At 38.2% G+C, this 48,581-nt stretch carries 43 protein-coding genes, 2 tRNA genes and 1 rRNA gene (1 of these 46 cut by a window edge); 16 read left to right on the top strand and 30 right to left on the bottom strand.

The window, feature by feature from the left end:
• Positions 1-72: ribosomal RNA gene (gene rrf / locus ACFO5T_RS15165) — 5S ribosomal RNA — on the top strand; the annotation flags it as partial.
• Positions 73-559: 487 nt separating this feature from the next.
• Here the strand turns inward: rrf and ACFO5T_RS15130 are convergent.
• The gene (locus tag ACFO5T_RS15130; RefSeq protein ID WP_380036115.1) at positions 560-988 is read right to left on the bottom strand and encodes a DUF4268 domain-containing protein; all 429 of its coding nucleotides are present in this window, start codon (positions 986-988) and stop codon (positions 560-562) included.
• A gap of 2 nt (positions 989-990) precedes the next feature.
• Positions 991-1,659, bottom strand: coding sequence for a ZIP family metal transporter (locus ACFO5T_RS15125; protein WP_380036112.1), 669 nt, complete (start codon positions 1,657-1,659; stop codon positions 991-993).
• An 82-nt stretch (positions 1,660-1,741) separates the two neighbouring features.
• Here ACFO5T_RS15125 and ACFO5T_RS15120 point away from each other — a divergent pair, with 82 nt between their 5' ends.
• Complete coding sequence (locus ACFO5T_RS15120) at positions 1,742-2,890, top strand: THUMP domain-containing class I SAM-dependent RNA methyltransferase (protein ID WP_380036127.1); 1,149 nt, start codon at positions 1,742-1,744, stop codon at positions 2,888-2,890.
• A gap of 32 nt (positions 2,891-2,922) precedes the next feature.
• Here the strand turns inward: ACFO5T_RS15120 and ACFO5T_RS15115 are convergent, their stop codons facing one another.
• The 4 genes from ACFO5T_RS15115 to ACFO5T_RS15100 form a co-directional block, all read right to left on the bottom strand.
• Entirely contained in the window at positions 2,923-3,648 is a 726-nt protein-coding gene (locus ACFO5T_RS15115) for a DUF6048 family protein (protein WP_380036109.1), read from the bottom strand.
• Positions 3,611-4,117: a DUF6452 family protein gene (locus tag ACFO5T_RS15110; RefSeq protein WP_375252520.1), complete on the bottom strand. Its 507-nt coding sequence runs from the start codon at positions 4,115-4,117 to the stop codon at positions 3,611-3,613. Before ACFO5T_RS15110 ends, ACFO5T_RS15115 begins: the two co-directional genes overlap by 38 nt.
• On the bottom strand, positions 4,117-5,532 hold the full coding sequence (rlmD, locus tag ACFO5T_RS15105) for a 23S rRNA (uracil(1939)-C(5))-methyltransferase RlmD (protein ID WP_380036106.1): 1,416 nt from the start codon (positions 5,530-5,532) through the stop codon (positions 4,117-4,119). The genes ACFO5T_RS15110 and rlmD overlap by 1 nt, the downstream gene beginning before the upstream one ends.
• 167 nt (positions 5,533-5,699) lie before the next feature.
• The gene (locus ACFO5T_RS15100) at positions 5,700-6,866 is read right to left on the bottom strand and encodes a mechanosensitive ion channel (RefSeq protein ID WP_298354444.1); all 1,167 of its coding nucleotides are present in this window, start codon (positions 6,864-6,866) and stop codon (positions 5,700-5,702) included.
• A gap of 211 nt (positions 6,867-7,077) precedes the next feature.
• On the opposite strand from ACFO5T_RS15100, the gene rocD reads away from it, so the two are divergent.
• Positions 7,078-8,358 carry an ornithine--oxo-acid transaminase gene (gene rocD / locus ACFO5T_RS15095; protein WP_298354442.1) on the top strand — a complete coding sequence of 427 codons (1,281 nt, stop codon included), beginning with the start codon at positions 7,078-7,080 and terminating at the stop codon, positions 8,356-8,358.
• 74 nt (positions 8,359-8,432) lie between these two features.
• Here the strand turns inward: rocD and ACFO5T_RS15090 are convergent, their stop codons facing one another.
• A complete protein-coding gene (locus ACFO5T_RS15090) occupies positions 8,433-8,768 on the bottom strand; it encodes a CCC motif membrane protein (RefSeq protein WP_035328227.1) in 336 nt (111 codons plus the stop codon).
• Between the two features lie 14 nt (positions 8,769-8,782).
• The gene (locus ACFO5T_RS15085; RefSeq protein WP_380036124.1) at positions 8,783-9,007 is read right to left on the bottom strand and encodes a DUF2752 domain-containing protein; all 225 of its coding nucleotides are present in this window, start codon (positions 9,005-9,007) and stop codon (positions 8,783-8,785) included.
• Between the two features lie 253 nt (positions 9,008-9,260).
• Between ACFO5T_RS15085 and ACFO5T_RS15080 the strand changes: the two genes are divergently transcribed.
• The gene (locus ACFO5T_RS15080; RefSeq protein WP_380036101.1) at positions 9,261-9,809 is read left to right on the top strand and encodes a Smr/MutS family protein; all 549 of its coding nucleotides are present in this window, start codon (positions 9,261-9,263) and stop codon (positions 9,807-9,809) included.
• Here the strand turns inward: ACFO5T_RS15080 and ACFO5T_RS15075 are convergent.
• Positions 9,799-10,731: a hypothetical protein gene (locus ACFO5T_RS15075; protein ID WP_380036098.1), complete on the bottom strand. Its 933-nt coding sequence runs from the start codon at positions 10,729-10,731 to the stop codon at positions 9,799-9,801. The genes ACFO5T_RS15080 and ACFO5T_RS15075 overlap by 11 nt on opposite strands.
• 210 nt (positions 10,732-10,941) lie before the next feature.
• Between ACFO5T_RS15075 and ACFO5T_RS15070 the strand changes: the two genes are divergently transcribed.
• Positions 10,942-12,099 (top strand): cysteine desulfurase family protein, encoded by a 1,158-nt coding sequence (locus tag ACFO5T_RS15070; RefSeq protein WP_380036095.1) that lies wholly within the window; start codon positions 10,942-10,944, stop codon positions 12,097-12,099.
• A gap of 1 nt (position 12,100) precedes the next feature.
• On the opposite strand, the gene ACFO5T_RS15065 is transcribed toward ACFO5T_RS15070, so the two are convergent.
• The 10 genes from ACFO5T_RS15065 to proS form a co-directional block, all read right to left on the bottom strand.
• On the bottom strand, positions 12,101-14,569 hold the full coding sequence (locus ACFO5T_RS15065) for a TonB-dependent receptor (RefSeq protein WP_380036092.1): 2,469 nt from the start codon (positions 14,567-14,569) through the stop codon (positions 12,101-12,103).
• Positions 14,559-16,268 carry a M23 family metallopeptidase gene (locus ACFO5T_RS15060; RefSeq protein ID WP_380036089.1) on the bottom strand — a complete coding sequence of 570 codons (1,710 nt, stop codon included), beginning with the start codon at positions 16,266-16,268 and terminating at the stop codon, positions 14,559-14,561. The genes ACFO5T_RS15065 and ACFO5T_RS15060 overlap by 11 nt, the downstream gene beginning before the upstream one ends.
• Positions 16,269-16,345: 77 nt before the next feature.
• On the bottom strand, positions 16,346-17,239 hold the full coding sequence (locus ACFO5T_RS15055; RefSeq protein ID WP_380036086.1) for a DUF4249 family protein: 894 nt from the start codon (positions 17,237-17,239) through the stop codon (positions 16,346-16,348).
• 6 nt (positions 17,240-17,245) lie between these two features.
• On the bottom strand, positions 17,246-19,624 hold the full coding sequence (locus ACFO5T_RS15050; protein WP_380036083.1) for a TonB-dependent receptor: 2,379 nt from the start codon (positions 19,622-19,624) through the stop codon (positions 17,246-17,248).
• A 123-nt stretch (positions 19,625-19,747) separates the two neighbouring features.
• Positions 19,748-21,970, bottom strand: coding sequence for an NADP-dependent isocitrate dehydrogenase (locus ACFO5T_RS15045; RefSeq protein WP_380036080.1), 2,223 nt, complete (start codon positions 21,968-21,970; stop codon positions 19,748-19,750).
• Positions 21,971-22,581: 611 nt separating this feature from the next.
• Positions 22,582-22,932, bottom strand: a complete 351-nt coding sequence (rplS, locus tag ACFO5T_RS15040) for a 50S ribosomal protein L19 (protein WP_035328245.1) — start codon at positions 22,930-22,932, stop codon at positions 22,582-22,584.
• A 222-nt stretch (positions 22,933-23,154) separates the two neighbouring features.
• On the bottom strand, positions 23,155-23,406 hold the full coding sequence (gene rpsT, locus ACFO5T_RS15035) for a 30S ribosomal protein S20 (RefSeq protein WP_038600357.1): 252 nt from the start codon (positions 23,404-23,406) through the stop codon (positions 23,155-23,157).
• Positions 23,407-23,437: 31 nt separating this feature from the next.
• Positions 23,438-23,509: transfer RNA gene (locus ACFO5T_RS15030), tRNA-Glu, on the bottom strand.
• A 57-nt stretch (positions 23,510-23,566) separates the two neighbouring features.
• Positions 23,567-23,638 (bottom strand) — tRNA-Glu (locus tag ACFO5T_RS15025).
• Between the two features lie 85 nt (positions 23,639-23,723).
• Positions 23,724-25,202, bottom strand: a complete 1,479-nt coding sequence (proS, locus tag ACFO5T_RS15020; RefSeq protein ID WP_380036076.1) for a proline--tRNA ligase — start codon at positions 25,200-25,202, stop codon at positions 23,724-23,726.
• A gap of 101 nt (positions 25,203-25,303) precedes the next feature.
• On the opposite strand from proS, the gene ACFO5T_RS15015 reads away from it, so the two are divergent.
• The 3 genes from ACFO5T_RS15015 to ACFO5T_RS15005 all read left to right on the top strand — a co-directional run bounded on the left by ACFO5T_RS15015 (position 25,304) and on the right by ACFO5T_RS15005 (position 28,572).
• Entirely contained in the window at positions 25,304-26,413 is a 1,110-nt protein-coding gene (locus ACFO5T_RS15015) for a hypothetical protein (protein ID WP_380036073.1), read from the top strand.
• 34 nt (positions 26,414-26,447) lie between these two features.
• On the top strand, positions 26,448-27,971 hold the full coding sequence (locus tag ACFO5T_RS15010) for an OmpP1/FadL family transporter (protein WP_380036070.1): 1,524 nt from the start codon (positions 26,448-26,450) through the stop codon (positions 27,969-27,971).
• A 61-nt stretch (positions 27,972-28,032) separates the two neighbouring features.
• Positions 28,033-28,572, top strand: a complete 540-nt coding sequence (locus ACFO5T_RS15005) for an NADPH-dependent FMN reductase (RefSeq protein WP_375252556.1) — start codon at positions 28,033-28,035, stop codon at positions 28,570-28,572.
• Here the strand turns inward: ACFO5T_RS15005 and ACFO5T_RS15000 are convergent.
• On the bottom strand, positions 28,569-30,242 hold the full coding sequence (locus tag ACFO5T_RS15000) for an alpha-amylase family glycosyl hydrolase (protein WP_380036066.1): 1,674 nt from the start codon (positions 30,240-30,242) through the stop codon (positions 28,569-28,571). The two genes, ACFO5T_RS15005 and ACFO5T_RS15000, sit on opposite strands and share 4 nt — an antisense overlap.
• A gap of 103 nt (positions 30,243-30,345) precedes the next feature.
• Here ACFO5T_RS15000 and menA point away from each other — a divergent pair, with 103 nt between their 5' ends.
• Positions 30,346-31,248: a 1,4-dihydroxy-2-naphthoate octaprenyltransferase gene (gene menA, locus ACFO5T_RS14995; RefSeq protein ID WP_375252558.1), complete on the top strand. Its 903-nt coding sequence runs from the start codon at positions 30,346-30,348 to the stop codon at positions 31,246-31,248.
• A 120-nt stretch (positions 31,249-31,368) separates the two neighbouring features.
• Here the strand turns inward: menA and ACFO5T_RS14990 are convergent, their stop codons facing one another.
• From ACFO5T_RS14990 to ACFO5T_RS14975, 4 genes are all read right to left on the bottom strand, one after another.
• Positions 31,369-31,641, bottom strand: a complete 273-nt coding sequence (locus ACFO5T_RS14990) for an HU family DNA-binding protein (protein ID WP_038600373.1) — start codon at positions 31,639-31,641, stop codon at positions 31,369-31,371.
• A gap of 186 nt (positions 31,642-31,827) precedes the next feature.
• Positions 31,828-32,778, bottom strand: coding sequence for a methionyl-tRNA formyltransferase (fmt, locus tag ACFO5T_RS14985; protein WP_380036061.1), 951 nt, complete (start codon positions 32,776-32,778; stop codon positions 31,828-31,830).
• On the bottom strand, positions 32,775-34,664 hold the full coding sequence (locus tag ACFO5T_RS14980) for a RecQ family ATP-dependent DNA helicase (protein ID WP_380036058.1): 1,890 nt from the start codon (positions 34,662-34,664) through the stop codon (positions 32,775-32,777). Before ACFO5T_RS14980 ends, fmt begins: the two co-directional genes overlap by 4 nt.
• Entirely contained in the window at positions 34,661-35,197 is a 537-nt protein-coding gene (locus tag ACFO5T_RS14975; protein ID WP_380036055.1) for an AAA family ATPase, read from the bottom strand. Before ACFO5T_RS14975 ends, ACFO5T_RS14980 begins: the two co-directional genes overlap by 4 nt.
• Before the next feature lie 80 nt (positions 35,198-35,277).
• On the opposite strand from ACFO5T_RS14975, the gene ACFO5T_RS14970 reads away from it, so the two are divergent.
• The 4 genes from ACFO5T_RS14970 to ACFO5T_RS14955 all read left to right on the top strand — a co-directional run bounded on the left by ACFO5T_RS14970 (position 35,278) and on the right by ACFO5T_RS14955 (position 38,835).
• Complete coding sequence (locus ACFO5T_RS14970) at positions 35,278-35,568, top strand: DUF493 family protein (protein ID WP_380036052.1); 291 nt, start codon at positions 35,278-35,280, stop codon at positions 35,566-35,568.
• A 138-nt stretch (positions 35,569-35,706) separates the two neighbouring features.
• Positions 35,707-36,357: a DUF4290 domain-containing protein gene (locus ACFO5T_RS14965; RefSeq protein ID WP_035328269.1), complete on the top strand. Its 651-nt coding sequence runs from the start codon at positions 35,707-35,709 to the stop codon at positions 36,355-36,357.
• Positions 36,358-36,378: 21 nt separating this feature from the next.
• Entirely contained in the window at positions 36,379-37,692 is a 1,314-nt protein-coding gene (gene murA / locus ACFO5T_RS14960) for a UDP-N-acetylglucosamine 1-carboxyvinyltransferase (RefSeq protein WP_380036047.1), read from the top strand.
• Positions 37,693-37,797: 105 nt separating this feature from the next.
• A complete protein-coding gene (locus ACFO5T_RS14955; protein WP_380036044.1) occupies positions 37,798-38,835 on the top strand; it encodes a glycerophosphodiester phosphodiesterase in 1,038 nt (345 codons plus the stop codon).
• Position 38,836: 1 nt separating this feature from the next.
• Here the strand turns inward: ACFO5T_RS14955 and gndA are convergent, their stop codons facing one another.
• On the bottom strand, positions 38,837-40,246 hold the full coding sequence (gndA, locus tag ACFO5T_RS14950; protein WP_380036041.1) for an NADP-dependent phosphogluconate dehydrogenase: 1,410 nt from the start codon (positions 40,244-40,246) through the stop codon (positions 38,837-38,839).
• 188 nt (positions 40,247-40,434) lie between these two features.
• On the opposite strand from gndA, the gene zwf reads away from it, so the two are divergent.
• The 3 genes from zwf to ACFO5T_RS14935 all read left to right on the top strand — a co-directional run bounded on the left by zwf (position 40,435) and on the right by ACFO5T_RS14935 (position 44,438).
• The gene (gene zwf / locus ACFO5T_RS14945; protein WP_380036038.1) at positions 40,435-41,949 is read left to right on the top strand and encodes a glucose-6-phosphate dehydrogenase; all 1,515 of its coding nucleotides are present in this window, start codon (positions 40,435-40,437) and stop codon (positions 41,947-41,949) included.
• 13 nt (positions 41,950-41,962) lie between these two features.
• Complete coding sequence (gene pgl / locus ACFO5T_RS14940; RefSeq protein ID WP_380036035.1) at positions 41,963-42,670, top strand: 6-phosphogluconolactonase; 708 nt, start codon at positions 41,963-41,965, stop codon at positions 42,668-42,670.
• A gap of 127 nt (positions 42,671-42,797) precedes the next feature.
• Complete coding sequence (locus ACFO5T_RS14935) at positions 42,798-44,438, top strand: ABC-F family ATP-binding cassette domain-containing protein (RefSeq protein WP_380036026.1); 1,641 nt, start codon at positions 42,798-42,800, stop codon at positions 44,436-44,438.
• Here ACFO5T_RS14935 and ACFO5T_RS14930 read toward each other — a convergent pair.
• The 5 genes from ACFO5T_RS14930 to ACFO5T_RS14910 form a co-directional block, all read right to left on the bottom strand.
• Complete coding sequence (locus ACFO5T_RS14930; RefSeq protein WP_380036023.1) at positions 44,435-44,815, bottom strand: nuclear transport factor 2 family protein; 381 nt, start codon at positions 44,813-44,815, stop codon at positions 44,435-44,437. The two genes, ACFO5T_RS14935 and ACFO5T_RS14930, sit on opposite strands and share 4 nt — an antisense overlap.
• 14 nt (positions 44,816-44,829) lie before the next feature.
• Positions 44,830-45,324 carry a VOC family protein gene (locus tag ACFO5T_RS14925; protein WP_380036020.1) on the bottom strand — a complete coding sequence of 165 codons (495 nt, stop codon included), beginning with the start codon at positions 45,322-45,324 and terminating at the stop codon, positions 44,830-44,832.
• 1 nt (position 45,325) lies between these two features.
• Positions 45,326-46,759, bottom strand: a complete 1,434-nt coding sequence (locus tag ACFO5T_RS14920; protein ID WP_380036017.1) for an amidohydrolase — start codon at positions 46,757-46,759, stop codon at positions 45,326-45,328.
• Between the two features lie 96 nt (positions 46,760-46,855).
• On the bottom strand, positions 46,856-47,212 hold the full coding sequence (locus ACFO5T_RS14915) for a hypothetical protein (RefSeq protein WP_380036014.1): 357 nt from the start codon (positions 47,210-47,212) through the stop codon (positions 46,856-46,858).
• Positions 47,213-47,272: 60 nt separating this feature from the next.
• Positions 47,273-48,581: the 3' portion of a cryptochrome/photolyase family protein gene (locus ACFO5T_RS14910; protein WP_380036011.1), read on the bottom strand. 2 nt of this gene lie beyond the right edge of the window; only the last 1,309 of its 1,311 coding nucleotides appear in the window; the start codon is cut by the window's right edge — 1 of its three bases falls inside, at position 48,581; its stop codon occupies positions 47,273-47,275.

The following is a 48,581-nucleotide window of genomic DNA, read 5'->3' as shown; positions in this document are numbered from 1 at the left end:
TTCCGAACAGAGAAGTTAAGCCCGCCAGCGCCGATGGTACTGCACTCGTGGGAGAGTAGGTCGCCGCCTTTTTAAGCTCCAGTACAGAAATGTGTTGGAGCTTTTTTTATGCAAGAAAATCAAGGAAGTTAGGGCTGTATACGGATAAGTATTTCTAGAATTGCGCAATAGTTCGACTAGAATTAGTTCTTATCTGAGTAATGTAGGCGTGGCCTTATTATCTATTCCTTCTTTACGGTTATAAAATACTGATCTCTTTGTGCGTGATTGATAGGTGCTTATATTGGAGTGATCTAAATTTAATGCCTTATTAAATCGAGCATTATTTATTATAGTTAATAAATCTCAAATTACTTGTTTTTCATTCTCACTTATGCTTTACGACATAGAGTTATAAGGCGCTAATAGAGCATCCAAACAATTATAAACATTAGAATGTTTGTAACCAGCTGCTATGAAGGATAAGCGTTAGTAAGAATTATTTATTAAGAGATATCAATACACTCACTCTGAATTCTGATCTTAAAAGTATAGGGTATAGATGCGATTGAAATTAGAACTAGTCCTTTATAAAGTCTTGGTATTCTAGATAGAATAGCTCCAGTTTTGACATATACTCATATAAAAAGTCAAAAACTTTTGGCCAGTCATTTTTATTATTGATTTTCACACCTTTGAGTCTTATGTATACTCTAGAGATGACCTTCCCACTATCAAGAAGATATTCATCATTAAAAATAAGATTAGGAGACACTTCTTCAAGTAGTAAAGATTTTAGACTTAGAAGTTTTTCATAATAGTATGCCTTATCAATTTCGTCATTAGATTCAGAATCTATAGCTACCAAGGCATAGCCATTAGTAAAATCAAATTTTAAGGTTACGTCTTTTATTCCTGTGTTATAAAGTAGCCATTTACGGGGATATCTTTTTGCAAAGAAAATCCAAAATTGCTTCCGTACTTTTTTAGCTTCTTCTTTAGAGTACATAACTATAAGAAATATGCGATAACTATACCTATTAAAATTACACCGAGCTTTGTTGCGTTAAACTGATGATTTTTTGAAGATTCAAAAAGTATAGTTGTTGACACGTGTAACAAGACTCCTACTACTAAAGCATTTACTTCGCTACTGTAAGTCTCCAAAATTGATGACTGTGTCTTTAAGAATGCTCCTAGCGGTGTCATGCAAGCAAATATGATTAGAAAAATGCTTGTTTGTATGGTAGACATTTTTGAGTTTAATAAAAAAGCCGATAAAATAACTGCAATGGGAATCTTATGAACTATAACTCCAAGGAGTAAATCTTGATTTTCGGCAAGTGGGAAACCCTCTATAAGAGAGTGTGAGCAAAGACTTAAAAATAATAATATAGGAAACGTTCCTTCATCTTTATGGTGAACGTGACCGTGTTCTGCTCCTTTAGATCCAAATTCTAAAATGATTTGAATAAGTAAGCCTAGCATTATAAAAATCCCAATGTTAGAATTATTACTACTGTATACTTCAGGCAAAAATTCAAATATCACTACAGAAAGTAAAAAAGCTCCACTAAAAGAAAGTAAAAGCTTAATCCCATTATTTACAGCTGGCTTGAAAATAAGTGCAAATGTGAGTCCTATTAAGACGGCTATGATGGGAAGAATAATTGCAAGCAAATGGAATGAAGTTTTGGGTCGTTAAGGCGGTAAAATTAACGTATTTTTGCGGCATATGAGTAAGAGTAGTGAAAACTTTAAGATGGTGGCCAAAACGTTTTTTGGCTTTGAAAAAATTCTAGCAGAAGAGCTTAGAAACTTAGGCGCTGGTAACGTTGAAATTGGGACGCGTAATGTCTCTTTTGAAGGTGATAAGGGGTTTATGTACAAAGCAAATTTGTGCTGTCGTACCGCTATTAAAATTTTAAAGCCCATTGCCGAGTTTAGGGTGATGAATGAGGATGATCTCTATAGACGTATGCAACGCATAAACTGGAGGAAATATCTAGATGTAAAGAAGACCTTTGCGATTAATGCAACTGTAAGCGGTACTACATTTACACACTCGCAGTATGTCGCCTTTAAAACTAAAGATGCTATTGTAGACAAATTTAGAAAAGAAGAAAACGTACGTCCTAGTGTTGATACTAAGCATCCAGATCTTAGACTTAACGTCCATATACAAGACAACTGGTGTACATTGTCACTAGATAGTAGTGGGGCATCATTACACCACCGTGGTTACAGAACTGCGACAAACATAGCACCTATAAACGAAGCACTGGCTGCGGGCTTAATTATAATGAGTGGCTGGCACGGTCAGTCAGATTTTCTTGATCCTATGTGTGGGTCTGGTACAATGTGTATAGAGGCTGCAATGATAGCCTGTAATGTGCCTGCAAACTTAAATAGAAAAGAATTTGCTTTTGAAAAATGGGGAGATTGGGATGTAGATCTTTATGAACTCATTGAGGCATCTGCTCTTAAACGTGTTAAAGATTTTAAATACACGATTACTGGTTATGATAAAGCACCATCTGCCGTAGAGAAGGCTCGTGAAAATGTAAAAAACGCGCAGCTTTCAGATTTTATCACTATAAGTGAGAAGAACTTTTTTGAAACTAAAAAACAAGGTAATGACTTCTTACAAATGGTGTTTAACCCACCTTATGGTGAGCGTTTACCTATAGAGATGGAAGCGTTTTACAAAGAGATAGGTGATACACTTAAAGGTGGTTATCCTGGATCTCACGCCTGGATGATTACTTCTAATATGGAGTCACTTAAGTACGTGGGGCTTAGACCTAGTAGAAAAATCAAGTGTTTTAACGGTAGTTTAGAAAGTCGTCTGGTTAAATATGAGATGTACGAGGGAAGCAAGAAGGCTAAGTATCAGGATGATAATGAATAGTTGTACGCTTTCGCGAAAGCGTAATTAATCCCCTACTTTTTAAAAATAGGGATAAGATATGATAGCGTATATCCATAACCCACACCTACCGTAGAGTCTTCTGTAACTTTACCGAAGCCCGGAATATAAAGATTTGCATATCCATCTGGATCTTTTGTTGTGATAGATCTCTTAATCTGAACATTAACACCTAGGTAGATATTACTAAAAAGTTCTACTTCTAGCCCTAATTTAAGCTCTAGCCAAGTAGCATTGAGTCCAGAAAAATCTTGGGAGTCTAGTCTTGTGTCATCACCAAAAAGGGGATTTGTAGTGTATATGGTATAGCTGTCTAGCTCTTGACTAAAACTAGAAAAACCAGCACGTACACCTGCATAGATTAGATTATTCATCCCAAACCAGTTCTCATAAGCATTGTAATTAAAACCGGCTTTTACGTAACTACCTTTTGTAGTATTCTCAATATTGGGTAGATCTGTTACTTTGGTTTCGTTACCTAACTCTGCGGCTAGATAGTAGTTTTTCTTTATTCTAAAATCGCCTACTACTTCAAAGCCTGTGTAGTTGTCATCAAGAAAAGATCGTACAGGTTTTGATAAATCTATACCTACTCTGAGGCCGTAGTAATCTGTAGGGACTTTTGCTACTGTGTCAATTGCTATAGCTTCTTCTCCTATATCTTGAGCACTAACACCAGCAGATATAACGGTAAATAGTAGGCTAGTGAAAAATACTAATGTGTGCTTCAACTTGATCATTTACCGTTGGGTTTTCTATTATAATATTCTGTATCCAAGAGCCATCATCTTGAGGAACTAGTTCTGCCAGTAACTCATCATATATCACTCTAAAGCCGCAAGCCTTGCTTACATACTCCTCATCGCGTATGTAGGTAAACACTAGGTCATCTACATTTATAGGCTCGTCATCTTCTTCTTGAGAGTTTATTATAAATGAGTAGGTTGTAACATCTTCTATAGTACGTAGAGGGATAGCAATACTGTCTGTGCCTGTAGTCACTGTAAAGCCTGTATCCTCTGGTATAGATCCTTCTGCTACGATAGCAAGATTGTTAGGAGCTTTGGGATCTGAAGGGCTGTCTGCATCATAAAACTTTATAATAAGCAGTGGGGTAGTGGGTGTAGTTTCTGCACAAATGTCATCACGCTCGCAGGCGCTTTGCCCAAAGCATATAATGAGTAACAGTATATAAAAGAGTTTTTTCATTATGATCTTTTCTCTAAAAGTACAACATTCTCTACGTGATGAGTTTGAGGAAACATATCTACGGGTTGTACCTTAGTTACCTTATACACGTCATCTAGTAACGCGAGATCTCTTGCTTGTGTTGCACTATTACAGCTTACATATACAATTTTTTGAGGAGAGATATTTAAAATCTGGTCTACAACGTCTTTGTGCATACCATCCCTAGGTGGGTCTGTTATTATAATATCTGGGTCACCGTGTGTGGCAATAAACTCTGAGTTAAAAACCTTCTTCATATCTCCTACAAAGAACTCAGCATTTTCTATACCATTGAGTTTTGCATTTTCCTTTGCAGCGGTAATAGCATCTGGTACAGCCTCTACACCTATCACTTTTTTAGCTTTTTTTGCAACAAACTGTGCGATAGTTCCTGTGCCTGTATATAAGTCATATACAAGCTCATTACCTGTAAGACCGGCAAAGTCTCTTGTGATTTTGTATAACTCGTATGCTTGCTCTGAGTTAGTCTGGTAAAAAGACTTAGCATTGATCTTAAACTTAAGACTTTCCATCTCTTCAAAGATGTGATCACGACCTGCATAACAAATTACCTCCTGATCATAAATGGTGTCATTGCCCTTACCATTAATTACATATAGTAAAGATGTAACCTCTGTAAAGGTGTCTTTTATGTAGTTAAGAAGTAGTTCTCTTTTTTGTACATCTTCCTTGTAAAACTGTACGAGTACCATAAGCTCCCCCGTAGTAGAGGTACGTATCATAAGCGTGCGTAAAAGCCCTTCTTGATTTCTGGCATTGTAAAAAGCCATATCATTTGCGGTAGCAAATTCTTTTATGCCATTACGTATAGCATTACTAGGGTCGCGCTGTAGGTGACATTTTTCAATATCAAGTATCTTATCCCACATACCTGCAATATGAAAACCAAGGGCGTTGCGATCTTCTATTACCTCGCCACTTTTTATTTGCTCTAGTGTGAGCCATTTTGAGTCAGAAAATCCAAACTCCATTTTATTTCTATAGAAGTACTGCTCTTTGCTTCCGGCAATAGGAGTAACTTCTGGTAATTCAATTTTTCCTAGGCGGGTTAGATTATTTACTACCTCTTGCTGTTTGTACTCAAGCTGGTATTTATAATCCATATGCTGCCACTTGCAACCACCACAAAACTCAAAGTGCTGGCATTGTGGTTCTGTACGCTTTCGCGAAAGCGTAACCACCTCTGTTGCAGTACCCTCATAGTAGGCTTTACGTTTTTTTGTAGTCTGTACGTGTACCACATCTCCTGGCACAGCGTTGTTTATAAATAACACCTTACCATCTGGTGCGTGACCTATGGCTTTACCTTTTGCGCCGGCATCTGTTACGGCTATATTTTCAAAAATCTTACGATTAGTTTTACGTCTACCCATAGTGGCAAAAGTAGGATTTATATTAAAGCTATTTTCCGAAAATTATAAGAGATTATCAATAGTTTGTAAAGTATGACGCTCCTTATGTTTTGTAATCACTAGAGCATAAAAAAGGCCACTATAAAAATATAGTGGCCCTAATAATTGAGGGAATTATTTATGAGGTGTTAGTCAACTTTATTGTTGAACTTATGTAAGATTTTTTTCATTTGCTCTCCTGCAGCTTCTCTACCTCCTAGACCAAAGCTCAGAACCACCGTAAGTGCAATAGTACCAAGTGTAAGACCAAAGGCAAGGTTAATAATCTCATCTGCAATGCCCATCGTGCTTAACCCTATTGCAAGGAAGATAGCGATGATAGCCATACGTACGATAGATGCTAAGAAAGCATTTTCTTTGGCTGCCATATTTTTATAAACGATGCTTGCAATCCAGTTACCTATTACTAGAATAACAAGTCCAAATAATATTTTACCACCATATACATTTATAGTTGCAAAGATTTCTGAAAGTTGTTTAAACTCTAACTTTTCTATAGCGGTAGTAATACCAAAAAGGAGGATAAAAAAGTAAACGATGTTACCTATAAGGTTTACCACATTTGTGTTGCCCGTCATTTTATCAAGTTGCATTTTTTGAAGTGTAGCATTCATATTCATTCCGTTAAGAAGATCTTTTACAAGACCACTTAAGAAACGAGCACCTATTGTAAAGGCAAGAAGGATTATTGCTGCAACAGCTATTTTTGGTATAGCAGCCATAAAGCTAGATAGCATTGTAGTTGCCGGTATAGAGATAGAGTCCATCTCTAGTATATTAAGTGCTACAATAAGTAATGGTATAAATACAAAAATGAAAACTACCTTCTTAAGGATGTTTACAACATCAATTTTAGTAGAGATTTTTAATTTAGGCAGTGCTTTACGTATGGTGTCTCCAGACATTCCTACAAACTCTGCAACGATTGTTGCCAGCATATACCCTATGTATGTTACAAGACCAGCACCTACTATACGAGGTATGAAGCCTAGAAAATCATCTAGCATATTTTTAAGTGGGTCTAGGGCAGAGGTAAGACCTAAACGACCTAGCACAAGTGTAAAAACAAATATCATTACAAGTAAGTAAACTAGTTTTGATATAAATTTTGATAAAGTGATGGTGTCACTTTTTAATTTCTCATCAAGACCACTCTTTTTAATGATCTTTGCAGTTAATTTTTTGAGTAGCTTTGCTATAAATATACCTACTATAAGAAGTAGTATAGCGACAAGTGCGTTGATTAAGTAATCACCACTACTTAAGTTTTTAAGTAAATCGTTGAGATAGTCCATTTTGATTAATTATTTTAGTTTAGTCAAATGTACTTCGATTACTTAGGGTGCTATTTTATTTCTAGAAGCATCAAGGCGTTAAAGATGAAATGCATACAAAACACGACATAATACACAGTTGTACTATGTTTTATGAGGTTGATTTCTCTCCTCTGACATAATTGTTAAGAATTAGGAATTGTAAATTATAGAATAAAAAAACTTACACATTATGGCCACTGTTGATCAACTTACATCACAACAGGCAATCGCTCTCGAAGACAAGTACGGAGCACACAACTACCACCCGCTTCCAGTTGTACTTTCAAAGGGAGAAGGCGTTTACGTCTGGGACGTAGAAGGAAAAAAATACTTTGATTTTCTATCTGCATACTCGGCAGTAAATCAAGGTCATTGTCATCCTAAAATTGTAGGAGCAATGACAAGTCAAGCACAAACACTTACACTTACGTCAAGAGCATTCTATAACGATATGCTAGGTAAGTTTGAGAAGTATGCTACAGAGACTTTTAATTATGACAAGCTCTTACCTATGAATACAGGTGCAGAGGCAGTAGAGACAGCTCTTAAACTTTGTAGAAAGTGGGCTTATGAGGTAAAAGGAATAGACGAGAACGAGGCAGAGATTATAGTATGTGAGAACAACTTTCACGGGAGAACCACAACCATCATCTCATTTTCTAACGACCCTGTGGCTCGTAAAAACTTTGGTCCTTACACAAAAGGATTTATTAAAATAGAGTATGATAATCTTAAAGCCCTAGAAGAAGCACTTAACAGCAGTTCTAATATAGCAGGTTTTCTAGTAGAGCCTATACAAGGAGAAGCGGGTGTATATGTACCTAGTGAGGGTTACCTAGCAGCGGCAAAAGAACTGTGTAAAAAACATAATGTACTATTCATAGCAGACGAGGTTCAGACAGGTATAGCAAGAACAGGACGTTTACTAGCTACCTGTGGTAACTGCGATTGTGTAGATAAGCACTGTTCTGGTACACCAGAGGTAAAAGCAGATATCTTAATACTAGGTAAAGCCTTATCTGGAGGTGCATATCCAGTATCTGCAGTACTAGCAAATGATGATATTATGGGTGTAATAAAGCCTGGTAACCACGGTAGTACCTTTGGAGGAAATCCGGTTGCAGCGGCTATTGGTATTGCAGCACTTGAGGTTATTAAAGATGAAGAGCTTGCAGATAATGCACAAGAGCTAGGTGAACTCTTTAGAGCAGAGCTTGCAAAGTTTATTGAGACAAGCTCTATTGTAAATGGTGTACGTGGCAAAGGATTACTTAACGCTATCCTTATTAACGATACAGAAGATAGCTCTACCGCTTGGGATATTTGTATCGCTTTACGTGATAATGGATTACTAGCAAAACCTACACACGGTAATATCATACGTTTTGCACCACCGCTTGTAATGACTAAAGAGCAATTACTAGAATGTGTTGCGATTATTACAAAAACGCTTAAGCAATTTGAGAAGTAATAACTCTTAATGATAAAAATAAAAAAGCCGCTTCAGTTATGAAGCGGCTTTTTATATATAATTAGGATTCCTTATTAGTAAGAACCTCCCATTTGCTCTAGTTGCTGTTGTTGCCATTCTTCCATACCAGCATATCCTCCAAAGGCGATTAGCATACCTATAAAAGCTAATACCATTAAAGCACCTAGTACAAGACCTATGATAGCAATGATTCTTGCTGTTTTTAACTGTCCATAGTTTTCATAAAGTTCTGGATCTTCGGCAGCTGTTTTCTTGTCTTTGTTTGCTAGAAATAATGCAATACCAGAAAGCACTACTCCTCCAAAACCTGATGTAAAACAACAAGCGATAAATGATATAATCCCTAGTACAAGAGATATCGTTACATTAGGTAATTTTTGTTTTTCCATTGTTGAGTGGTTAATTAGTTAGTTGTCATTTTTATAATGTAGCTCACGATAATCGTAGCGACTGTCAATATAGCTAAAATTATGATACTCTTATTAGCATATTTAATACTAATAAATTGTTTAAGTATGAGAAGTGAAAATAATAACACAAGCGGATAAATAGCAGGATACATAAAAAATGCTTCTACAAACTCACCTCTTAGTATCAAAGCAATAGAACGCTGTATGCCACACCCCATACACTCAAATCCGAGGTATTTCTTATTCATACAGGGTAGCATATATTCTTCCATTGCAGTATTTTCTTAAAGATGGCATTATAACCATTTACTATAGTCTCAAATTTAATAACAAAAAGAAAGCATAAGGTTTAATCTGTTATAAAATATTTCAAATTTAAACTACAAATACTCCCATAGTTATGGGAAAACACTTGATTAGTTTTTCCATACAATGCTTATTTTTACCTATAAAGTTTAATACTTCTATGTTATGGTAAAAGGAATGCGCGTACAAGCGCTAGATGACGATTTTGAAGGTCTGGTAGTAGAGACGGTAGATGGGGAGATACTCGTAGAAGATAGTGATGGATTTATTTTACGCTTTCGCGAAAGCGAACTCATACCCATTATAGATGATAGACTTAACAGCGATCTTGCTTATGTACCAGATAGTGTAATCTCTGAAAAAGAGCAGCCAAAAAGACGACAAGCCCCAAAAGTCTCTGCAAAAGAGCGCAATGCTCCTATGTTTGAGGTAGATCTACACATTAATAAACTTGTAAAATCTAAGCGTGGTATGAGCAATTATGAGATACTCACCCTACAGCTTGATACAGCAAGAGGTCAACTAGATTTTGCCATACGAAAGCGCATCCCAAAAATGGTTTTTATACACGGAGTAGGCGAGGGCGTACTGCGAGAGGAGCTCTATACTTTGCTACGTAGGTATGACGGTATTAAATTTTATGATGCAGATTTTCAAAAATACGGGGCAGGAGCAACCGAGGTCTACCTCTACCAAAACGCCACTACTCGTTAAAATCTGGCTTTTCTGTTATAACAACGTCTGGTGATGTATATACACCAAAATTTTGAGTAGACTCATCACGCTGCTCATCCTGATTTTCTGGATTTATATACACAAGTAACCTTGTAAATATAGATATCTGAAAGTCTGTGATAACATACTCGTTATCACGATACTCATTTACAGTAGTTTCTACCGCAATAGCTGGATTTAAGTAATCATCATCTGTAGGCGCATCGGGATTTGAGTTGTCATTTGCTGGGTTGAGATCCATATTTGCATCTTCGTTGCGTGTGAGCACTCCATCACCATCATCATCTGGGTCAAGGTAATCTGGTATCTCATCACCATCTGTATCTCTAGAGAGCATTGTATCTATAGCAGTCCCATCTTCATTGAGAACCACACCTTCTAGCTCAGTAGGTACGTTATCACCATCATCATCAGAGTCTAATATGTCTGGTATGCCATCCTCATCAGTATCCTTAAGATCTGCAGTACCCGCGACACCTTCTGGGTCTTCTATCTCAGAAGGTATACCATCCTCATCAGTTTCGGTTCCTGATCTTGTAATGATCACTTCTCCTTCTGTACTTATAAACTCTTCTGCTACCACCGGAGTTGCAGGTGGTATAAGGCTACAAAAGTAATCACTAGATACCGCGTCATTAAAACGTCTGTATGAAACTTGGTCATCACCAGAGAGTGTAATGTCATCAAGTTCATCTACTCCTCCAAAAATATCTTGAGTGGTTGAAAACTGTAGTGCTAGCGTCTCGTTAGTACTCGTGTTAATTTTATAAAATACATACTCGCTATCTGTACAAAGTTCTAGCTCAAGATCATCAAAATCTATCTCTGTGACTATAAGATCACCATCGTCACACGAGGTAGCGATAAAAGAAAGGATAACTAAGGCTAGAAGCTTTTTCATATAAATTATGTTTATGACAAAAATAGGGTAAAGAGATGTAATTACGCTTTCGCGAAAAAAGTTATTTAAACAGCATTAACACCCTGCATTTACTTGTTACAATGTGCCCATTTGGTACAACCTTGCTCATCATATAGAAACGCTAAAGTGTAAGAGCTGTCGGGATATTTTAGTTATTTTTGTAGACTAATCCCCTAAGGAATAACGTTTATGTCTCAGGTTTATTTTGATAATGCTGCAACCACTCAAATACGTCAAGAAGTATTAGAACGTATGATGGAGGTTATGAGAGAGGTGCCTGGTAATCCATCTTCTACACACGCCGTAGGTCGCACCGCAAAAAGTCACGTAGAAAGTGCGCGTAAAACCATTGCAAAGATTCTTAATGTTACTGCGGGAGAGATTATTTTTACATCTGGAGGTACAGAGGCAGATAATCTTGTCATAAATAGTGCTGCTCGAGACTTAGGAGTACAACGCATTATTACCTCACGTATAGAGCATCACGCAGTGCTACACGCAGCAGAAGAAGCAGCAAAAACCTATAACATTTTACTAGAGTACGTTCCCTTAAAAGACTGTGGTTCTCCAGACGAAAAAAAACTAGAAGAAATGCTCGCATCAAATGATGCGAAAACCCTCGTGAGCCTTATGCACGTTAATAATGAGGTGGGTAATATGATAGACATAAAAGCAATTGCGACTATGTGTAAATCATATGGAGCACTAGTGCACTCAGATATGGTGCAAAGCATTGGCCATTATGCTATAGACCTTCAGGAGGTTCCTGTAGATTTTGTAGCGGCTGCTGGTCATAAATTTCACGGGCCAAAAGGTGTAGGATTTGCATTTATAAGAAAAAATAGTGGTCTTAAGCCACTTATATTTGGTGGTTCACAAGAGCGTGGTTTACGAGCTGGTACAGAGGGTGTACATAATATTGCAGGACTTGAGACAGCAATGCAATGTGCATATACTCATCTTGAAGAAGAGAGCAATTATGTGAAAGGGATAAAAACCTATTTCGCCGAAAGGCTTAAAAAAGAAATCCCTAGTGTAAAACTTAATGGGAATTGTAGCAATCCAGAAAAGAGTACATATACCTTACTTAACGTATGCTTACCTATTGCTTCAGAAAAGGCATTATTGCTGCTTTTTCAATTAGATATGAAGGGTATTGCTTGCTCTAAAGGAAGCGCTTGCCAGAGTGGGAGTGATAAAGGTTCACACGTGCTTCAAGAAATCTTATCTGAAGATGATCTTAAAAAGCCTAGCGTGCGTTTTTCTTTCTCAAAGTATAATACAAAAGAGGAGGTAGACTACGTGATAAGTGTTCTTAAAGAATTCCTAGAAGGTGTACCTGCGTAGTCTAGAACTTAGCAGATACTCGTACATTAAAAACTCTAGGAGATAAAAAGTTAGGTATTGCAAACTGCTGTTGTGTACTTGCGTCTCTTACAAAGGTGTTTGTAATCGAGTTCTGTCTATCAAATATATTATAGATTTCAAAACCAGCCGTAAGATCCTTGAAGATGTGCAGCCAGTGACCCTTTGGGTACGGTTTTGATGCATCTGTAAAGACATAATTTATACCTGCATCTGCTCTAAAATAGTCTCTCAACCTAGGTAATTCTGAAAACACATAAGGATCTGCATAACTAGGTGATCCTCCTGGTAGGCCTGTCTGGTATACCATATTAATGTAAAGTTTCAAACTAGGAATATTAGGCGCGTAGTCTTGAAATAGAAAAGCAACCTTTAATCGTTGATCTGTAGGTCTTGGTATATACCCTTGATTGTCTATATTTTCTTCTGTGCGCAGTACACCTAGACTTATCCAGCTTTGTGTACCTGGTACAAACTCACCATTAAGTCTGGTGTCTATACCATAAGCTCTTGCCGTAGCATTATTTGTAGCTCTGTAACGTATGCGTACATTTTCTAAGGTATATGGGTTTACATCTGTAAGAACTTTATAATATGCTTCTGTCACTAGTTTAAATGGGCGTTCCCAAAGATTAAAACTCCAGTCGTGGCCAGCTACAAGATGAAAAGATTTTTGTGCTTTTACATCTGGTCGTACCTGTCCCAGTGAGTCTCTCAACTCTCTATATAAAGGCGGTTGTGCATAGAGACCTCCAGATAATCTAAAAATCATATCTGAGTTGCCACCAGGTTTTAAACTAAGTTGTGCTCTCGGGCTTACTACGGTTTGTGTTGTACTCTCAATGTTATCTCCGCTTACCGTCCACTGTTGTGCTCGTACTCCAGCATTTATCCAGAGCTCGTTATTTCCTATCTCGGTACGTTTACTGTATTGTCCATAAGCAGAGAGTCTATTAATCTGCACATTATTACGAGCACGTATGTTTGTAAAGGGCTCAAGAGGCGCATCAAATGCGGCATAAGGTTGCTCATTTGTAAAATCTCCTATAGGTGGTCTTATAGAAAACCCTGCAGAGTCTATAACCTCATATTCTTCTAGTCTATCACGTATATCTTCACGAGTATATTTAATGCCCCAATCTATTTGGTCTGTATCTTTTAAATACGTTCCTTTATGCTCTACATTTATAAAAAGAGCATCTAGATCATTACGAGCGTGTGTAAGTTGTGAGCCTATACCTTGTGTAAACTCTACATCACCTAGGTCTTCATCACCTATGTTAGTATTAGGTCTTCCTAAACGATAGTCTGCAAAAATATCAAAATACTCTTGCTCTTGTGTGTGATATGCAGATCCTAAAACTTTGAGTGTGGTATGCTCATTAAGTTGATAAGTACCTTTTAAGGCTCCAAAGTAAGTTTCATACTTATCTTCTTCTTGACCTTCATAAAAGACAATAAGAGCTAGTGGGTCAGCAAGACTACCAAAATTGGTTTGTCGTGTAAGTGGCTCATAGTCATATTTATTTATCGCAATGTTCCCTAAAAAGTCTAGTTGAAATTTATTTGTAAACTTATACGTAAGCAATGACTGAGCGTCAAAAAAACGTGGTTTAAAGTTCGTTTCTGTTTGTTTTGCATTTACAAGAAGGCTATTATCGCGATAACGTACACCTGCAAGTGCTGTAAATCTCCCGTCTTTAGAAATTCCTTCGCCAGAGATACTACCGCCTAGAAGGCTTGCATCTACACTGGCCGCAAAGTCTACAGGCCTTCTGTAGGTAATGTCAAGTACAGAAGATAGCTTGTCTCCATATTTTGCCTGAAACCCTCCTGCACTAAAAGCTACATTTTGAACCAGATCACTGTTTACAAAACTTAATCCTTCTTGCTGTCCAGAGCGTACTAAAAATGGACGGTAAACTTCTATTTCATTAATGTATACTAGGTTCTCGTCAAAGTTACCACCGCGCACAGCATATTGTGTACTTAGCTCATTGTTATTACTCACTCCTGGTAATGACTTGAGAAGATTTTCTACTCCTGCATTTGCACCCGGCGTCTTGCGTATAGTCTCTGGAGCTATGGTAGTTACACCTTCTACACGCTGCCTGGTAGTAGTGGTAATAATAACAGTGCCTAGTTGTTCAATATCGGTTTTTAATACTGGGTTAAACTCAATATCGGCGTTTGCTTTAAGGTTGAAGGTTTGTGTTATTTTTTTAAAACCCACATAGGTATAAGATATTGCGATGTCTTCATTTGCAGGAATCACTATTACATAAAAACCATTATCATTTGTAACAGTACCATCTCCCATAAATGCAACAGAAGCTCCTGGTACGGGTGTGTTTTTATCATCGAGTATGATGCCTCTTATAGTTGCCGTTTGGGCAAGACCTAGAGTTGTAAAACATAAAAGTAGGATGAGTAGGAGGTAGTTATTTTTCAATGGATGGCTTTCTAAAGAATGTAGTTTCAAATGTAGTACTATTTCCCACATTATCAGTCACGATAAGTTTGAGTTCGTTCTTAGTATCTGTAACGGCATTATCGTTAAAATCGTGTGTAAGTGTTTTGGTTTTTGGCTCATACTCAAGTAAGATAAACTTACCATTTACAGTAGCACGGTATCCCTTTATACCACTCGCCAGGTCTTTTATCTCAAATTTAAGGTAGCGATATTTTGACATCCATTTACCTTTTGTGAAGTTACTAGCCTTTACCACTGGCGGGTCTGTGTCTTTTGCAATTGTATATTCTCCCAGGGTACGTGTGTTAATTTGTAGTTTATTATCCTTAATACGGGTATTACTGTAATACACATCACCTTTGTAATTTATTCTACCTAGATATAACTTATCGCGATCTGCCTCATTATAACCAGATAGGTCATATGAGATGCTTATATTTTTATGCACTGGTAGTACATCTTTGTGTAAAGTGAGTTTGTCACCTTCTGCTTTGAGATTTAAAAAGTAGTCATCATAAAATGCTCCTTTAGGAATATATACCTCAAATTTTCCTTCGTTAAAATTGTACCCTTGGTCACTGTATACAAAGTCTTTGTAGTCGGTAGCTATGTTTTTTGGGGAGATAGTATCACTAGTTCCGCTTATAGGTATGTTTATGATCACTTCGTTGTGAGCATAATCTTTTACTTTAATTTGGTATTGGTAAGCAAGACTATCTTCTATTGTAAGTATACCGTTATCAACCTGCTGAGTATATATACTAAGCGGATTGTTTCTCTCTATAAACAATTTCTGTACGCGCTTTCTTTTGTCTTTATATAACCCATAATCTATCATTCGGTTGAGATACCTTGTTTCAGCAAAGGAGAATTTATCCATTTTTACCTCAAAATTGGTCTCACCGTTTAATGACGTTGTAATGGCATAAATCCCATTCTTATTATTTGCTAGATCTTGCTGGTCTATGGTACCTATTGCAAATCCTATCGAGCCTTTTGCCTTTATATTTTCGGCTTGGTAACTCCCGTCAGACTTTTGAGTGAGGCGCACATCTATAGCTTCGGTTCCTTTATTAATTGTAGACTGCGCATCAAGTGGGTAAGCCCTAAGATGATTTATGGTAGGCTTTCTAGTGTCTTTTGCGTTGAGTCCAAATAAGAATGGATTCATAGGTCTCGAGTTACCATCACGTATTTCAAAATGTAGGTGAGGGCCGCCACTACTACCTGTGTTACCGCTATATGCAAGTATCTCTCCTTGACCTATGGTGAGCTCTCCTTTTTTAGGAAATAGCTCAATCTCATAAGACTGTTTTTTGTATTGTGCGCTCTTGATGTAAGCTTCTACCTCTGGACAAAATTTCTGTAAGTGCCCATACACGGTGGTATAACCATTAGGGTGAGCCACATAAATAGCTTTCCCATAACCGTAGTGAGATATTTTTATGCGTGTGATACTACCTTCGGCTGCTGCATAAACGGGTAAGCCAGTCCTGCGCTGTGTTTTTAAATCAAGCCCACTATGAAAATGGTTGCTACGTAGCTCTCCAAAACTTCCAGCAAGTACAAGCTCGCCATCTAGCGGATTTACAAAGTAATTTTCAGGAATTTCATTTTGAGAATATATTAATCCAGTTATCAGGACTAGCGCAAATGATAATAGCAATCTTTTAGACATAGGTACTAAAGTAAGTAATAGCTTTGTATAATTAAAAATGACGGTGGTGATAAGTCCGCTTTCGCGAAAGCGCAACACTATTCCTCAATAACTAAGCTCGCCGAAAACTCTTGCGATAATGAGAAATACCCTAGAATAAACGCATCTGGTCTGTTTAAATTATCAAACTGATCTATATTATCTATATCAGTAATATTAAGAAAATTACCCCTTACCGTGGCAGTAGGTGTCTGGAAGGGACCGTTTTCTCCTTGCTGACTTTGTTCTAGAAGTCCATTCATATAGTCATAAAACTGCTCATCTGCCCCTAGAATGCTTATATCTATAGTGTCTCCAGGGTTGAGAGGAGTATCATCTGAGTCATAAAAATAGGAGAACTCAAATTGTTGCCCCTGGTAAAAGCGGTCTTCTGTAGGGAGATATTCATTAAAGTCTAGATCTATCACATAATAGTTATCATCATCTGGAATATCTGTAAAGGCGATAGTCACCTCCTTATCATCTGGGTCAAAAAGCTCACCATCGCCTTGCTCTACCGTATCTATAGGTACAGAGGGAGCGAAGGTTGTTCTAGCAAAATAGTCTTGATCTTGATACGTTACAAATATTAAGTACTCAGAATCGCTAGTGAGCCAGCTTGTTACTATTTTGTTATCTGCTACGGGAGAGACTGTGGTAGCAAAGGGTCTGTAAACACCAGGTTCACCCGGTACAGGCTCATAGGGTACAAAACCAGACTCTTCTGCTTTTTGAATAAACATACTTTCTACTTCTGCTGGTTGTATCTCACCAAAAAACGATGAAGATAGGGAGACTTTAATGTTTGCTGCTGTTAATTGCTGCGTAGTATCTATGCGTATTAAGGCATCTACAATAAGTCGAGGGTCTTCATCATTAAGATCTACATCTATTACATCTTCACACGATGTAAATACTAGTAGTAATGCTATAAGGAGTGTTATATATCTCATCTCTTACTAAAATTTAAAATTATAGGTAACCGCAGGAATGATTCCAAAAATTGCTGTTCTTACTGCCTCGTTATTTCCAGTTTCTGCATTTTGCCTAAAGTTAATAGAGGCTGCATTTCGACGGTTATAGGCATTGTAAATACTAAAAACCCATTCTGACTGCCACGATCTGTTTTTGTTTTTTTCTGGGGTAAGTGTCGCGCTTAAGTCTAATCTATGGTAATTAGGTAATCGTTGCTCGTTACGAGGACCGTAAGTAGGGATAACTATACCTTGAAACTCAAATTGACCCACAGGGAAGTTAGTAGGCTGTCCAGTTTGGAATAAAAAGTTACTGCCAAATTTCCACTTGTCACTAAGCTCATAATTGAGATTCATAGAGATGTCGTGAGTTTTATCATAAGGCGTGTTATACCACTGCCCGCGGTTTATGCCTAGCTCCTCTGATGTTCTTCCTGGTGTGCGTTGCTCAGATTTTGATAAGGTATAAGCTAGAAAACCTTTAAATTTTCCATCATTTTTACGTAGTAAAAACTCAAGACCATAGGCTCTAGCCTCACCTTGTAAAATAACTTGCTCTATGGCTTCATTTGCAATAAGCTGGGCTCCGTCTATGTAGTCTATACGACCATCTATGTCTTTATAAAAAGCCTCGGTTTCTATAGTGTACTCGCTGTTTTCTATCTCAAGATTTTTAAAATAACCTATGGCATATTGATCTAGTTGTTGTGGTGCTGCATACTGGCCACTGGGTGTCCAGATGTCAAGCGGAGTAGGGGAGCTTGTGTTAGATAATAAATGTAAATATTGTACTAGTCTCGTGTAACTCGCTTTAATTGATGTATCGTCATTAAAAGCATAAGAAGCTGCAATTCGAGGTTCAAGCGCATTATATGTAGCGAGTTTATCTCCTCGTGAAAAAGAGGTATCTACACCTATAGGGTCTTCGCTTTGATATATAAGCAAGAATGGATCAAAAGATACTGGCTGGTCATTACTGTAAATATTAACCTCGTCTTGTCCTAATCTCGTAAAATTACTAAAACGTAAACCATACTCCACTGTCAGGTTTTGCGATAATTTATGTTCTACGTCTACATATGCAGCAAACTCATTTGCATATTTCTTAACCAGTTGCTCTTCTATAATTCCAGAGTCTGGACCATTAGGTTGAATTTTACCAGGATTAAAAGTATAGTATAAGTTATTAATACCTGAGTAGATCTTCATCTTGTCATTAAGATAGTGAGTGAGATCATATTTGATATTTATATTGTTAATACCAGAGTTCCACTCAAAGCCTACAAAGTCTAGATCAAGCCCGTAGTAGTAATCGCTATAAATAAGAGAGGCGTTTGAAAATAGCTTGTCGCTAAAAATATGGTTCCATCTGAAATTACCTACCGCATTACCATATACATTTTTAAAACTATCGCTTACGCTAAAAAGATCTCGGCCAAAATAACCAGATAGATACAAGCTATTATTATCATTGATCTTATAATTAATCTTTGTATTAAGGTCGTAGAAATATGCTTTATTATCTATATCAAATAGTGGTAAAAATAAATGTGCATATGATGCTCTACCGCCAAAAAGGAAAGCCGCTTTATCCTCTACAATAGGTCCTTCTACCAGGAGTCTACTTGCTACAGCTCCTATACCTCCTGTAACTTTTGTTTTCTTGCTGTTACCTTCCTTTTGATAAATATCTAGTACAGAAGACACCCGTCCACCATATCTAGCTGGTATCCCTCCTTTATATAGTTTCAAATCCTTAATAGCATCTGGGTTAAAAACCGAAAAGAAACCAAAGAGGTGTGAGGAGTTAAAAATAGTAGCCTCGTCTAGAAGAATTAAGTTTTGATCTGCAGCGCCACCTCTGACGTTAAAGCCAGAAGCTCCCTCACCAGCACTCGTTACGCCTGGTAGCAGCAATATAGCCTTTATAACGTCTGCCTCTCCTAATACAACGGGAATACTTTTTATAGTCTCAGAGGTGAGTGCATTTACACTCATTTGTGGTTTACGTATTCTCACACGTTCTACTTTCTCTTCTATGACAATCTCATCGAGTTGCTCTAGTGATGTAGAGAGAGCTATATTTTTACGTATATCTTTGTTGAGCTCTATAGTTTCTATTACATCTTTATAGCCTAAGTAGCTCACCTGTACCTTATAAGTACCCTCGGGCAAGGTGATAGAGTAGAAGCCATATGAGTTAGTCACAACTCCATCATTAAGCTCAGGAAACAAGATGCTTACTCCTATCAAGGTTTCATTACTTGATACATCTGTAATGGTACCGCTCAACGTATATTTTTCTTGTGAGAATAAGGGTTGTAACGACCCTAAAAATATCAGTACGTATAAAATATTTTTCATTGTAAAGATTTGAAGTAAAGCTAGTGACAAAATACCGATAAACTTGTTAAAAATAAAAAGCCTCTTCATTTTTGAAGAGGCTTTTGTCGGTGATGATTACGCTTTCGCGAAAGCGTAAAAACCTTAATCTATAATCGCGTTAAATGTTTCGCTTGGTCGCATTGCTGCAAATGTTTTATCGCTACTCACACTGTAGTAACCCTCTATATCTTGAGGACTTCCTTGTGCTGCGTTAAGCTCATTTATGATAGTATGCTCATTTTCTTCCATTTTCTTTGCAATAGGAGCAAACTCTGCAGCTAGATCTGCATTTTTAGTTTGGCTAGCTAGTCCTTGTGCCCAGTATAATGCTAGGTAGAAGTGACTGCCACGGTTATCTAACTCGTTTACTTTACGAGAAGGTGATTTTCTGTTTTCTAAAAACTTGATAGTCGCCTCGTCTAGTGTGTCTGCAAGTATTTGTGCTCTCTCATTACCCTTAGTAGTAGCCACGTGCTCTAGTGACACCGCTAGTGCAAGAAATTCTCCAAGAGAATCCCAACGCAGGTGACCTTCTTCTAGAAACTGCTGTATGTGCTTAGGCGCAGATCCTCCAGCACCTGTTTCAAAAAGTCCACCGCCATTCATAAGTGGTACAATAGATAACATTTTTGCACTGGTCCCCACTTCAAGTATTGGGAAAAGATCTGTATTGTAATCACGCAGTACGTTACCAGTTACTGAGATAGTGTCTAGACCATTTTTAATACGCTCAAGTGAGAAACGTGTCGCTAGTACAGGCGACATAATCTGTATATCTAGTCCTTCTGTATCGTGATCTTTAAGATAAAGATTTACCTTTTTAATAAGCTCTGCATCGTGTGCACGCTCACTGTCTAGCCAGAATACAGCTGGAGATCCAGTTGCTCTCGCACGACTTACAGCAAGTTTTACCCAGTCACGTATAGGTGCGTCCTTTACTTGACACATTCTCCAGATATCACCTTCGTTTACCGCGTGTTCTGTAAGAACGTTACCTGCATTGTCTACCGTACGTACTGTTCCTGCAGCAGGTATTTCAAAAGTCTTATCGTGAGATCCATATTCTTCGGCTTTTTGAGCCATAAGACCTACGTTAGGTACTGTTCCCATAGTAGTAGGGTCAAAGGCACCGTGCTTTTTACAAAACTCTATAGTTTCTTGAAAAACACCTGCATAGCTACTATCTGGTATAACTGCCTTAGTATCTTGTTGCTTTCCTTGAGCATTCCACATTTGTCCAGAAGCACGTATCATAGCTGGCATAGATGCATCTATAATCACATCACTAGGTACGTGTAGGTTTGTTATTCCTTTATCTGAGTTTACCATAGCTAGGTCTGGACGAGCATCATAACAAGCCTGTATAGCCGCCTTGATTTCTTCTCTTTCAGATGCTGGTAATTCCTCTATTTTGGCAAGTAAATCTCCAAAACCATTATTTACATCTACACCTATTTTATCAAGAGTAGCACCATACTTTTCAAATACTGGAGCAAAAAATACTTTTACTGCGTGACCAAATATTTTTGGATCAGAAACCTTCATCATTGTTGCCTTCATATGCAGAGAGAATAAAAGATCTTTCTCCTTTGCATCTGCAACCTGAGTTTCTAAAAAGTTTATAAGCGCTTGTTTCTCCATAAGAGAAGCATCTATAATCTCTTCAGCAAGAACTGGAGTCTCAGCCTTAAGTACTGTTACTTTACCTGCAGCATCTACGTGTTCTATACGTATGTTACCTGCCTCTTTTATTGTAACAGACTTTTCGTTATTTCTAAAGTCTCCGTGAGACATCGTTGCCACGTGAGACTGTGAGTCTGCACTCCAAGCACCCATACTGTGCGGGTTATTGCGAGCATATTGCTTAACTGGCTTAGGTGCACGTCTGTCTGAGTTACCCTCACGTAGTACTGGGTTAACAGCACTACCTAGTACTTTTGCAAATCGTGCACGTATAGATTTTTCTTCGTCTGTTGTAGGCTCTTCCGGAAAATCTGGAATTGCATATCCATCACTCTGTAATTCTTTTATAGCCGCTGTAAGCTGTGGTATAGAAGCAGAGATATTAGGAAGCTTTATAATATTAGCTTCTGGTTTTTTTGCAAGTTCTCCTAGTGCTGCAAGCGCATCTTCTTGTCTTTGATCTTCTGTAAGATATTCAGAAAAGTTTGCTATGATACGACCAGCCAGAGAGATATCCACTAGCTCCATCTCAATATCAGAAGATTTTGTAAAGCGCTTTACAATAGGGAGGAATGAATGTGTTGCAAGCATAGGAGCTTCATCCGTAAGTGTATATTTAATGGTGGTTTTATCTGTCGCCATTCAGGAGTTTTTTTATTTAATAAATCAGTTGAAATTTACTTGCTGAGCAAGCCTAGCAAATATAGCTAATAGCTTAGGATACTTGCAATGCCAAGATGGTAGAAAACCCTTATAATTGTGAAGAAATAAACATTTTTTTAAGACAAAAGCCATATCCCTGTACAAAGTACGTTGATATGGCTTTTTAGAAATTGCTTTACCGGTAAACCCTTGAAGTTTTATAACAGTGTTTTAATAACTGTAACCGTTCAATTTCTGCTGAAATAGTCTTGTTTGTCAATATAAAACAAACTATCTCAGGGATGTCGCGTTACTTAAGATTATTTAATAAGTAGATGATTTACAAGATCTACTCATCTAGCTTGTGCAGCGGGTCTTATTAGTAACCACAACTTAACTAAAATAATATGTTAATACTATTGTAGTTTTCTGGATGGTTAAAATCGTCTAGTGGATTAGAACTACATAAATGTAGTAATAGTTTTGATTCGTTAGTTTAGAATGTATTTATTTAATTTTCAACCAGTTATTAACTTGAGTTCTTAACTTTTGTTCATAAAAAAAGCCTCACTATAAAAGTGAAGCTTTTTGAATAAAATTGTCCAGTAAGACTATCCGCGTCTTTCTTTGATACGAGCTTTCTTACCTGTAAGACCTCTGAAGTAGAAGATACGTGCACGACGTACAATACCTCTTTTGTTTACTTCAATCTTCTGGATAGCTGGAAGGTTAAGCGGAAATACACGCTCTACACCTACAGTACCAGACATCTTACGAATTGTAAAAGTCTGAGTTCTTCCAGTACCTCTTAATTGTAACACAACTCCTCTAAAGAACTGTGTTCTACTTTTTTCACCTTCCTTAATTTCATAGTACACAGTGATAGTATCACCTGCTGCAAAGGTTGGGAAATCATTTTTTGGGATGAATTCGTCTTGTACGAATTTTACTAAATCTTCCATTTATGGATATTAAAGTGATTTTACGTTAGGGCAACATTCACGAACATCGTCAGAGGTTAGCCTAAGCGGGTGCAGTTTTACTTGCGGTTTTAAATTGTTCAAAGTGCGTCTTAATTTTATTCTTTACGCTTTCGCGAAAGCAATATTAAGCAACATTTTAAATAACAAAAAGAACCTCCATAGTCCTATAGAAGTTCTTAGTATGTCTAAAGCGTAGATCTCTTAAAGAGCAGCTACGTGCTTTGCAAGCTTAGATTTAAGGTTAGCAGCTTTATTATTGTGTATAATATTGCGCTTAGCTAACTTGTCAATCATAGAAGCTACAGCAGGATATAAAGCCTGAGCATCTTTTTGCTCAGTCATATCGCGTAATCTTTTGATCGCGTTACGAGTCGTTCTGTGCTGGTAACGATTTCTAAGACGCTTAGCTTCGTTGCTTCTAATTCTCTTTAAAGCTGACTTGTGATTTGCCATTATTGTTTTTTCTAAATAATTATAAAAATTGTAGCCCGTAGGGGAATCGAACCCCTCTTACATGGATGAAAACCATGCGTCCTAGCCGATAGACGAACGGGCCATTAATTCTAGTTTCATACTTCTCAATATAGCCTCTAGAATTGTAAACCAAAAATTGTAGCCCGTAGGGGAATCGAACCCCTCTTACATGGATGAAAACCATGCGTCCTAGCCGATAGACGAACGGGCCTAGAACAATCGCTTAAATTGCGGATGCAAAAATAAACATATTTCTAGATGATGCAAACCAATTTGAAAGTTTTTTTAAAACTTTTTTAGTAGGCCTTGGCAAACAGTACTCTACACAATGATTTTTTACCAGAATATACACATATGCCTTCTTCATTTTTCGCGTTAAGCGGAATACATCTTATTGTTGCTTTTGTTATTTCTTTAATTTTATCTTCAGTTTCGGTGGTACCATCCCAGTGTGCGCTTATAAATCCACCTTTAGTATTTAAGACATCCTTGAACTCTTCAAAGGTGTCTACAGGTGTTATATGGTCGTTTCTGTAATTCTTAGCCTTAGTGTAGAGATTTTCTTGTATCTCCTTTAAAAGTGTGATAACAGTTTCTACTACTGTTTCTTTTGCAATAAATTCCTTTGTTAATGTATCTCTTCTAGCTAGTTCTACTGTGCGCTTCTCAAGATCTTTTGGTCCTATGCCTATTCTTAAAGGAACTCCTTTGAGTTCATACTCATTAAATTTCCATCCTGGTTTATGAGTATCTCTATTGTCAAATTTTACTGATACACCGTGTAGCTTTAAATCTTGTACAAGTTCATTTGCCACTTGAGATATAGCATCTAGCTGCTCTTGATTTTTATAAATAGGCACTATTACAACTTGAAAAGGTGCTAGATTAGGAGGTAGTACTAAGCCTTGATCATCACTATGTGTCATAATTAGTGCTCCCATAAGTCGTGTTGACACCCCCCAAGAGGTTGCCCAAACGTGCTCTTGTTTTCCTTGGTTTGAAGTAAATTTTACATCAAATGCTTTTGCGAAATTCTGACCTAAGAAGTGCGATGTTCCTGCTTGTAGTGCTTTACCGTCTTGCATAAGCGCCTCTATACAATAGGTCTCATCTGCACCTGCAAAGCGTTCACTTTCTGTTTTAACTCCTTTTATAACTGGGACTGCAAGAAAGTTTTCTGCAAACTCTGCATACACATTATTCATAAGCTCAGCCTCTTGTAGTGCTTCTTCTTTTGTTGCGTGTGCAGTATGTCCTTCTTGCCATAAAAATTCTGCCGTTCTTAAGAAAAGGCGTGTACGCATTTCCCATCTTACAACATTTGCCCATTGATTAATAAGTAATGGAAGGTCTCTATATGACTGTATCCAGCCTTTGTAAGTATTCCATATAATAGCTTCACTTGTAGGTCTTACTATTAATTCTTCTTCTAGTTTTGCATTAGGATCTACTATAAGTTTGCTTGAATCTTCTGGATCTGTCTTTAACCTGTAGTGTGTTACTACGGCACATTCTTTTGCAAAACCTTCTGCATTTTTCTCTTCTGCTTCAAATAAACTTTTTGGTACAAATAATGGGAAGTAAGCATTCTCGTGCCCAGTCTCTTTAAACATACGGTCGAGCTCTGCTTGCATTTTTTCCCAGATTGCGTAACCATATGGTTTTATAACCATACAACCACGTACAGCAGAGTTTTCTGCAAGGTCGGCTTGAACTACTAGTTCATTATACCATTTTGAATAATCTTCACTTCTTTTTGTGAGTTTCTTGCCCATAAAAATCTATTTTGGCACAAATATTGTGTCTTCTCTTAACGTAAAATTACCAAGCGAAATTAGGTATTTTTACACCAAGCAACAATTAAAACAGCACCGATATGAATTTTTCTACATCACTCAGAACTTCAATTAAGAGTTTATCTTTATCTGCACTTGCAGCTACATTACTTGTTGCTTGTAGTGCCTCACAGCAAGTTTATGATGACGATGGTATATACAGCAGTAATGAATCTGCTAATGCCACTTCGCAAGAAGAAACTTCTTCTAACGGATCAAATACTCAAGTTTATAAGAACTATTTTGAAAAAGGTGCACAAGAGCTCGGTGAGTTAGAAGGAGAGGGAGCTATATTCACAGATATAGAAGAATATTCTTCTGAAGATAGCAATGCTATCTACGTAGATGGAACAGATTTTGAATCTGCTACTGGCTATGGTGCTTGGGGTGATGAGGTTCAAGATGTGCAGGTTACAATCTATAACAATAGTCCTATTTGGGGATGGAATCGCTGGGGTGGTTTAGGTTGGAACGGTGGTTTAGGCTGGGGTAGAGGCTTTGGATGGGGAGGAAACTTCTGGTCGCCTTGGTATGGTGGTGCTTATTACAATCCTTTTTGGGGAGGTGGATTTGCTTACTATAGTCCATTCTACTACTATGGTAACTTTAATCGTTTTAATAATTTTAACTACGGGTATGCAAATCATAGGTATAATGGTAATCGAGTAGCTTATAGTGCTGGTAGAAGATCTATAAATAGTTCTGGAAGAAGAATGGGCGCTACAGATGCTATTGCTGCCTCAAGGTCGAGACTAAGAACTTCATCTAGAAGTAGAGCAACTTACAGCCGTAACAAAGGCACAGCAAGACCTACTTCGAGCCGTAATGGTACATATAGAAATGGAGTGTCTAGAGGCACGCCTAATAGTGCACAAAGACCCTCTACAGGTTCTAGACCTAATACGTACTCAAGAACAAGACCTACAACAAGGCCTAATAGCCGTCCTACTAGACCTAGTGGAACTCAATCAAGACCTTCTTCAAGACCTAGCGGAAGTAAAGCAAGGCCATCTTCTAGACCATCAAGACCAACGTCTAGACCAAGCTCTTCATCTAGAAGGAGTTCTTATAGCAGACCGTCTTCTTCTTCTCGAAGTAGCGGATCAAGATCTACTTCAAGTTCAAGCAGAAGCGGAGGGCGTAGAGGATAATCCTACACAGTTCATTTAGCAATAAAAACTACATATGAAAAAATTATTTTTAATACTGGCCATTTCGGCCTCAGGAACAACTTTTGCCCAAAGTATAGCAGAAGCACTTAATTATAGTGCTTCAAACACAACAGGTACAGCCAGGTATAGGGCGATGGGTGGTGCCTTTGGAGCACTAGGCGGTGATCTTAGTGCTATAGGTGATAATCCAGCCTCAAGTGCTGTATTTACAAAAGGAACGGTTTCTTTCTCTTTGTCTAATGACAATTTAGATAACACAACCACATTTTTAGGAAATAGTACAAGCTCTTCAGACACAGATCTTTCCCTTAACCAAGCAGGAGGAGTTTTTATCATAGATGGAGCTGGAAACTCGGGATGGAATAAATTTTCTTTAGGATTTAATTATGACCGCATAGGCAACCTTGACAATCAATATAGAGCTATAGGCACTAATACTAACTCGATATCTTCATATTTTTCAGATTTTGCGCAAGGAGTACCTCTTGATTTACTAGAAACTCTTGACGGTGAGTCTGTGACTGATTTATATCAATTTCTAGGAGAGACTGAAGGTTTTGGAGCACAGCAAGCATTATTAGGATATCAATCATTTATTCTTGATCCCTTAACAAATGATCCAGGCAATACAGAGTATTTTGTAAATACGGTAGGCGAAGCCTATGAGCAAGAGTATCTATTTGCTTCAGAAGGGTATAGCGGCAAAGCTTCTTTTAACATTGGAGCGCAGTATAATGATAATCTTTACTTAGGCCTCAACTTAAACTCTCATTTTTTAGATTATAATCAATCTACGGTGCTGTTTGAGTCTAACGATGCTGGCCCAGATGAGGGATTTACAAACGTTACCGATATTCGTTTTGAAAATAATTTAAGAACTATAGGAAGCGGCTTCTCTTTTCAACTAGGAGCAATTTCAAAAGTAACTGATAATTTAAGAGTAGGAATTACATATGACTCTCCTACTTGGACAACAATAGATGAAGAAACCACACAAAGAATCACAACCACCGCGGTAGATGATGCTGGCGTATTTACTACTGTAGTTAACCCTAGAGTAACTAATGTATATGAAAGTTATGAAATTAAATCTCCTGGAAAATATACAGGTAGTGCCGCATATCTTTTTGGAAAAAAAGGACTTATAAGTTTAGATTATTCATATAAAGATTACACTGCCTTAAGTTTTAGACCAGAGAGTGATGCCTTCTTTAATGCTCAAAATGCTGCAATAGATAATTTACTCCAGCCAGTAAATGCACTCAAGCTAGGAGGAGAGATAAGAGCACAAGAGTGGAGCTTTAGAGCGGGTTACAGATATGAAGATAGCCCTTTTAAAGATGAAACAACCGTAAGTGAGTTAACAGGTTATTCGGCAGGTGTAGGTTATAATTTTGGAAATGTAAAAGTAGATGTTGCTTATGACAATTTTACACAAGATCGCACTACTTCTTTATACAGTACGGGCTTGACCAATAGCACTACAGTGGCAAGTGATAATACATCTATTATAGCAACACTTACAATAAGCTTATAAAAGTCATCAATTCATCAATCATAAAAAAGACTATCTTCGGGTAGTCTTTTTTTATAACTGTATGGGATCAATAATAGCATTATCAGGAAGTAACAGCACAAAATCTATAAATACTAAATTACTAGACAATGTAGTATCTAGTATACACAATCATAAGGCTGCAAGCTTATCGCTCTTATCTTACGATATACCTATGTATAATCTTGACCTAGAGCAAGAGCGCGGTATTCCCGTAGATATACAGATTATTAAAAATAAAATTGCCGAAGCAGATGGTGTCATAATTGCCGTAAATGAACATAACGGAATGATATCTGCCTTTTTTAAAAACATATTTGACTGGCTTTCACGTGCAGACCGTAATTTTCTAGCCGGTAAAAAACTTCTTGTGGTAAGTACCTCTCCAGGAGCTCGCGGTGCAGCATCTGCTTTAAATTATATAAAAGAGACGGCACCACGTTTTGGAGGTGAGGTAGTAGAGAGTTTTAGCTTCCCATCATTTCAAGATAATTTTGATAGTACAGAATCACGCATAACTAATCCTGATCTTGAGATGGGTATTAGCCAAGTTGTAGCTTCTTTTTTACAAGCACTAGATTAGTAATCTCTAGCAACTTCAAGTAGTACTATACTATAAGGCGTGTCTAGTGACACCTTTCCATTTATTGCGGTAACCTCTTTTCCTGAGTATGCGTCTCTAAGTTTTTCCGCTTTCGCGAAAGCGTTACCCACCACAATTTCCTTTTTACCCACAGCTAGGTCTAAACCTACGACTACTGTATCTGTAAAGTTATCTTTTGTAAATGCTCTTTTAAAGACATAAGGAGCCTTGCTAAGCATCTCGTGATTACCTGCACCCACCGACGGATGATTCTTTCTAAAAACACCTAATTTTTGCCAGTGAGAGAGTACGTCACCTGTAGTCTCTGTGTCTATTGTGTCCCAGTTCATAAAGCTTCTTAGGGTTGCATCACCTTGAGTGCCTTCTATAGTAAGATCACGTGCCGTCTCATCGCCATAATAGACTTGTGAGATACCTGTCGTGAGAAGGAGTTTTGTACCAGTTTCTATAGCTTTAGTGCGGTCTTTGTCAAATGGCTGCCCATCATCGTGAGAGGTTGCATAGTTTACAAAACTCTTGTCTTTAAACAGTGAGTCTTTTATGGTAGCATATTTATTAAATAAGGACTCATAGCTACCTTGTGCATCATACTTAAATTGAAAGTTGATGAGGTTATCAAATCCATTTTCGAAATAGTTTACCTTTTTATCACCAAAATCATAAGCAAGTCCGCCGTCTACAGAGTAGTTATACACTTCTCCAAACATAAAGAAGTCTGTGTCATCTAGTACTAGATCTGGGTTGTTGGTCTTAAAATCTGCAAATGCTTTATCTGCTTGAGCACGCAATACTACCCAAGACTCTTCATCTACGTGTTTTGTTGTGTCTACTCTAAAAGCATCTACACCATACTCTCGTATATAATCTGTAAGCCATTTTATGATATAGTTACGTGGTGTCTTTTTAAGATTATTTGAAACAAAGTAGGCATCTAGCTCTGCAATTTCTTCTTCATAGCGTCCTTCTTTTTTCCACTTTTCTATAAGCGTGGGAGGTAGTGTTACCTCTTTTGAGCTCTCTGTGAGTATGTCTGGTAAATTTTCTACAAGGCTGCAAGCTGTTGTGTTCTCATAAGTGCTAAAAGCGCAGTTAGGATTTTCTCTAGCCCAATCTGTACCCCAGAAAGGATCTTGCTCTGTTACCGGTCCTGTATGATTAAGAACCACATCCATAACGATGCGTATATCATTAGTATGTGCCGTCTCTATAAGCTCTTTGAGGTCCTCTTTTGTCCCAAAGTTGGGGTCGAGAGCCGTCCAGTCTTTTGTCCAGTACCCGTGATAGCCATAAGTAACACCTGTACCTTCATCTACCGGGCCGTGTACCTGCTCAACCACAGGAGTAAACCAGATGGCATTAATTCCTAAATCTGTAAAATAACCCTCTTTAATTTTTTTTGTGATTCCTTTTATGTCTCCTCCTTCAAAACCTCTCAAAGTGGCAGTTTCTTCTAATCTATTAAAATTTACATCATTTGATGTATCTCCGTTATAGAAACGATCTGTAAGTAGGAAGTACATATTTGAAGCCTCCCAAAAGAAAGGTGCTTTCTCCTTTACTGGGGCTCTAGTAACAGTAGTCTCTTCCTTTTTACAAGCTATAAGTAAAAGAATTACGGAGGCGCTTAGTAGTGCATATTTTAGTTTCATAACGATGGGTGTTTTAATAGTAGCTAATCTAGTAAATCCTTTTGAAAGTTGAGACGAGTAGATGCCTAAAGAAAATAGTACATTTACGCACTTAAAATATTTTATGCCTTCATTTAAAGTCTGGCTTAGTGCCGCTCGCCCTCGTACCTTACCGCTCTCTATAGCTGGTATACTAGTAGGTGGTGGCCTAGCGTTACAAGAAAATGCTTATAATGGTCTCATCTTTGGCCTTGCTATACTAGCTACACTGGGGTTTCAAATCTTATCAAATTATGCAAATGATTATGGAGATGGGGTAAAAGGTACAGATAATGATGAGCGTGTGGGGCCTGCAAGAGCAATGCAAAGCGGTTTACTTACTGCGGCACACCTTAAAAAGGCCATTATAATTACTTCTAGTATCACAGTAGTGATTGTACTAAGTTTAATTTACAGCGCCTTTGGTAAAGATCAATTTCTGTTATCATTGTTATTTTTATTGCTGGGTATTGCAGCCATTATTGCAGCCATAAAGTATACCGTAGGTAGAAGTGCTTATGGATATAAAGGATTAGGAGATGTATTTGTCTTTTTATTTTTTGGACTTGTAGGAGTGTTGGGTTCTTTCTTTTTATTTACACAATACATACATTTCATACATATATTGCCCGCTATAACAATAGGTGCACTTTCTGTAATGGTATTACATCTCAATAATATGCGCGATCGTGTGTCTGATACTCGTGTGGGTAAAAACACCCTAGCCGTAATTTTAGGGCAGAAGGGAGCCGTGCGTTACCATAACATCTTGTTTCTAGTAGCGATTTGTTGCTGGGTGAGTTTTATAGCCTTGAGGGCAACAGATCTTTTAGACTATATATCTATCATAGCATTTTTACCGCTGGTTAAGCATATGCTTACGGTAAGAAATACAGAGGAGCACGCCTTGCTTGATCCAGAGTTAAAAAAAGTGGCGTTGTCTACATTTTTACTTGCCGTGCTATTCTTTGTGGGGAGTTACTTTTAAATGTAGTTGTTACGCTTTCGCGAAAGCGTATTAAAAACCATTATAGTTCTAGTACTTACAAATACGACAAAAAAAAGGAAGCATTACTGCTTCCTTTCTTTATATAACACTTAAAATCGACTAGTTTACAGAAGATGCAAGCTCAGATCCAGCTTTAAACTTTACTACATTTTTTGCAGCGATCTTGATAGTTTTTCCAGTTTGAGGATTTCTTCCTTCACGAGCATTACGCTTAGATACAGACCAAGATCCAAAACCTACTAGAGAAACACGTCCTCCTTTTTTAAGAGTACCTTCAACGTCTCCTAAGAAAGATTCTAATGCTTTTTTTGCTGCAGCTTTAGTGATACCAGCGTGCTCTGCCATTCCGTCGATTAATTCTGATTTGTTCATAATATAATTTGTTAATTAATTAATTGTGGTTAAACTGTATGTTTAATTCCCTAACAAATTTATACGGATTATTCGCCTACGCAAGCAATAGCAAGGGAAATCGGGGTTTTTGTTAATAAGTCAACCCGATTGTTGATAAAGATGGGGCTATTTTTTAATTCTCTTAACGCCTATGGTTACAGGGGTTTAGCGCATTTTGGCATTTTTATCAAACTTATAGCCGTTAAGAAGGTCCTTTACGGCCATCTTTTTCTTGCCAGAAAGTTGCATTTCTGTTATACATATGTAACCTTCTGGAGTTGCAATAGCGAGATGGTCATCTACCTGCGTTACGGCTCCTGAGGGAATGAGCATTTCTTTATCCGCTTTCGCGAAAGCGCTATAAATTTTTACGCGTTGCTCCTTACCACCATTTTCTAGTATGGTATAAGCAGCAGGGTAAGGGCTGAGCCCTCTTATATGATTGTAGATTTCTTGGAGTGGGGCGTCCCAGTTTATTCTCGTATTCTCACTATGTAACTTGTAAGCAGTCTTTAATTCTTTTGATGAGTCTTGTATATCTGTCTTTACATCATCTCGCTCAATTGCCTTAACCGTTTTAATTACAAGTTCTTTACCAGCTATCATAAGACGGTCGTGCAGGTGACCTGCATTTTCTTTATCATCTATAGCTAGTGATTCTTGTAAGATAATTTCTCCGGTGTCTATTTTTTCGTCTATAAAAAATGTAGTTACACCTGTTTCTGTCTCACCGTTTATAATCGCCCAGTTTATAGGTGCGGCACCTCGATATTGTGGAAGTAATGATGCGTGTAGGTTAAATGTGCCATAAGCAGGCATCTTCCATACCGCTTCTGGTAACATTCTAAAGGCAACCACAATTTGAAGGTTTGCCTTAAGTGCTTCAAGTTCTTCTAGAAAAGATTCGCTCTTAAGATTAGTAGGTTGTAAGATGTTGAGGTTTCTCGCTTTTGCAAATGCCTTGACATCGCTCTCTCGTATTTTTTGTCCTCTACCTGCTGGTCTATCTGGTGCCGTAATTACACCTACTACGTTATATCCTTCGTCTAGTAAACCGTGTAAGATGGTCACTGCAAACTCTGGCGTGCCCATAAAAACTATGCGTAAATCTCTCATAATAGGGTGTATGTGTTATTAGGTAAAATGGCTATTTTTTTCTGTTCCAAAAGTAGTCGAATAGAATTGATTATTGTCTGTTGTGGGTATGCTAGTTGTGCAATTTCGCGTGAACTTTTTGCACCTCCTTTAAGTAAATCTATAATGGCATTATCTATAGATGTTCTGGTTTTTATAACTGTACGGTTTCTGCATACATCACAATTACCACAAGGCTCATCAAGCACTTCGTCAAAGTAATGCATAAGCTGTATAGCTCTACACGTAGTGTCATTTGCTATATAGTCTTTAACGGCTTGTACTTGGTTTTTCTTGTAGTTTTCTTGGGTTTTTATAAACGGAGCAATCACATTAATAGTACGGTCATCTTCTCTAGGGACTAAAAAGGTGATTGCCGTGTCAAAGTTTTGATGCTCGTAATCTATTATATCATCTTGGTCTAGCGTGAGGAGCACTTGATGTACTTGCTCTAGAGTTTTGCCAGCTTTATTTGCAATGATATTATAGTTGATATTAGTCACCTGTTCAAAGACTGCTCCATACGTACGTAATACAGCCTTTACAACATCGTCTAGTTGATTGTTTCTTAGTAAATAATAGGTGAGTGCAAAGTCATTTACTTTAAAGTTAATAGTTGCTCTCTTTGTAAACTCTTGAGATAAACTTATGACGCTATTGCGATCTAATACCTGTAAAGCATTATAGGTAAGAATGGTGTGCAATTTATATGCGCCACAAAACTCACTAAAGTTAAAGCGGTGTAAGCTATCTTGTCCTTCTCCGTATGAGATTTGAAAATAGTTTACTAGATGTTTATAGGTTTTTTTTACCGTATGAGTGTCTGGTATTACTTTAAGAAACTGGTTTTCTAGACGTACCTCGTCGTTCTCATTATACAGTAATACGGCTTGAGATTCTTGACCTGCCCTTCCTGCTCTTCCTGCTTCTTGAAAGTAGTTTTCTATACTGTCAGGAATTTCTAAGTGCACTACGGTATCTACATCTGCTTTGTCTATACCCATACCAAAGGCACTTGTACCTACCATTACTTGTACTTTATTTGTACGCCAGGCTAAGTATTGTTTATGACGTTCCTCCCGAGACATACCTCCGTGATATGAGGTGGCTGTGATGCCTCGTCCCTTTAAAAAATGAGCTGTATTAAGTGTTGCCTTTCTATTACGTACATACACGATAGCGCTTTGCTGTGTGTTTGTTAGTATGGTTTCTAGCTCATAAAACTTATCTGTAGCAAGTCGTATTTTATATGTGAGGTTTTTTCTGTGATATGAAGTTTTAAATAATTGTGGTTGTTTGAGATCTAGTAAAGTAGTTATATCCTCAAGTACCTTAGTTGTAGCAGTGGCGGTGAGAGCAATAATGGGGCATTTAGGTTTTAAGGCTCTAAGTTTTGAAATATCTCTATATGCCGGTCTAAAGTCGTGACCCCATTGAGAGATACAGTGAGCCTCATCTACAGCAATAAGGCATACATTCATAAGCTTTATGCGTTCTTGCACTAGTTCTTGCTGTAAGCGTTCTGGTGATAGGTAAAGGAGCTTATAATTACCATAAATACAATTATCAAGTAGGGTGTCTAGTTCTCCATAGCTTATGCCGCTTGTGATAGACAGTGCTTTTATCCCTTTTTCTTGAAGCCCCATCACTTGATCTTTCATCAAGGCTATGAGTGGCGATACTACAATAGTAATTCCATCTAATAGAAGTGAAGGCAGCTGGTAACATAATGATTTACCACCGCCAGTAGGTAATAAAGCAATGCTATCCTCACCAGCAAGAACGTTTTTTATAATCTCTGCTTGTTGCGGTCTAAAATTACTATGACCCCAGTATGTGGTGAGTATATCTTTTGCTTTATCTATCAAGAAGTAAGTGTGTTAAGTATAAATTGCGCTCTCTCTTCTACAGGGCCAGTAGGCACAGGTATAGGTGAGTAGCCATACTGTTTATATGTCTGTACAAGGTGTTCTTCTATTTTTTTTGCTTGGTCAAAGGTTTCATAACGTTCTTGATCAATAACGTGTATTTTTTCCCAAGTAGGTAATATAAAAACAAGATCATAAATATGTGCTTTACAGGCCTCAATAAAATCTTCTGGATATTCTTGATTTACAAAGTCCATATATGCCACCGTGTCAGGTATGCCGCGATCTATAAAAACAAAATCATTTTTAAAACCCTCTACATCCTTAAATTGCTTGATACGGGCATCTCTTAACAGGGTAGAAAAGAGTAATGGCTTCTCTAAAAATAGCTGGTCAATGCCCTCCTTTTGGGCATTGCTTATCACTTGTCGTGATATTTCTTCTAGGCAGGCATAGCCTAGATTTTCTAAGTGATTAAGTAATGTTGTTTTTCCTGTAGAAGGGCCACCTATGAGGAGTATTCTTTTTGGCATAAAAATGGTAATCTTTAAAGCAAAATTAAGCAAACTACAGAGAATGTGATTTCAGTATCTTTGCAACAGAAAATAAGAAGATGGATTCAGGAAAGAAAACAGAAGAATTTTACACAAAATTAAAAGCACAGCTAGCAGACACTTCAATGTGGCCAGCACCATATTTGTATAAATTTATAGTACCAGCAAGCACCGAAAAGGAAGCACAAATCGTTAAGATTTTTGATCATCTAGGTGCCGTCATAAAGAAAAATGCATCACGCACAGGTAAGTACACTAGCGTTTCTATAAACGTACGTATGAAAAACCCAGACGCGGTTATAGCAAAGTATAAAGAAGTGGCAGAGGTAGAGGGTGTCATCTCTTTATAGGGTGTGATTACGCTTTCGCGAAAGCGTACTTATAACAAATAACTGTTATCAATTTATTAAACCTGTAAGCATTTATACAAATTTTAGTATTTTGCAGGTGTCTTTACATAAAAGATAACTTCACTTAATTTTTTACAATTGATAGATCAATTAGAGTACAACACGGAGAGAGTCCATCTCATCATACCCGAGTACGGGCGCCATATTCAAAAAATGGTAAATGATGCGACGGCAATGGAAGACGCCGAAGAGCGTAACAAAACTGCAAAAGCAATTATTGCGGTGATGGGTAATTTACAACCGCACTTGCGTGATGTACCAGATTTTCAGCATAAATTATGGGATCAGTTATTTATAATGTCTGATTTTAAACTAGATGTAGAGTCTCCCTACGGAAAACCATCTAGAGAAGAGCTTGCAGAACGTCCAGAACCTCTAGAGTACCCACAAAATCATCCCAAATATCGTTTTTATGGTAATAACATAAAGCGTATGATAGATGTAGCGGTCTCTTGGGAAAAAGGAGAGATGCGTGAAGGGCTTGCAATGACTATTGCAAACCATATGAAAAAGTGTTTTTTAAACTGGAACAAAGACACCGTAGAGGATGATGTAATCTTTGATCACCTTTTTGAACTTAGTAACGGTGAGATTAACCTTAAAGAGCGTGACGAGCAGTTACGTGATTCTGATAGATTAATACGTGCTAATAAAAAGGCTAAAGCTGCAGACAACCCAGTAAAGAAAAGAAATTATTCAAAAAACAATAACCGTAAGAAGCGTTATTAAAAAATATACCTCAATCTACCTATGGCAACATTTCAGATAGAAGGCGGTCACCAGCTTAAAGGTGATATTCAACCACAAGGAGCAAAAAACGAAGCATTACAAATACTATGTGGCGTACTGCTTACTCCTGAAAAAGTAAACATTAGTAACGTACCAGACATTATAGATGTAAACAAGCTCATTATGATCTTGCAAAATCTAGGTGTAAAGGTTGAGAAGTTAGAAAAAGGTGTTTTTACCTTTCAGGCAGATGAGCTAGATCTTGATTATCTAGAAAGCGAGAAATTTAAGAAAGAAGGAAGCGGTCTACGTGGTTCTATAATGATTGTAGGGCCATTACTAGCTCGCTTTGGTAAAGGATATATTCCTCGCCCGGGTGGTGATAAAATAGGTCGCCGTCGTCTAGATACGCACTTTGAAGGGTTTATAAAATTAGGAGCAAAATTTCGCTACAACCGTGAGGAGCGCTTTTATGGAGTAGAAGCTCCAGAAGGACTCACAGGTGCCTATATGTTACTAGATGAAGCTTCGGTTACTGGTACTGCAAACATTGTAATGGCAGCTGTACTTGCAAAAGGAACAACTACAATTTATAATGCCGCTTGTGAACCTTACTTACAACAACTCTGTAAGATGATGGTGCGTATGGGAGCAGATATAAAGGGTATAGGTTCTAATATGTTAATTATAGAAGGAGTAGAAAAACTAGGTGGTTGCGATCACCGCGTTTTACCAGATATGATTGAGATAGGTTCGTGGATAGGTCTTGCTGCGATGACTAAAAGTGAGATAACAATCAAAAACGTGAGCTGGGATGATCTAGGTGTGATTCCTAACACCTTTAGAAAACTAGGTATCACATTAGAACGCAAAGGAGATGATATTTATATCCCTGCTCATACAGATGGGTATGAGGTTGAGTCATATATAGATGGGTCATTTATGACCATCGCAGATGCGCCTTGGCCAGGTTTTACACCAGACTTACTAAGTATCATACTCGTTGTGGCTACACAGGCAAAAGGTGAACTTATGGTGCACCAAAAGATGTTTGAAAGCCGTCTTTTCTTTACAGATAAGCTTATAGATATGGGAGCAAAAGTGATACTTTGTGATCCACACCGTGCAACTGTAATAGGACACAATTTCCAGTCTACACTTAAAGCAACAACAATGACATCTCCAGATATACGCGCTGGTATCTCATTACTTATTGCAGCCTTAAGTGCAAAAGGAACATCTACCATTCATAATATAGAGCAAATAGATCGTGGGTATGAAAATATAGATGAGCGTCTTAGAGCCATAGGAGCTAAGATTATAAGAATAGATTAATCTGATTATTATAGATATAACAAAGGCGCAAATTAAATTTGCGCCTTTTTTTGTTAATGTCATTTCTAAAACGATCTGTATATTACAGTAAAAGTTGAAAATCCCGTGACAAAAAGCAAACCCATAATCATAGCGCATAGAGGTGCACAGTCTATCTATCCAGAGCATACAATGCAAGGATATAAAATGGCAGTACAACTAGGTGCAGATTATATTGAGCCAGACCTTGTGATGACTAAAGATGGTGTGCTCATAGCCCGTCACGAGCCATTTATATCTACTACAACAAATGTCTCAACACTACCACAGTATGAAAATCGTAAGACCACAAAGCTCCTTGATGGCGTTGCTGTTACAGACTGGTTTGTGTCTGATTTTACACTCAAGGAGTTAAAAACATTACGAGCTAGACAGTCGTGGGCAAACAGAACGCACGAGTACGATGACCTTTTTGAGATACCTACCTTTGAGGAGATTCTCGCTTTCGCGAAAGCGCACAAAACCACAGCAGGAAACCCCGTAGGAGTTTACCCAGAACTGAAACATCCTACCTATCATAAAGTGCTTGGTTTACCTATGGAAGATCATTTTTTAAAAATGATTAATGCGGCAGGTTATAACAGCAAAGAGTCCTCTATCTATGTACAATGTTTTGAGGTTGCAACCTTGCAATACTTGCGTTCAAAAAGTGATATAAAACTCATACAACTACTAGGCGCAGCTGGTATTACAAATGATGGTAATCTACTATTTACAAAAGAAGATGGAAGTTATGACCCAGAAGGTCAACCATATGATTTTATAAAAAATAAAGATAAGCGCTCATACCAGTTTTTTACATCAAAAGAAGGGATGGTGTTTATGGCAACCTATGCAGATGCAGTGGGCCCTTGGAAGCCTTTTATTATCTCTGTAAACTCAAATGGTGTATTAACCCCAGTAACAAACTTTGTAGCGCTGGCTCATAGCCACAATCTTGAGGTGCATCCTTACACCTTTAGAAATGAAGATACCAAGTGGGTGACAGATACTAATCATATTGATGAGTATCTACGCTTTTTTGAAGCAGAAGTAGATGGTGTCTTTAGCGACTACACAAATGAGGCAGTCGCTGCTAGAAGTAAATTTTTAAAAAGTCACTAGTTTATTTCTCCCACTCTGTGTGAAAAATACCCTCACGATCTAGTCGCTCATACGTGTGTGATCCAAAATAATCTCGTTGCGCCTGTATCACATTGAGTGGTAGTCGTGTTGAGGTATATGCGTCAAAATACGTGAGTGAGTTAGATAATCCTGGTAGGGGTATCCCATTTACAGCACCAAAGGCTACAAGCTCTCTTGCGGCATCTACCGTATCTTGAATTTTTGGAATAAATGATGGTGACAGTAACAGGTTAGGTAGCTCACTATCTTCTGTAAATGCATTAGTAATATCTGCCAGTAGCTTTGCTCTTATGATACATCCTGCACGCCATATCTTTGCTATAACCGCTATATCTAGGTCATAACCATACTCCTTAGATGCATCTGCGAGTTGGTGTAATCCTTGTGCGTAAGTGATTATGTAAGAGAAGTAAAGTGCTTTTTCTGTAAGGTCAGTAAGTTTTTCTTTTGCCATCGTAGCAACCTCTGGGCGGTCATAAAGCGAGTCTGCAACCGTGCGTTCATCCTTAAGTGCAGAGATCTCACGCATACTTACAGCAATATCTATAGAGGGTACTGGTATACCTAGATCCATTGCGTTTTGCGATGTCCATTTTCCAGTTCCTTTTTGCTTTGCTTTATCTAGTATTTGATCTACTAGGTCACCATCTGTGAGGGTGTCTTTTTCGACAAAAATTTCTGAGGTTATTTCAACCAGAAAAGATTGTAGTCTTCCCTCATTCCAAGACTTATATGTCTCGTGTAGTTCTTGATTACTTAGTTTTCCAGCCTTTTTAAGCACATCATACATTTCAGACGTGAGTTGCATAAGTCCATACTCAATACCGTTATGTACCATTTTTACATAGTTTCCGGCAGATTTTGGTCCTAGGTATGCTACACAAGGTTCGCCATTATATTTGGCAGATACTGCTTCAAAAATAGGTTGTACGGCAGCATAGCCAGGTTTTGATCCTCCAGGCATTATGCTTGGACCTTTACGAGCTCCTTTTGCACCACCAGAAACACCAGCGCCAAAAAAGTGTATTCCCTTTTCGGCAAGGTAGGCTTCTCTTCGGTCTGTGTCTGTAAAGAAGGAGTTTCCTCCATCTATAATGATATCACCTTTATCTAAGTGCGGTAAGAGACTTTCTATCACGATGTCTACTACTTTTCCGGCAGGGACGAGTAACATAATTTTACGTGGTGATGAGAGCGCTTTCGCGAAAGCGGAAACCTCTACAGTCGCATTTACTTTATCTACATTGCCGCCTTCATCTATGAGTGCTTGTACCTTTTTTGTATCAAGATCATTACCCATTGCTGTAAAACCATTATCTGCAACGTTAAGTATAAAGTTACGTCCCATAACGCCTAGTCCTACTAAGCCAAAATCATAAGTATTTTCCATAATCGATCTTTCTTTTACTACAAAACAACACCGCCTTGTAGCCGAAATTTTGTCTGTTACAATACACCACGCATCGCACATCAAAAATAGTGGAAAAATATTGGTTTTTTGTGGGTAAGTGGTGTCAAAGTCCGTTGGGAATGGTGTAAAGTTTCAATACTTTTGACCTGAAATAAAACTAGCTCATTATGCGCAAGACAGAGAATCAATTATTAGTCATTTTTGGCGCATCGGGAGACCTCACTGCCCGTAAATTAGTTCCTGCATTATATAAGCTTTATAAAGACAAGCATTTACCAGAGCACTTTGCTGTGCTAGGGGTGGCGCGTAGCTTTATGACAGATGAGGAGTTTAGAAAACGTGTAGCCTTAGAGAGTAAGTATCTTGATGATAGCGAGGAGTTTATAGCTACATTTTCAGAAAAGCTGTTTTATGAGGACCTACATAAAAAGTATGATGTAGATTATAGGGAGCTTAACGAGCGTATTCAAGATCTTAATACGACGTATCAATGTGATAATAATATCATATTTTATCTATCTACACCGCCTAGTTTATTTGAGGCCATTGCAAAAAATCTAACAGCAAAGGGTCTTAATGATGAGCGCCTAGGCTGGAAACGCCTTATTGTAGAGAAGCCCTTTGGTTACAGTCTAGAGACCGCAAAGTCACTTAACGATGGATTACACAGATATTTTAAAGAATCACAGATTTATAGAATAGATCATTACCTAGGTAAAGAGACCGTTCAAAATATACTCGTCACACGATTTGCAAACAGTATTTTTGAACCTTTATGGAACCGTGACTACATACACCACGTAGAGATTACAAATGCAGAGAGTGGAGGCGTAGAGTCTAGAGGCGGTTATTATGACAAGTCTGGAGCACTTAGAGATATGTTTCAGAGTCACTTATTACAGCTTGTGGCCCTTATAGTTATGGAGCCACCACTCAGTGCAAATCCTGAGGAGATACGTAATGAAAAGATGAAAGCCCTTAAGTCCTTACGATTAATGACTGACCCAAAGGTGCTGGAAGAAAATACCATACGCGGTCAATATCTAGCCTCAGAAATAGAAGGAGAGAAAGTAAAAGGATACAGAGAAGAGGTAGATGTAGATCCAGATAGTACTACAGAGACCTATGCTGCTGTCAAGTTTTATGTAGATAACTGGAGATGGGCAGATGTGCCATTTTATGTGCGTACGGCAAAGCGTATGCCTACTAAGGTTACAGAAGTGGTGATACACTTTAAGTCTCCACACCATCAGATTTTTAAAAATTCTGATATGAATAAGGATAATAAACTCATTATACGCATACAGCCAGATGAGGGAATCTTAGTAAAATTTGGTGTAAAAGTACCAGGTCAAGGATTTGCAGTAGAGCGTGGTAATCTAGATTTTTATTATGAAAGCCTAGGTGACGAGTCACATATTATGGAGGCTTATGAGCGTTTATTGCTAGACGCAATGCAAGGTGACGCTACCTTGTATGCCCGTGCAGATGAGGTAGAGGCAGCCTGGAGATTTACAGACCCTATCTTAGATCACTGGAAAAAAGGTGATGCAAAGATTTATGGATACTCTGCTGGTGTGTGGGGACCACAACACGCAGATGAGCTTATAGAAGGAAAGAGTATGTGGCGTAACCCTTGTGAGAACCTCGCAGACGATGCTGGATATTGCGTTATAGAATAACTAAAGAAACAAGATGAAACTACATATATCAAAAACTAAAAGCGACGTTGCTCAAGATTTTGCAAAATTTCTAATGGACCTTGCAAGTGATAAAGAGTCTATTACAGTAGCCCTTTCTGGAGGAAGTACCCCAAAAATAGTTTTTGATTACCTGGCGGCTAACTATAAGGAAACAGACTGGTCAAAATTCCACTTTTACTGGGGTGATGAGCGTTGCGTGTTACCTACAGATGAGCAGAGTAATTATAAAATGACGGTAGATCACTTGTTTTCTAAAATCAAACTACCAGAGGCAAACATACACCGTATACTAGGAGAGAATATTCCAGAGGCAGAGGCGGTGCGTTACTCAAAAGAGCTAGAAGAAACTCTAGCTTCTGAAAATGAGGTGCCACAATTTGACCTTGTGATTTTAGGAATGGGAGATGATGGGCATACGGCATCTATATTTCCGCACGAGATAGGTCTTTGGGATTCAGAAAACTGGTGTGAGGTAGCCACACACCCAGAATCTGGGCAGCAGCGGGTAAGTATTACAGGCGATGTTATAAACAATGCAAAGACTGTAGCATTTCTTGTCACGGGAGCTTCAAAACAAGAAAAGGTTAAGGTAATTATTAATAAAGAAGAGAACTTTCTTGATTACCCTGCAAGCCTAGTCTCACCTCAATCTGGCGAGCTGCACTGGTTTATGGATGAAGAGGCGACCTTGCAGTTATAAATTGTCGGCCCTATTTAACTTATTTCTTTTACAATTCTTCTTGGGATAATTACGCTTTCGCGAAAGCGTAATAAAAACCTACACATACCTCTTGATTTAATTACTTTTGCACACTTAAATTAATACAATGATAGCAGTAGATAATCTTGCAGTAGAGTTTAGCGGAGATACACTTTTTAGTAATGTTTCTTTCACCATAAATGAAAATGACAAAATTGCCCTTATGGGTAAAAATGGTGCTGGTAAGTCTACTATGATGAAGATTATTGCTGGTGTGCAAAAAGCCACACGTGGTAACGTGCGTACGCCCAAGGATGCTGTCATTGCATACTTACCACAACACCTCCTTACAGATGATGATTGTACGGTTATGGAGGAGGCTTCAAAGGCGTTTTCTACTGTGCTAGATATGAAGGCAGAGATGGATCGTCTGAATAAAGAGCTCGAGACACGCACAGATTATGAGTCTCAAGAGTATATGGATATCATTACTAAGGTTACAGATATCGGTGAGAAATTTTATGCTATTGAGGAGGTAAATATAGAAGAAGAGGTAGAGAAGGCCCTAAGAGGTTTAGGCTTCAAAAGAAAAGACTTTAATAGGCCTACCAGTGAGTTTTCTGGAGGGTGGCGTATGCGTATTGAGCTCGCCAAAATTTTACTTAAAAAGCCTGATCTTATACTACTAGATGAGCCTACAAACCACGTAGATATTGAGTCGGTAATTTGGCTAGAAGATTTCTTACTTAACAAGGCAAAAGCCGTTATTGTGATCTCTCACGATAAGGCGTTTATAGATAATATTACAAACCGTACCATAGAGGTTACGATGGGACGCATTTATGATTATAAAGCAAACTACTCTCACTATCTTGAGTTGCGTGCAGACCGTCGCTCGCATCAAATAAAAGCGTACCAAGAGCAACAAAAATTTATTGCAGATAACCAGGCCTTCATAGACAGGTTTAAAGGAACTTACAGTAAGACTAATCAAGTCTCATCTAGAGAACGTATGCTTGAGAAGCTTGAGATTATAGAGATAGATGAGGTAGATAACTCTGCGTTGGCACTTAAGTTTCCCCCGGCACCACGCTCTGGAGACTTTCCGGTAAAGGTAAAAGAGCTCACAAAAAAATATGACGATCATACCGTTTTTAGCAACGCAAGTATGGATATCGCTCGAGGCGAAAAGGTGAGTTTTGTAGGTAGAAATGGCGAGGGAAAATCTACAATGATTAAAGCCATTCTGGGCGAGATAGAAGTAGAAGGAGATTGTGAGCTAGGTCATAATGTGAAAGTGGGGTATTTTGCTCAAAATCAAGCAGCGCTACTAGATCCAGAGCTCACTATCTTCCAGACGGTAGATGAGGTTGCAAAGGGAGATATGCGCACCCAGATAAAAATTATCCTTGGGCGTTTTATGTTTTCTGGTGATGCGATAGATAAAAAAGTAAGTGTACTCTCAGGTGGAGAAAAGACGCGTCTTGCGATGGTAAAACTATTACTAGAGCCTGTAAATCTCTTAATACTTGATGAGCCTACAAATCACTTAGATATAAAATCAAAAGATGTGCTTAAGGAGGCGTTACAAACTTATGATGGTACCCTCATACTTGTTTCTCACGATAGAGATTTCTTGCAAGGCTTATCAAAAAAAGTATTTGAGTTTAAAGAAAAGCGCGTGATAGAGCATTTTGAAACAATAGATGCTTTCTTAAAGCGCAATCGCATAGAAAACTTAAAAGAGATAGATCTTATGAAGTCTTAATACATCGTATTAGGATTTGCACTTTTTTCTGGCACCTGTTGTATAGAGTCCCAGTGTTCTACAATTTTTAGATTGTTGTCAAATCTAAAAAAGTCCATCGTGATGTATTGATTATTACCCGGCCATACTTGATGTGTATGTAAGGCAACGAGGTCATCTTCGGCAATGGCGCGTACAAAGTTGATTGACTTCACGGGATACTCAGCCTGCATTCTTTCAAAGTAATCTATAAACCCTTGTGTGCCATTTGCCACATCTGGATTGTGCTGTATATACTCATCTCCTACATAGAGCTCAACAGCCCTTTTAGGATTACCTTCGTAAGCCATTTTGTAAAAGTTAATAGCATTTTCTTTCATCTGTGCGCTTGTGTCCATAGCTTTTGCTTTAGTTAAAATTGGTTACCATCATTTACTTCTACCCAGTAACCGTCTGGGTCTTGTATATATAATTGTCTCACCTTATCTGGGCGCGTAGATATTGCGTTTTTAGTACCTGGCCAGTCATAATAGTCTAGATTGTAGTTTATAATGCTTTTGCGAAAGCGGTCAAAATCCCGCACAGCAAGCGCCAGGTGTACTCCTTTTGGAATACGTTTATCTAGGCTATCTACCTCGATAATGTGTAACTCTTGTGTGCTGCCTAGTCTAAACCAGCGTATGTGGGGTTGCTCTGTGCCATCTTCTATTTCTTGTAAGCCAAATATCTTTTGGTAGAAATCAACACTTCTCTCTAGATCATTTACATTTATTGCATAGTGATCTATAGCCACTTCTATTTGTTGTGTTGTAGCCCCACTTGTGTCTATTGGTGCTTGCTCCTTACAACTCTGGATGAAAAAAGCAGTAGCAACAAGTGCTACTGCTTTGATATGTATATTTTTCATATTATTTACCTTGATCTACTGGTGGTGGTCCTGGTGGTACAATAGCTTCATAAACGGCATCGCCTTTACGCTCTTTATACTCTGCTTTTACCTCTTCTACAAGTTTTGGGTTTTCAAAAAGGTCTAGCATTGTCATACCCATTGCCTTGCTGGCATAGGTCATTCCTTTATGTCCTATAGACATACCACCACAGGCTACAACTGCCCACGAGTGCCACGGTGTATCTTTAGGAGCCGTAGTTACACCTAGATTAATGTTTGCTACATTCCAGCTTACATCTCCTACATCAGTACTTCCGCCACCTGGGTTTTCTCTAGTTTCTTCAAGTGGCTTGATAGCACTATCCATACCTACTTGTGGTTTTCCTGTTACTTCTTGTATCTTTTTACCAAAGGCGATTTCTTCTGGAGTGTATGTGATAGGACCTAGCAGCTCTAAGTTTTTTTGCATTGCTGCACCACCGGTTCTGTTTACTAGCACTTCATAAATACCAGAAATGAGAGATACTTTATAATCCACATTTGCGAGTATGGCAGCGCCTTCTGCCATTTCTTGAACGCGCTTGTATACTGGCATCATTCCTTTGCGTTCTGTGTCACGCACGCGCATCCATAATCTAGAATAATCTGGAACAACGTTTACTACTTGTCCACCATCTTGTATGTGATAGTGCATACGTACCGTAGGTTTTACGTGCTCACGGTAGTAGTTTATACCTGTTGTATAAAGTTCTAATGCATCTGAGGCAGAGCGACCATTCCAAGGGTCTGCGCTGGCGTGTGCTGCTTGACCAAAAAATTCTATTTTAAAATCTACAAGGGCAAGTGAGCTTTGTACATCTGCTTTAATTTCGGCAGCTGGGTGCCACGATACATTTACATCTACACCGTCCCAAATGCCGTCACGTACCATCCATATTTTTCCAAAGAATTTTTCTTCAGATGGGGTACCCATAAATTTTACAGTTCCTTTTATTTTTCCTGCTTCTATTTGCTCTTTAATAGCAATTGCTGCCCCTAGGCTTGCCGCACCAAACATATTGTGACCACAACCGTGACCAGCCTGCCCCTCGTTAAGCGGATTCTTAGTAGGCTCTGTTTTTTGAGAGAGTCCAGGTAATGCGTCAAACTCGCCTAGTACACTTATCACAGGGCTACCAGATCCATAGGTAGCAACAAAGGCAGTAGGCATACCAGCAACGCCGCGCTCTACGGTAAACCCTTGTTTCTCCGCATAGTCTGCTAGAATTTTAGCCGATTGTGTTTCTTCAAAGGCAGTTTCTGCCAGTGCCCAAATCTCGTCTGAGATGCGTATGAGTTCTTTTTCGTGTTTTTCGACAGAGGCAATTACGGCCTTCTTGTTTACAGACATCTTTTGAGCAGAGAGGCTCAACGTCATAAGTCCTAATGCGTAGAGGAGTACTTTTTTCTTCATAAAATGGTTGATTTATAGTAGCTTCTAAGATAGTAAAAAAGGATAAGACAAATTTCTTACCCATTATAGCTACTATATACATCTATTATACCTTCTCTAAAAATGTACAGAGAGTATAATGTACCAGACCGTCACCGCCCATAACCAGCATATTATGATGTATAGAATGGTACGTAATAGGGGAGAAGCGTTGATTTTTTTTACAAAGTGAGCTACCAGTCCTGCCCAGATGAAGCCTAACGACCAAAACATACCAGCACTTATAACCGCTGGCCAGACCCAGTCTCCCGTCCAGCTAGAAAAACTTGGGTACGAAGTAAATAAAAAAGATACCGTGTAATATAGTGCAGCCCCTAGCGCTCCCATACTCAAGAGTCCCAGTGCGCAGGTGACTATTGCGGCAATTATAGAAAAACGCGTGGTAAATGATAAGGGCTTCCAGTATTTGAGCACAAGTTGATGTCTATGTGTGAATGCTAAAAGTAAGGTAATATACGCTTTCGCGAAAGCGTTCTAAGCAACCGCTTCTTTGTATGTCTTAAGACAGCGCTCTCTTGCCTCTTTGTGATCTACCATTTTATCTGGATACGAAAGCTCTTGTAGCTCTGGCACCCATTTATTGATATATTCCTTTTGCTTGTCAAATTTATCAACCTGTGTCATCGGGTTAAAAATTCTAAAGTAAGGTGCAGCATCTACTCCAGAACCTGCTGCCCACTGCCAGTTACCCACGTTTGAGCTCATATCATAATCGAGTAGCTTTTCGGCAAAGTAGGTTTCTCCCCAGCGCCAGTCTATAAGTAGGTGCTTGCATAAAAAGCTCGCTGTGAGCATACGCACACGGTTGTGCATATAACCTGTTGCATTAAGCTCGCGCATACCAGCATCTACTAGGGCATAGCCCGTCTGGCCGTTTTTCCATTTTTCAAACTCTTCTTCATTATTACGCCAGTCTATACGGTCATATTTTGATCTAAAAGCTTTGTCTTTAGTATGCGGGAAGTGATATAATATTTGCATAAAAAACTCACGCCATATGAGTTCGCTCCAGAAAACCTCGTTAGTCTGAGCGATCGCTTTTTTTACCATTTTTCGTACGGAAACTGTACCAAAACGTAAGTGCGGCCCCAGTCGTGATGTCCCATCTTGCGCGGGAAAATTGCGTGTGTCTTCATAGTTTTCTATGAGGGTAGGGGTCACGTCATAATCTGGCACCTCAATGCTAGATTTTTTAAAACCCATATCTGCCAGTGTGACATTAGGCAGTCTACTATGGTCTATAAGATTGTCAAGATACTGCGAGGTGTAATGTATGTTGAGATCTTTATCTTCATCAAAAGTCGCTTTCCACTTATTTTTAAAGGGTGTGTAGACCACATAAGGATCGCCATCTCCTTTTACAATCTCATCCTTTTCAAAAATCACTTGATCTTTAAAGGTGGTAAATGAGATATCATTTTCTTCTAGTAGTGATGCAATCTTTTTATCACGCTCTAAGGCATACGGCTCATAATCTCTATTTGTGATCACTGCCTGCACATCATAATCCGCTATGAGCTCTTTAAAAATTTGTTCTGGAGTGCTGTAAAACATTGCCAGCGAGCTGTCGTGCTCTGCTTGCAGTGTGTCACGCATTTTTTGTAATTCATTATAAATAAAAGTAACGCGGGCGTCGTCTTCTGGGAGTTTATCAAGAATTTCTTTATCAAAGATAAAAATAGGTAAGACCGGGTAGTCTCCCTTTAGTGCTTCTAGAAAACCTACATTATCATCCAGTCGTAAATCACGACGAAACCAAAAGATTGTTACTTTTTTTGTGCTC

The organism is Dokdonia genika (assembly GCF_042652845.1).
Classification (GTDB): domain Bacteria; phylum Bacteroidota; class Bacteroidia; order Flavobacteriales; family Flavobacteriaceae; genus Dokdonia; species Dokdonia donghaensis.
This window is presented reverse-complemented; position numbering and strand designations above follow the sequence as displayed.

Bases quoted from the DNA above. Each gene is read 5' to 3' on its own strand.
- ACFO5T_RS14970 (WP_380036052.1), top strand. From the start codon at position 35,278: ATGGATTCAGGAAAGAAAACAGAAGAATTTTACACAAAATTAAAAGCA.
- rplS (WP_035328245.1), bottom strand. From the start codon at position 22,932: ATGGAAGATTTAGTAAAATTCGTACAAGACGAATTCATCCCAAAAAAT.
- ACFO5T_RS14935 (WP_380036026.1), top strand. From the start codon at position 42,798: ATGATAGCAGTAGATAATCTTGCAGTAGAGTTTAGCGGAGATACACTT.
- ACFO5T_RS15110 (WP_375252520.1), bottom strand. From the start codon at position 4,117: ATGAAAAAACTCTTTTATATACTGTTACTCATTATATGCTTTGGGCAA.
- rocD (WP_298354442.1), top strand. From the start codon at position 7,078: ATGGCCACTGTTGATCAACTTACATCACAACAGGCAATCGCTCTCGAA.
- ACFO5T_RS15015 (WP_380036073.1), top strand. From the start codon at position 25,304: ATGAATTTTTCTACATCACTCAGAACTTCAATTAAGAGTTTATCTTTA.
- ACFO5T_RS15060 (WP_380036089.1), bottom strand. From the start codon at position 16,268: ATGTCTAAAAGATTGCTATTATCATTTGCGCTAGTCCTGATAACTGGA.
- rpsT (WP_038600357.1), bottom strand. From the start codon at position 23,406: ATGGCAAATCACAAGTCAGCTTTAAAGAGAATTAGAAGCAACGAAGCT.
- ACFO5T_RS14990 (WP_038600373.1), bottom strand. From the start codon at position 31,641: ATGAACAAATCAGAATTAATCGACGGAATGGCAGAGCACGCTGGTATC.
- ACFO5T_RS14925 (WP_380036020.1), bottom strand. From the start codon at position 45,324: ATGAAAAATATACATATCAAAGCAGTAGCACTTGTTGCTACTGCTTTT.
- ACFO5T_RS15100 (WP_298354444.1), bottom strand. From the start codon at position 6,866: ATGGACTATCTCAACGATTTACTTAAAAACTTAAGTAGTGGTGATTAC.
- gndA (WP_380036041.1), bottom strand. From the start codon at position 40,246: ATGGAAAATACTTATGATTTTGGCTTAGTAGGACTAGGCGTTATGGGA.
- ACFO5T_RS14930 (WP_380036023.1), bottom strand. From the start codon at position 44,815: ATGGACACAAGCGCACAGATGAAAGAAAATGCTATTAACTTTTACAAA.
- pgl (WP_380036035.1), top strand. From the start codon at position 41,963: ATGAAACTACATATATCAAAAACTAAAAGCGACGTTGCTCAAGATTTT.
- ACFO5T_RS15130 (WP_380036115.1), bottom strand. From the start codon at position 988: ATGTACTCTAAAGAAGAAGCTAAAAAAGTACGGAAGCAATTTTGGATT.
- menA (WP_375252558.1), top strand. From the start codon at position 30,346: ATGCCTTCATTTAAAGTCTGGCTTAGTGCCGCTCGCCCTCGTACCTTA.
- ACFO5T_RS15070 (WP_380036095.1), top strand. From the start codon at position 10,942: ATGTCTCAGGTTTATTTTGATAATGCTGCAACCACTCAAATACGTCAA.
- ACFO5T_RS15055 (WP_380036086.1), bottom strand. From the start codon at position 17,239: ATGAGATATATAACACTCCTTATAGCATTACTACTAGTATTTACATCG.
- ACFO5T_RS14920 (WP_380036017.1), bottom strand. From the start codon at position 46,759: ATGAAGAAAAAAGTACTCCTCTACGCATTAGGACTTATGACGTTGAGC.
- ACFO5T_RS15000 (WP_380036066.1), bottom strand. From the start codon at position 30,242: ATGAAACTAAAATATGCACTACTAAGCGCCTCCGTAATTCTTTTACTT.
- ACFO5T_RS15120 (WP_380036127.1), top strand. From the start codon at position 1,742: ATGGTGGCCAAAACGTTTTTTGGCTTTGAAAAAATTCTAGCAGAAGAG.
- murA (WP_380036047.1), top strand. From the start codon at position 36,379: ATGGCAACATTTCAGATAGAAGGCGGTCACCAGCTTAAAGGTGATATT.
- ACFO5T_RS15085 (WP_380036124.1), bottom strand. From the start codon at position 9,007: ATGGGGTGTGGCATACAGCGTTCTATTGCTTTGATACTAAGAGGTGAG.
- fmt (WP_380036061.1), bottom strand. From the start codon at position 32,778: ATGAGAGATTTACGCATAGTTTTTATGGGCACGCCAGAGTTTGCAGTG.
- ACFO5T_RS15050 (WP_380036083.1), bottom strand. From the start codon at position 19,624: ATGAAAAATATTTTATACGTACTGATATTTTTAGGGTCGTTACAACCC.
- ACFO5T_RS15045 (WP_380036080.1), bottom strand. From the start codon at position 21,970: ATGGCGACAGATAAAACCACCATTAAATATACACTTACGGATGAAGCT.
- ACFO5T_RS15080 (WP_380036101.1), top strand. From the start codon at position 9,261: ATGGTAAAAGGAATGCGCGTACAAGCGCTAGATGACGATTTTGAAGGT.
- ACFO5T_RS14975 (WP_380036055.1), bottom strand. From the start codon at position 35,197: ATGCCAAAAAGAATACTCCTCATAGGTGGCCCTTCTACAGGAAAAACA.
- ACFO5T_RS15075 (WP_380036098.1), bottom strand. From the start codon at position 10,731: ATGAAAAAGCTTCTAGCCTTAGTTATCCTTTCTTTTATCGCTACCTCG.
- ACFO5T_RS15090 (WP_035328227.1), bottom strand. From the start codon at position 8,768: ATGGAAAAACAAAAATTACCTAATGTAACGATATCTCTTGTACTAGGG.
- ACFO5T_RS15115 (WP_380036109.1), bottom strand. From the start codon at position 3,648: ATGATCAAGTTGAAGCACACATTAGTATTTTTCACTAGCCTACTATTT.
- ACFO5T_RS15005 (WP_375252556.1), top strand. From the start codon at position 28,033: ATGGGATCAATAATAGCATTATCAGGAAGTAACAGCACAAAATCTATA.
- rlmD (WP_380036106.1), bottom strand. From the start codon at position 5,532: ATGGGTAGACGTAAAACTAATCGTAAGATTTTTGAAAATATAGCCGTA.
- proS (WP_380036076.1), bottom strand. From the start codon at position 25,202: ATGGGCAAGAAACTCACAAAAAGAAGTGAAGATTATTCAAAATGGTAT.
- zwf (WP_380036038.1), top strand. From the start codon at position 40,435: ATGCGCAAGACAGAGAATCAATTATTAGTCATTTTTGGCGCATCGGGA.
- ACFO5T_RS15010 (WP_380036070.1), top strand. From the start codon at position 26,448: ATGAAAAAATTATTTTTAATACTGGCCATTTCGGCCTCAGGAACAACT.